This is a genomic window from Pseudomonas sp. NPDC089428 (assembly GCF_044749325.1).
GTDB lineage: Bacteria > Pseudomonadota > Gammaproteobacteria > Pseudomonadales > Pseudomonadaceae > Aquipseudomonas.
The window spans coordinates 1-56192 of the sequence record NZ_JBIVHT010000013.1; the positions used below are offsets into that span (position 1 = coordinate 1).

Here is a 56192-nt window from a genome sequence, read left to right on the forward strand (position 1 = left end):
TAGCCCAACGAGCATAACCTCTCTCGTTAGGCCAGACACAACATACAAGGAGCGGATTTATCCGCGATGCGCCGCGCGGGCGGCGCTCGATCTCACAGGCGCTGAAAACCTGTCGCCATGCACCTGTCAGCCCAAACGCAATTCACCTCAGCCCCCTTGATTTCCCACCACTTGTTCGAAGTTGTAACACCGCTTCCTCCCCCAATTGCCTCCTTACTGAACACTCGTTTAGCATGAGCCTCACCTCTCACAGCTATCACAATAATCCGAGGCCCCACATGACCGCTCCGTCGTCCCTAATCACCCAGGTTGAAGCCGGCGTTGCCTGGATCACCCTGAACCGCCCCGAGCAGCGCAACGCGCTGGACATCCCCACCCTGAAAACCCTGCACGCCACCCTCGAGGCCTACAACACCGACCCCGCCGTGCGCGTGGTCGTCCTGACCGGCACTGGCCGCAGCTTCTGCGCCGGCGCCGACCTCGCCGAATGGGCCGAAGCCGAAGCCCGTGGTGCACTGGAAACCTACGGCTGGACCGAAACCGCACACGCCCTGATGCACTGCCTGCACAACCTGGAAAAGCCCACCGTCGCCGCCATCAACGGCACCGCCGTCGGCGCCGGCATGGACCTGTCGCTGTGCTGTGACCTGCGCCTGGCCGCCCAGTCGGCCCGGTTCAAGGCCGGCTATACCAGCATGGCCTACTCGCCGGATGCCGGCGCCAGCTGGCACCTGCCACGGCTGATCGGCAGCGAGCAGGCCAAGCGCCTGCTGTTCCTTGACGAACTGTGGGGCGCCGAACGCGCCCTGGCGGCCGGCCTGGTCGGTGAAGTGGTTGCCGACGACCAGCTGCCGGCCGCCACCGCCGAACTGGCGGCGCGCCTGGCCCAAGGGCCGACGTTCGCCTATGCCCAGACCAAGCGCCTGATGCGCGAAGGCGCTTCGCGCAGCCTGGCCGAGCAGCTCACTGCAGAACTGGCCGCCGGCCTGCTCTGCGGGCGCAGCGAGGACGGCGCCGAGGCCCTGCGCGCGGCCACGGAAAAACGCGCACCCCGCTTCAGCGGCAAATAAGCACTCACTCATTCCCCGGTTACCCAGGAACAGGCCATGAATTTCCAACTGACCCAAGAACAAGAAATGTTGGTGGATGCCGTACGCAGCTTTGTCGCCAAGGAGCTGTTGCCCCATGAAGAAGCCGTGGACCGTGCCGATGAGGTGCCCCCGGAGCTTGCCGCACAGATCCGTGGCAAGGCCATCGCCGCTGGCTTCTATGCCTTCAACATGCCCGAGGAAGTCGGTGGCGGTGGCCTCGACTACCTGTCCCAGGCCTTGATCGAGCGCGAACTGTCGAAGGTTTCCTGGGCGCTGCATGTGTTCGTCGCCCGGCCTTCGAAGATCCTCATGGCCTGCACCGGCCAGCAGGTCGAGGACTACCTGCTGCCGTGCATCCGTGGCGAGAAGACCGACTGCTTCGCCCTGACCGAACCGGGCGCCGGCTCCGACGCCAACTCGATCAAGACCCGCGCCGTGCGTGAAGGCGATGATTTCGTGATCAATGGCAGCAAGCACTTCATCAGCCATGCCGGGCACGCCGATTTCGCCATCGTCTTTGCCGTCACCGACACCTACGAGCATAACGGCCGCAAGCGTAACGCCGTCACCGCCTTCCTGGTCGACCGGGGCACCCCGGGCATGACCATCCGCCGTGGCCCCAAATGCGTGAGCAACCGGGGCTACCACACCTACGAGCTGTTCTTCGACGACTGCAAGGTGCCGGCCGCCAAGGTGCTCGGTGAAGTCGGCAAGGGCTGGGACGTGGCCAACGCCTGGCTGACCGCAGGCCGGGTCATGGTCGCCGCCAACTGCGTCGGCCAGGCCCAGCGCGCGTTGGACGTGTCGCTGCAATGGGCCGCCGACCGCAAGCAGTTCGGCCAGCCGATCGGCACCTACCAGGGCGTGTCGTTCAAGCTCGCCGACATGGCCACGCAGATCCGCGCCGCCGAACTGCTGACCCTGCACACCGCCTGGAAGATGGACCAGGGCAGCATGACCGACGGCGAGGCGGGCATGGCCAAGCTGTTCGCCAGCGAAGTGCTCGGCAAGGTCTCCGACGAGGCGGTGCAGATCTACGGCGGCATGGGCCTGATGGACGAGGGGCCGGTCGAGCGGATCTGGCGCAACGCACGCATCGAGCGGATCTGGGAAGGCACCTCGGAAATCCAGCGGCACATCATCTCGCGCGAACTGCTGCGCCCACTGCTGCGCTGACCGGAGCCTCACCATGTCGCAAGCCATTCGTGACAACCTCAAACGCCTGCTGGCCCCCCGGCACCTGGCATTCGTCGGCGGGCGCAGCATGGCCCGCGCGCTCAAGCGCTGCGCCGACGGCGGCTACCCAGGCCAGATGTGGCTGGTCAACCCGCAACACGACAGCATCGACGGTGTGCCCTGCGTACGCAGCGTGGCCGAGCTGCCCTGCGCGCCGGATGCGGTGTTCATCGCCACCAACCGCGAATTGACCCTGGCCTGTGTCGCCGAACTCGCCGCCAAGGGTGCGGGCGGGGCGATCTGTTATGCCTCGGGCTTTGCCGAAAGCGGCGCCGAGGGCCAGGCACTGCAGCAGCAACTGCTCGAAGCCGCCGGCCACATGGCGCTGCTCGGGCCCAACTGCTACGGCCTGCTCGACTACCTGCACAGTGCAGCCCTGTGGCCGGTGGCCCACGGTGGCAAGGCGGTGGAGCAGGGCGTGGCGGTGCTGACCCAGAGCGGCAACTTCGCCTACAACCTGTCGATGAGCGACCGTTCGCTGCCGGTGGCCTACATGGCCTCGGTCGGCAACCAGGCGCAACTGGGCATCGCCGAGCTGATGGACGTGCTGCTCGATGAGCCACGGGTCACCGCCATCGGCCTGCACCTGGAAGGCCTGAAGAATGTGCCGGGCTTTGCCCGCGCCGCGCACAAGGCGCTGGAGAAGGGCATCCCGATCGTCGCGCTGAAGACCGGCGTGTCGCAGATCGGCGCCGAGCTGGCGCTGAGCCACACCAGTTCGCTGTCTGGCTCCGATGCCCTGTACGACAGCCTGTTCGAGCGCCTGGGGGTGATCCGTGTCAGCGGCCCGGTGAGTTTCGTCGAAACCCTCAAGGCGGCGGCCTGCGGCAACCTGCCCAAGGGCCCCAGCCTGATCGCGCTGGCCTGCTCGGGCGGCGATGCCGGGCTGATCGCCGACTACAGCGAAAGCAACCAGCTGAGCCTGCCGGCACTTGGCGCCAGCCAGGTCGAAGCACTGGCCCAGGTGCTGCCGGCTTATGCCAACCTGGTCAACCCGCTGGACTTCACCACGGCGATCTGGGGCGACGGCCCGGCCAAGGCGCGCATGCTCGACAGCGCCCTGCGCAGCGACGCCGATGCGGCGATGCTGGTGCTCGATTACCCCGCCGAATTCACCGGCGAGCGCAAGGAATGCGACCTGCTGCTGGAGCTGTACTGCGCGGCGCTCAAGCGCCATGGCAAGGCCGGCTTCGTCACCTCGGCCTTCCCCGAGCTGTTGCCGGCCAGCGCCCGTGAACGCCTGCACGCGGCCGGTGTGCCGGCGCTGCAAGGGGTGGAGGATGGCCTGGCGGCCTGGGGCCGGGTGGCCCGTTACGCACAACAGCGCCCGGCGTTGCTGGCAATGGGTGAGTCGGCGCTGGTACCGCTGTGCCCGCAGCCGCTTGCCGGGGACAATCGCCTGCTCAACGAGTGGGAGTCGAAGCAAGCCCTGCGCGGCTTCGGCCTGCCCATTCCGAATGGCGTGCTGAGCAGCCCAGAGAACGCCTTGGCCGATGCCGCCAAGGTGGGCTTCCCGCTGGTGCTCAAGGCCGTCAGCGCGCAGTTGCCGCACAAGACCGAAGCCGGCGCGGTGGCACTGAACCTGGCCGACGAAGCGGCGCTCAGCCATGCGCTTGGGCAGATGCGCGCACGCATTGCCGCTTACGCGCCGGGTGTCGCCTTCGACCAGGTGCTGCTCGAACCCATGGCCGCTGCGCCGCTGGCCGAGCTGATCGTTGGCATCAAGCGCGAGGCGGATTTCGGCCTGGCGCTGGTGATCGGTGCCGGGGGTGTTCTGGTCGAGCTGCTCAAGGACAGCCAGAGCCTGCTGCTGCCAACCACCGATGGCGCCATCCGCAAAGCCGTACTGGGCCTGCGCAGCGCTGCCTTGCTGCAGGGCTTTCGCGGCAAACCGGCGGCCGACCTGGAGGCACTGGTCGCCGCCATCCGCGCGGTGGCCGACTACGCCTGCGAAAACGCCAGCCAGCTGCTGGAGCTGGATGTGAACCCATTGATGGTCGGTGCCAGCGGCACCACAGCGGTCGATGCCTTGATCCGCCTCGGCCAGGTGTAAGGACATGAACATGACGAACCAAACACTCACAGGCGGCCAGGCGCTGGTGCGCCTGCTGGCTAACTACGGCGTCGATACCGTCTTTGGCATCCCCGGCGTGCATACCCTGGAGCTGTACCGCGGCCTGCCCGGCAGCGGCATTCGCCACGTGCTCACCCGGCACGAGCAGGGCGCCGGTTTCATGGCCGACGGCTATGCCCGGGTCAGCGGCAAGCCAGGCGTCTGCTTTGTCATCACCGGCCCCGGTGTGACCAATGCGGCCACCGCCATTGGCCAGGCCTACGCCGACTCGATTCCGTTGCTGGTGATCTCCAGCGTCAACCACACCGCCAGCCTGGGCAAAGGCTGGGGCTGCCTGCACGAGACCCAGGACCAGCGCGCCATGACCGCGCCGATCACCGCCTTCTCGGCCGTGGCGCTGAAGGCCGAGGACCTGCCGGAGCTGATCGCCCGCGCCTATGCCGTGTTCGACAGCGAGCGCCCGCGCCCGGTGCACATCTCGGTGCCGCTGGACGTGCTGGCCGCGCCTGTGGCGCGGGACTGGAGCAATGACGTGGTACGCCGCCCCGGGCGTGGCCCGGCCAGCCTCGACAGCCTGCAACAGGCGGCCGCCAGGCTGGCGGCAGCGAAGCGCCCGATGATCATCGCCGGCGGTGGCGCCCTGCAGGCCGGCGCCGAGCTGCAGCAGTTGAGCACACGCCTGGCTGCGCCCCTGTTCACCAGTGTCGCCGGCAAGGGCCTGGCGCCACTGGACTCGCCGCTCAACGCCGGCTCCAGCCTGTGCGTGGAGACGGGCTGGGCGCTGATCGCCGAGGCCGACGTAGTGCTGGCGGTCGGTACCGAAATGGCTGACACCGACTTCTGGCGCGAGCGCCTGCCACTGACCGGCGAGCTGCTGCGGGTGGATATCGACCCGCGCAAGTTCAACGACTTCTATCCCTGCGCGCTGGCGTTGCACGGTGATGCCCGGCAGACCCTGGCGGGGCTGCTCGAACAGCTGCCGGACGGCGTGCGCGATGCCACCCAGGCCAGCGCCGCCGTGGCCCGCCTGCGCGATGCCGTGCAGGCGAGCCTGGGGCCCTTGCAGGCGCTTCACCAGGCGATCCTGCAGCGGGTCGCGGCCGAGCTGCCGGACAACGCCTTCATCAGCACCGACATGACCCAACTGGCCTACACCGGCAATTACCTGTTCAGCAGCAGGGCGCCGCGCAGCTGGTTGCACCCCACCGGCTACGGCACCCTCGGTTATGGCCTGCCAGCAGGTATCGGCGCCATGTTCGCCACTGCCGAGCGCCCAGGTCTGGTGCTGGTCGGCGACGGCGGTTTCCTCTACACGGCGCAGGAACTGGCGACCGCAGTCGAGGAACTGGACCGCCCGCTGGTGGTGCTGCTGTGGAACAACGACGCGCTGGGGCAGATCCGCGACGACATGCTCGACCTGAACATCGAGCCCATCGGCGTACTGCCGCGCAACCCGGACTTCGCCGGCCTGGCCCGTGCCTTCGGTTGCACGGTCGCACAGCCGCAGAGCCTGGACGAACTGCAACGCGACCTGCGCGGCGGCTTTGCCCGCAACGGCGTGACCCTGATCGAGCTCAAGCACGCCTGCGCGCGCTGAGCCCACCCCGCACAACAGGATAACCAGCCATGCGATTTTCCTCTTTGACCCAACGGATCGCCGGCGACGGCGCCGCCGCCTGGGAGATCCACTACCGCGCCCTGGCCATGCTCGAACAGGGCCGCGACGTGCTGCTGCTTTCAGTCGGCGACCCGGACTTCGACACCCCGGCGCCGATCGTCCAGGCCGCCGTGGCCAGCCTTGAAGCCGGCAATACCCATTACGCCGATGTGCGCGGCAAGCGCAACCTGCGCGAGGCCATTGCCCGGCGCCATCAGCAGCGCAGCGGCCAGGCGGTCAGCGCCGACCAGGTGACAGTGCTGGCGGGGGCGCAGTGCGCGCTGTTCTGCGTGGCGCAATGCGTGCTGGAGCCGGGTGATGAAGTGATCGTCGCCGAGCCGATGTATGTCACCTATGAAGCGGTGTTCGGTGCCTGCGGTGCCACGGTGGTGCCGGTTCCGGTGCGCCCGGAGCATGGCTTTCGTGTGCAGCCCGAAGATGTCGCCGCACGCATTACCCCGCGCACCCGTGCCCTGGCGCTGAACAGCCCGCACAACCCCTCCGGTGCCAGCCTGCCGCGCAGCACCTGGGAGGCCCTGGCCGAACTGTGCATCGGCCATGACCTGTGGCTGATCAGTGACGAGGTGTACAGCGAACTGCTGTTCGAGGGCGAACACATCAGCCCGGCCAGCCTGCCGGGCATGGCCGAGCGCACGGCGACCCTGAACAGCCTGTCCAAGTCCCATGCCATGACCGGCTGGCGAGTCGGCTGGGTAGTTGGCTCGCCGGCGCTGTCCGGGCACCTGGAAAACCTGGCGCTGTGCATGCTGTATGGCTCGCCCGATTTCATCCAGGATGCGGCGGTGGCCGCGCTGGAGCAGCCATTGCCAGAACTTGACGGCATGCGCGAAGCCTACCGCCGGCGCCGTGACCTGGTGTGTGCACGCCTCGCCGACTGCCCAGGCCTGCGGGCACTCAAACCCGATGGCGGTATGTTCGTGATGGTCGATATCCGCGAGACCGGGCTCAGCGCGCAGGCATTCGCCAACCGCCTGCTCGACCTGCACGGGGTGTCGGTGCTGGCCGGTGAGGCGTTCGGCCCGAGCGCGGCCGGGCATATCCGCCTGGGCCTGGTGCTCGATACCCAGGCCCTGGGCGAAGCCTGCCGGCGCATTGCCCTGTGCGCCAGCGAACTGATGGAGGCTCAAGGCAATGCGTGAATATAGCCGTCTTTTCATCGATGGCCGCTGGCAGCAACCGGCGGGGCAGGGCATGGCCGAGGTGATCGACCCGGCCAGCGAGGCGGTGGTCGGCAAGGTGCCGCTGGGTAACGAAGCAGATGTCGAGCGGGCGGTGAGTGCTGCGCGCAATGCCTTCGCCGACTGGTCGCGAACGCCGTCCAGCGTGCGCGCCGGGTTCATTCGCGCCTTGGCGCAGCAGCTCAAGGCGCGGGCCGACGAGATGGCTGCGCTGATTACCCGCGAGCTGGGCATGCCGGTGCAGTGGTGCCGGCCGGTGCAGGTCGACGGGCCCATCGTTGGCCTTGAGCAGTACATCGAACTGGCCGGCCTGATGGATGAGGTGCGCGAAGTCGGCAACTCGCTGGTGTACCGCGAGGCCGTGGGCGTGTGCGCGTTCATCAACCCCTGGAACTACCCGTTGCACCAGTTGATCGGCAAGCTTGCGCCTGCCTTGGCCGCAGGCTGCACGGTGGTGGTCAAGCCGAGCCAGGAGACCCCGCTGCATGCCTTCCTGCTGGCTGAAATGATCGAGGCCATCGGGTTGCCGGCCGGGGTGTTCAACCTGGTCAGCGGGCCGGGGGCGAAGGTCGGTGAGGCGCTGGCACGGCACCCACAGGTAGACATGGTCTCGTTCACCGGATCCACCGGCGCGGGCGTGCGAGTCGCTCAGGCGGCGGCACCGTCGGTGAAGCGGGTGTGCCTGGAGCTGGGCGGCAAGTCGCCACTGCTGATCACCGCCGACGCCCCGCTCGACGCGGCGGTGCGCCATGGCGTGCAGGATGTGATGATCAACTCGGGGCAGACCTGCACGGCACTGACGCGCATGCTGTTGCCGGCCTCGCGTTATGCCCAGGCCCTGGAGATCGCCGTGGACGAGGCCCGTAGCCTGGTCATGGGCGACCCGCAAGACCCGCGTAGCTTCCTTGGGCCGATGTGCTCGGCCGGGCAGCGGCGCACGGTGCAGGAATACATTCGGGTTGGCCAGGAAGAGGGCGCGCGGCTGCTGTGTGGCGGTGCGAGCGCGCCGGGCTTCGAGCGTGGGTTCTATGTGCCACCAACGCTTTTTGCCGACGTCGACAACCGCATGCGCATTGCCCAGGAAGAAATCTTCGGGCCGGTGCTGTGCCTGATTCCCTATGCCGACGAGGCCGAAGGCATTGCCCTGGCCAACGACTCGCCGTTCGGGCTGTCCAGCGCAGTGTGGGCCGGTAGCCGCGACAAGGCGCTGCAACTGGGCCGCCAGCTGCGCGCGGGGCAGTGTTTCGTCAATGGTGGGGCGTTCAACTACCAGGCACCGTTTGGCGGCTACAAGCAGTCGGGCAATGGGCGGGAGTGGGGTGAGGAAGGGCTGAACGAGTTTGTCGAGGTGAAGGCCATTCAGCTCTGAAGGGCGAAGGAGCAACTGTCTTGCTCAATTTCTGAAAGCGGGCGCGATTCACCCTGTGGGAGCCGCGCCAGCTCTCGGAAACTGGCGTTCAGGCCGTGTGGGTGTGTTCCTTCGGCGTATCGAACGCCACGAACAGCTGATCCGCCGTGATCGCCCCCAGGTCCAGGCGCATGTTCTGCTCCAGCATCGCGAACAGCCGGGTGAACACCTCGTACACCTTGCAGTGGTCCTCGAGCCCGGCAAACGGGTTGTCGATCTTCTCGGCGATCAGCGAGCTTTCCTGCACGGCGTCATACACCTCGCGCAGGGTGATTTCCTGCGGCGCGCGGGCCAGTGTCACGCCGCCCTGGGCGCCGCGATACGAGGTCAGGATGTTGGCCTTGACCATCTGCGACACCATCGAGCGCACGCGGGTCGGGTGTACCTTGACCCATTTGGCGATGGTTTCGGTACGCAGCTTCTGCGGGGCATTGGCCGCCACGAACGAAAGGATGTACGAGGCGGTGATGAGTCGGGTCGACTGGCTCATGGGGCAAAGGCTCCCTGCGAAAACGTCAATGTTACACCACTGAAAAAGCCCGGTATCGGGCGCTGGAAATCAGCTTGTCCTGCCGCTAATGTATTTGTTACGGTAACAATTACAAATTGTAAACAGCTTCTACGCAATCCGCTTTGACCGAACAACAAATACTTGCGGTTCAACAGGGGCAAATGCCATGAGCGATAACAACAAGAACAATCCTCACGCCATTCCGGGCGGCGGCCTGCCGCGCCGGGACTTCCTCAAGTACAGCGCGGCCGCTGCGGCCATGGCCGGGGCGTTTTCCCTCGGCCTGCCGCTGCGCGGCCTTGCCGACGAGGCCACGCCAAAGCCGGGCGGCACCTTGCGCCTGGGGCTGGCCGGGGGCAGCACCACCGACTCCAAGGACCCCGGCTCGTGGGTCGACACCTTCACCTTCATCGGCTTCTCGGCGGTGTACAACACACTCACCGAAATTGCCGTGGACGGCACCGCCATCCCCGAGCTGGCCGAGCACTGGGCGTCGAGCCCCGACGCCAAGGTCTGGACCTTCACCCTGCGCCAGGGCGTGACCTTCCACAACGGCAAGACCCTGAGCGCCGACGATGTGGTGGCCTCGATCCAGCATCACCTGGGCGAGAAATCCACCTCCGCAGCCAAGACCGTACTGGGCGATGTGGCCAAGGTGTACGCCAGCGCCCCCGACACCGTGGTGTTCGAGCTGCACTCGGGCAACGCCGACTTCGCCTACGTGGTCGCCGACTACCACCTGGTGATCATGCCCGCCAAGGACGGCCTGGCCGACTGGCAGGCCGGCATCGGCACTGGCGGTTACCGCATCAAGGGCTTCGAGCCGGGCGTGCGCATGGACCTGGAGCGCAGCCCCGACTACTGGAAGCCGGGCAGGGCGCACTTCGCCAGCGCCGAGCTGATCGCCATCGCCGACGGCGCCGCGCGGGTCAACGCCCTGGTGACCGGCAAGGTCGATGTGATCAACAAGGTCGACCTCAAGACCGTGTCCTTGCTCAAGCGCAACCCGAAACTGGTGATCGAGGAAACCAAGGGCGCCCAGCACTACACCTTCCCGATGCTCACCGACAGCCAGCAGTTCCGTGACAACAACGTGCGCATGGCCCTCAAGCACGCGATCAACCGCGAGACCCTGCTGGCCTCGGTGCTGTACGGCTACGGCCAGGTCGGCAACGACCACCCGTTGCAGCCGGCCAACCGCTTCATCAACCCGGCGCTGGAGCAGCGCGTCTATGACCCGGACAAGGCGCGCTTCTACCTGCGCCAGGCCGGCATGGACAGCCTCAAGGTGCGCCTGCAGGCGTCCGATGCCGCCTACAGCGGCGCGGTGGATGCCTCGGTGCTGTTCAAGGAGCAGGCGCGCGTGGCCGGGATCGACATCGACGTGGTGCGCGAGCCTGCCGATGGTTTCTTCACCAATGTGTGGATGAAGCAGCCGTTCACCACCTCGTTCTGGTACTCCAGCCTCACCGCCGACCGCATGTTCAGCATCGGCTACGCCAAGGGCGCGGCATGGAACGAGACCCACTGGGACAACCCGCGCTTCAACCAGCTGCTCAACGCCGCCCGTGGCGAGATGAACGAGCCCCTGCGCCGCGAGATGTACAACGAAATGCAGGCGCTGTGCCGCGATGACGGTGGGGCGATCGTGCCGTTGTTCGCCAGTTCCGTCGCCGCCCGTTCCAGCCGCGTGGCCCATGGCCCGCTCACGGCGCCCTATGGCGAGCTGGATGGCCTGCGGGTGATCGAGCGCTGGTGGCAGGCCTGAGCCGGCCATGTTGCGCATGGCTCAACCCTGCAACCAGCCGAGGCATCCAGTCCAGGCCTCCATTCGAGGAGTTATACGGTGAATAATCTTGGCAAACTGCTAGTGCAGCGGCTGGCCCTGGGCCTGTTGTCGCTGTTTGCGGTCTCGGTGGTGATCTTCCTGGGAGTGAGCATGCTGCCAGGCGACATCGCCCAGGCCATGCTCGGCCAGTCGGCCACCCCGGAAACCGTGGCCGCCTTGCGTGCCCAGCTGGGGCTGGACCTGTCACCCGTGCAGCGTTTCGTCCAGTGGGCGTGGAGCCTGTTGCACGGTGACCTGGGGGTATCGCTGGCCAACCAGCGGCCGATCGCTGAACTGGTGGGCACGCGGCTGGGCAACACCTTCAGCCTGGCCCTGCTGGCGGCGCTGTGCTCGGTGCCGACGGCCTTGCTGCTGGGCATGCTCGCGGCGTTGTATCGCAACAGCTGGTTCGACCGGCTGCTCAATACCGCTGCGCTGAGCGCGGTGTCGTTCCCCGAGTTCTTCGTCGCCTACCTGCTGATCCTGGTGTTCGCGGTGAAGCTCGAATGGCTGCCGGGCATCTCCAGTCTGCCTGCGGATGCTTCGCTGGGCGAGGTGCTGGAAGTCTCGGTGCTGCCGGTGGCGACCCTGAGCCTGGTGGTGATCGCGCAGATGATGCGCATGACCCGTGCCTCGCTGATCAACCTGCTGGCCAGCCCCTATATCGAAATGGCCCGGCTCAAGGGCGTGTCGCCGGCGCGGGTGATCTTCAGGCACGCCTTGCCCAATGCCCTGGCGCCGATCGTCAACGTGGTGGCGCTGAACCTGGCGTACCTGGTGGTGGGCGTGGTGGTGGTAGAGGTGGTGTTCGTCTACCCGGGGCTCGGCCAGTTGCTGGTGGACTCGGTGGCCAAGCGCGACATCCCGGTGGTGCAAGCCTGCAGCCTGATCTTTGCCGGCACCTACATCCTGCTCAATACCGGCGCCGACGTGCTGTCGATCGCCAGCAACCCACGCCTGATGCATCCGAAGGGGTAGACCATGAGCCTGATCACACCTGTGCTGCGTGCGCCCCTGAGCGCCAAGTTCGGCTTGCTGGTGATTGTTGCCTACACCGTGGTGGCGCTGTTTGCGCCACTGCTGGCGCCGTACGGCGAAACCCAGGTGGTGGGCGAGGGCTTCGCGCCGTGGAGCCCGCAGTTCCTGCTGGGCACCGACAACCTTGGCCGCGACACCTTCAGCCGCCTGCTGTTCGGCGCCCGCAACACCTTGGGCATCGCCTTCCTGACCACCAGCCTGGCCTTCCTGCTGGGCGGCCTGTGCGGGCTGGTCGCGGCCATCAAGGGCGGCTGGATCGACCAGGGCCTGTCGCGCCTGGTGGACATACTGATGGCCATCCCGCAACTGATCTTCGCCTTGCTGATCCTCAGTGTGGTCGGCACCACGGCCACTTCGCTGGTGCTGGTGATCGCCCTGCTCGACGCCACGCGGGTGTTCCGCCTGTCGCGGGCAGTGGCAATGAACGTGGTGGTGCAGGACTTCGTCGAGGCCGCGCGGCTGCGCGGGGAGGGGCTGTGGTGGCTGGTCAGCCGGGAAGTGCTGCCCAATGCTGCGGCGCCGCTGATTGCCGAATTCGGCCTGCGCTTCTGTTTTGTCTTCCTGTTCATCAGCGCCTTGTCGTTCCTTGGCCTCGGCATCCAGCCGCCGACCGCCGACTGGGGCAGCATGGTGCGCGACAACGCGGTGCTGATCACCTTCGGTGACATCAGCCCGCTGCTTCCGGCCCTGGCGGTGGCGTTGATCACGGTGAGCGTGAACTTCGTCGTCGACTGGGTGCTGCACCTGTCCAGTGGCCTGAAGGAGTGCTGAACATGAACCCTGATACGTTGCTGGAAATCCGTGACCTGCGCATTGAAGGCCATCACGACGGCGCCTGGCACCCGCTGATCAAGGGCATCGACCTGACCCTCAAGCGCGGCGAGGTGCTGGGCCTGATCGGCGAGTCGGGTGCCGGCAAGTCGACCCTGGGCCTGGCCGCGATGGGCTACGTGCGCGACGGTTGCCGGATCAGCGGCGGCAGCGTGTGCTTCGATGGCATCCCGTTGCTCGATTGCAGCGCCGAAACCCTGCGCAAGCTGCGCGGGCTGCGCATCGCCTACGTGGCGCAGAGCGCTGCCGCCTCGTTCAACCCGGCGCACCGGCTGATCGACCAGCACGTGGAGACCGCGGTGATCAATGGCGGCATCGAGCGCGCCAAGGCCGAGGCCGAGGCGGTGGAGCTGTACCGCATCCTGCGCCTGCCCGACCCCGAACACATCGGCCAGCGCTACCCGCACCAGCTGTCGGGTGGTCAGTTGCAGCGGGTGATGACGGCCATGGCCATGGCCTGCCACCCGGACCTGATCATCTTCGACGAACCGACCACGGCGCTGGATGTCACCACCCAGATCGAGGTGCTGGCTGCGATCCGTGACGCGGTGAAGACCTTTGGCAGCGCCGCGCTGTACATCAGCCATGACCTGGCGGTGGTGGCGCAGATGGCCGACCGCATCATGGTGCTGCGCCACGGCAGCCTGGTGGAAGAGGCGCAGACCCGCAGCATGCTCAGTGCCCCGCAGCAGGCCTACACCCAGTCGCTGTGGGCGGTGCGCAATTTCCACACCGCGGCCAAGGCCTGCCCGCGCCATGAACAGCCTTTGCTGGAAGTGCGCAATGCCGATGCCCGCTATGGCCAGCAGCCGGTGCTGCACGATGTGTCGCTGAAGCTCTATCGTGGCCAGACCCTGGCGGTGATCGGCGAGTCGGGCAGCGGCAAGAGCACCACGGCGCGTTTGATCAGCGGCCTGCTGCCGCCAACCTCGGGCCAGGTGCTGTACGACGGTGAGGCCTTGCCGGCCGACTACCGCCAGCGCAGCAAGGAGCAGTTGCGGCGCATCCAGATGATCTACCAGATCCCTGACACCGCGCTCAACCCAAGGCAGCGCATCGTCGACATCATCGGCCGGCCGCTGAGCTTCTACCTGGGGCTCAAGGGCAAGGCGCTGCGCGAGCGGGTCGCCGAGCTGTTGCGGATGATCGACCTGGAGCCGGCCAAGTACATGGATCGCCTGCCACGGGAGCTGTCGGGCGGGCAGAAGCAGCGGATCTGCATCGCCCGTGCCTTGGCCGCCGAACCGCAGCTGATCATCTGCGACGAAGTGACCTCGGCGCTCGACCAACTGGTGGCCGAGGGCGTGCTCAAGCTGCTCGACCGCATCCAGCGCGAGCTGGGCGTGGCCTACCTGTTCATCACCCACGACGTGGCCACCGTGCGCGCCATCGCCGACGAAGTGCTGGTGATGCAACGCGGGCGGGTGGTCGACCATGGCAGCCGCGAGGCGATCTTCCAGCCGCCGCACCGTGACTACACCGGGCTGCTGTTCGCCTGCGAGCCCGAGATGGACCCTGACTGGCTCGACCGTCTGCTGGCCGCGCGCAACCCCATTTCCCCTTTGACAACTGTTTGAGGATTGCCCATGAAAGTCCTGATCGTTCACGCTCACCCCGAGCCTCAATCCTTCACCGCCGCACTGCGTGACCAGGCGGCACAGACCTTCCGCGCCCAGGGCCATGAGGTGCAGGTCAGCGACTTGTACGCCATGGGCTGGAACCCGGTGGCCAGCGCCGACGACTTCAGCCACCGGGAAAACCCCGACTACCTGGTGTACGCGCTGGAGCAGCGCCTGGGGGTGAAGAGCGGTTCCATCGCCCCCGACATCCAGCAAGAGCTGGACAAGCTGCTGTGGGCGGACCTGCTGGTGCTCAACTTCCCGATCTTCTGGTTCTCGGCACCGGCCATGCTCAAGGGCTGGATCGACCGGGTGCTGGTGTCCGGGGTGTGCTATGGCGGCAAGCGTTTCTACGACCAGGGCGGCCTGGCCGGCAAGCGCGCGCTGGTGACCGTGACCCTGGGCGGGCGAGAGCACATGTTCGGCGAAGGGGCGATCCACGGGCCGCTTCAGGACATGCTGCGGCCGATCCTGCGTGGGACCCTGGCCTATGTCGGCTTCGAGGTGCTGGAGCCGTTCGTGGCGTGGCATGTGCCGTACATCAGCGATGAGGCGCGTCAGGCGTTCCTGCACAGTTACGCGCAACGCCTTCAGCACCTGTCGGATGACCTACCGCTGAGCTTCCCACGCCTGGACCAGTTCGATGAGGCGCTGTATCCATTGCAGCGCTGATCAGCGGGGTGGCCTGAACGACTTTGCAGCAGACCCGGTTTTCAGCTTGGCTGCAAAGCAGCCCCCGGAGGCCGGGTCAGGATTTAGAGGATGCCCAGTGGTCGGCGCCTTCCTCCTGGGCGATGTCGAGGTGGCTCATAAGTTGATGAGCGCTCATCCCTTGTCCGCCTTGCCGGCCGCGGCGGCGAACTTGGCCAGCTGGACATCCAGCCGGCGAGGGCGCCGGTTCAGGTCCTCGGCCCGCTCTTTGCGGCGAATGGCATTGCGCACCATCAAGGACCCCAGATAACGGATGGGTTCCGGTGGGAAATGCCCGAGCGGGCCATTGAGCAATGGCGAGCGTGTCCAGGGGTTATCCAGCCCCAGTACCAGCGACGACAAGATCTGCCCGCCCATGTGACAGGGGCCTACACCGCTTCCGGAATAACCGAAGCCATAGAAGATATTGCGATTGGCGCCCATGCGGCCGAAGAACGGCAAACCGGTGACCGAGCGATCCGAAGGGCCGTTCCAGCTTGCCGCGATATCGACGCCAGTGAATGCCGGGAAGAACGTTTCCAGCGCACCGCGCAGCAGGTTCGCATAGGGTGATGGCTGGTCGAATACCGGCAGCATGCGCCCGCCGAAGGCGAAGGTATTGCCGCCTTTGCCCAGCATGATTCGCCCGTCGGGTGTGTTGTGGTAGTAGTGCACGAAGATGCGTGAGTCAAGCACGGTCACGCCGCTGGTCAGGCCGATGCGCTGCAGCAGGTCCGGCCGCGGTTCGGTAATGATCATGTCGCTGGAGACAATGGCCACCGAACGCGAGAACTGTGGAAAGGTCCGGGCCATCCAGGCGTTGATCGCCAGCACTACCTTGCTGCACGTGACTTTGCCGTGGGGTGTGATGACCGAGGCTGGCTGCCCTTCGTCCAGGCCGACCATCGGCGAGCCTTCGTGAATGCGCACGCCCAGCCCCAGCGCCACACGGCGCAGGCCACGCACCAGCTTGGCCGGTTGCACGCTGGCCGCTGCGGGCGAGTACCAGCCTTCCAGGTGTTGGGCCGAGCCCGCCATCCGTTGCACGTCGGTGAGCGGGCGTTTGCTGAAAGTGTTGATGCCATGGCGCTCCAGCGCCGCGACCACCGCGTCGGTGGAGCCGACCTGAGCCTGGCTGGTCGAGGTATACAGCGTGCCGTCGAGGCGGTAGTCGGCATCCACGCCGTACTTTCTGCAGAAGTCGCCGATCGCGTAGATGCTCTGCTCCGACGCCTTGACCAGGCGCACGGCCTCTTCGAGCCCGAACAGACGCTCCAGGGTAAAGAACTTCGCCGACCACGACAGCGCGCAACCGCCGTTGCGCCCACTGGCGCCCGCGCCGCAGATGTCCGCTTCGACGATGAGCACATCGAGCTCGGGGTTCTGCTCCTTGAGCATGATGGCGGTCCACAGGCCGGTGTAGCCGCCGCCGACGATGCAGACATCGGCGCGGGTGTTCTGCCGCAGGGGCGGGCAGGGTTCATCGGGCTGATTTTTCAGGGCTTGTTCCAGCCAGAAAGGGCGCATCGTGCTTCTCCAGAAAGGGACCGAAAAGGGCACCAAGCAACGCGTGCCCTGTGCCACGCATCCTTGCAGTGCCCTCTTCATAAATAAAATCGATTTAACGTATGCATATATAAGTTCAGTCTATTAATGCGCGACCCCACCCATTCGGGTTATGGCCCCCTGGGCTAATCCCCCGGATAGTGGCTCCATCCGCTCACCCGAGCCGATCCTGATCACACGATGGAGTTGCTATGCGCAAGGCATTGAAGGTGATTTCCAGTCTGTTGCTGTGCTGCAGCGCCACGGCCGCCCTGGCCAACGAGGCAGACACCAGCAACACGCTCAGGTTGTACAACTGGACCGACTACATCGGCGAAAACACCCTCGCCGATTTTGAAAGGCAAACCGGCATCAAGGTGATCTACGACACCTTCGACGGCTACGAGACGGTCCAGACCAAACTCCTCACCGGCCGCTCCGGCTACGACCTGGTGATGCTCAATGGCTCCCTGGTGCCACCGCTGATCAAGGCCGGGGTGTTCCAGCCGCTGGACAAGGCCCGGCTGCCCAGCTGGGCCAACCTCGACCCGCAGGTGGTGCAGAGCCTGCAGGCCTTCGACCCCGGCATGCGCTACTCGGCGCCGTATACCTGGGGCAGCTCCGGCATCACCTACAACGTCGACAAGATCAGGCAGCGCATGCCCGACGCCCCCATCGGCTCGCTGGCCATGCTGTTCGACCCGAAAGTCGTCTCGCGCTTCGCCGACTGCGGGGTGACCGTGATGGACGCGCCCAGCGAAGTGATCCCGCTGGCCCTCAAGTACCTTGGCAAAGACCCGCAGAGTGCCAAGCCGGCAGACCTGAAGGCTGCCCAGGACGTGCTCATGGGCATCCACCCCTACATCAAGAAGTTCGATTCGGTGAACTACCTCACCAGCCTGCCCAACGGGGACGTGTGCATGGCCCTGACCTGGTCCGGCGACTACGCCACGGCCCAGGCCCGCGCGGTGGAGGCGAAGAAGGACATCAACCTGGCGTTCTTCATTCCCAAGGAAGGCTCACTGATCTGGTTCGACAGCCTCTACCTGCCCAACGATGCCCCCCACGTGGCCAACGCCCACCGTTTCATCGAATACCTGCTGCAACCCAAGACCATGGCCGATGTGACCAACTACATCCACTACGCCAACAGCAACGCGGCCGCCACGCCGCTGGTGCAGGCCGACATCCGCAACGACCCAGCGATCTACCCCGACCCGCAGACCCGCGAGCGGCTGTTCACCCAGAAGTCCCAGGACCCGCAGGCCATGCGCGCCATCACCCGGGTCTGGAGCACGGTCAAGACCGGCATCTGACACCTTTCACCGTACCGATCCGACAAGGAATTGCTTATGGCTACCCCGACTCGCCCATTGGCCGCCACCCCGATCAACGACCTGCTGGTGAAAGCCGACAAAGCCCACTACATGCACGGCTACCACATGTTCGACGAGCACGCCGAGCAGGGAGCGCTGAACATCCAGGCCGGTGACGGCGCCTACATCCACGATACCCAGGGCAACCGCTTCCTCGACGCCGTTGGCGGCATGTGGTGCACCAACATCGGCCTGGGCCGCGAGGAAATGGCGCTGGCCATCGCCGACCAGGTGCGCCAGCTGGCCTATTCCAACCCGTTCTCGGACATGGCCAACCCGAAAGCCATCGAACTGTGCCAGAAGCTTGCCAGCCTGGCGCCGGGCGACCTCGATCACGTATTCCTCACCACCGGCGGCTCCACGGCGGTGGACACCGCCTACCGGCTGATCCAGTACTACCAGAACTGCCGTGGCAAGCCGCACAAGAAACACGTGATCGCCCGCTACAACGCCTACCACGGCTCCACCTGCCTGACCATGTCGATCGGCAACAAGGCCGCCGACCGGGTGCCGGAATTCGACTACGCCCACGAGCTGATCCACCACGTCTCCAACCCCAACTTCTACCGCGCGGCAGACGACATGGACGAGGCCGAGTTCCTCGACTTTCTGGTGGCCGAGTTCGAGGACAAGATCCTCTCCCTGGGTGCGGACAACGTCGCGGCCTTCTTCGCCGAGCCGATCATGGGTTCGGGCGGGGTGATCATCCCGCCCAAGGGCTATTTCCAGCGCATGTGGCAGGTGTGCCAGACCTACGACATCCTCTTCGTCGCCGATGAGGTGGTCACTTCGTTCGGCCGCCTGGGCACCTTCTTCGCCTCCGAAGCACTGTTCGGCGTCACCCCGGACATCATCACCACCGCCAAGGGCCTGACCTCGGCCTACCTGCCACTGGGCGCGTGCATCTTCTCCGAGCGCATCTGGAAGGTCATCGCCGAGCCGGGCAAGGGCCGCTGCTTCACCCACGGCTTCACCTACAGCGGGCACCCGGTGTGCTGCGTGGCGGCGCTGAAGAACATCGAGATCATCGAGCGGGAAAACCTGCTGGCCCACGTCAACGATGTCGGCAGCTACCTGGAGCAGCGCCTGCAGACCCTGGCCGAGCTGCCATTGGTAGGCCAGGTGCGCTGCATGAAGCTGATGGCCTGTGTCGAATTCGTCGCCAACAAGCAGACCAAGGCCCTGTTCCCGGACGCGGTGAACATCGGCGAGCGCATCCACGTGCGGGCCCAGGCCAAGGGGTTGCTGGTGCGCCCGATCATGCACCTGAACGTGATGTCGCCACCGCTGATCATCACCCATGCCCAGGTGGACGAGATCGTCGCTACCCTGCGCAGCTGCATAATCGAGGCGGCGCAGGAACTGACCGAACAGGGCCTGTATCACGGCCAATGATCGACCTGCAGCCAAAGATGCACGCGCATGCCCCGGCCGGTAGACTGCGGGGCATGAGCCGAGCACACGAAAACACCACAATAAACCTGCCGTTTCATGCCCTGCAGCAATGGCACAACGCCCTGCAACAGGCCTTCGCCCACAGCGAGGGCCCGGACGCGCTGAGCTGGCTGGCGGCAGCCATCAGCCAGCTGGTGGCCGCCGAATCGATGCTGATCAGCCTTGAGCGCAAGGGCCAGCCACCGCAGCTGTTGTATCAGCAGGGCATTCCGCACCGTTACCACGAGGCGGTGCTGGAGCGCTATTTCGCCGCGGGTTACCTGCTTGACCCGTTCTGCCTGGCGGTGGAGAAGGGCCTGGCCCAAGGCTTCTACCACCTGGAAGACATCGCCCCGGATAATTTCTTCGACAGCGACTACTACAAGACCTATTACCTGGGCACCGGCTGCAGCGAGGACAGCTACTTCATCGTCGACCTGGGCAACGACAGCAAGATCTCCCTGAGCCTGTTCCAGGGCTGCAGCGGTGCACGCCTGGGCGTGGCGCAGCTGCACCTGTTGCAGGCAGTGGAACCGATGGTACGCGAGCTGCTGATGCGCTTTGCCCGGCATGGGCTGGCGCAGCAGCCGGAAGCGAAAGGGAGCGTGCAGGCTGCGTTCGACAGTTTCGGTTGCGGGGTGCTGACCGAGCGCGAGCGGCAAGTGGCGCAGATGGTGCTTCAGGGGCATTCGGTGAAATCCACGGCCCACGAGCTGGGCATTTCGCCAGAGACAGTGCGGATGCACCGCAAGAACCTCTACCTGAAGCTGGAAATCAACTCGCAATCGGAGCTGTTTGCCCAGTTCATCAGCTGGTTGCGGCGCGACTGAGCGATGCTTGCGGGCAGGCTCACCAGCGCAGCAGCCGTGGCCCCAGCCACGCGCCGAGTGCGGTTGGCAGCAGCATGCCGAGGACGTACCACAGGCCCCAGAACGGCACGCCCATCTCGGGGCAGTGCAGGCAGTAGGCCAAGGTCGCCGTAGACCCGGCCAGCAGGCCGCCTGCTGCGCCAGCCTGGCGCAAGCGGGTCGGTGCCAGGCCGCGCAAGGCCCAGAACACACTCACCAGCCCTGGCAGCGACAGCAAGGTAATGTTCAGCGCACAGGTGCGCCAGGTGCGGCCGAACAGCAGGTCGGCGCGCGCCTCGAGGGGGGCGCCGGCAAGGCTGAGCGCCGCGCCCAGCCACAGCAGCATCAGGGGCAGGCCAAGCAGCCCCCAGGCCATGCCACCGCGCACGCCGGGCCTTGCCAGCCGGCTGGTCAGCCACAGCCCGAGCACCGCCAGGCTGCTGGGCAAGGCCACCTTGGCCCAGAACAGCGGGGTGCGCGCCACCTCGGCAAGGTCGCTGCGCACACCGTAAAGGGCCACGGTCATCAGCACGGCCGCCAGCATGCCCAGCAGCATGGCCAGCCCCAGGCGCCTGCCGGTTGCGTTGTGCTGTACCGGGCCTTCGCCTGCGGCCAGCAGGCTGATCAGCTCATCGGTCTTCATGCTTGCCTCCAATCAACCTGGCCAGTGCCTTCAGGCCGCGATGTATGCCCACTTTGACCGCAGAGCTGGAAAGCCCGGTCAGTTGTGCGGTTTCTTCCACCGACAGCCCCTGCAGCTTGACGTGGACGATCGGCAGGCGCTGACGCGCCGGCAGTTGCTCCAGCAGCCTGGCCAGGTCCCGGCTGGCTTCGGCCGGCTCGGCATCGCTGCTGGCGAACAGTTCGGTATCGTCATCCAGTGGCGCGTTGTGCGCATCGATGCGGGCCCGGTTGCGCAGGTAGTCGACCAGCTTGTAGCGGGCGATTGCCTGCACCCAGGCGGTCAACGGCTGTTGTGCCTGGTAAGTATGCCGCGCGTTGTGCACCGCCAGCAGCACCTCCTGCAGCAGGTCCTCGATCTCGGCCGGGCGATTGGCCAGGCGCCGGCGCAGAAACGCCCGGATATGCAGCGCCAGGGCCGCAAGAAATGCCCGGTAGGCCTGCGCATCGCCCGCGAGCCCACCCAGCAGCAAAGTTTGCAGCTGGGCCTCGCGCGCCTCGAGTACTGCCTGTGAGTTAGTTCGCTGCATGGGCCGCCTGGGTTACACCCTGGGTGCATTTACTGTGAGCCGACCGTTGGCGACGCATGGCACCCACGCATGCGCCCCCTGGATTGAAACGTTAGGTCGCCGCAGCCGGTTGAGCGAAAATTTTTTCCAGGGCTGTAACCCGATCCGCGCACGCCGCGAACTACTCCATGAGCCGCCGGTAAAAATGCCACGGCCACAGACCCAGGAGACTTCCACATGAAAACCTTAGCCCTCGCCACCGCCGCCCTGGCCCTCGCTTCGCTGGCAAGCGCCGCCCTGGCCGCCACCCCGACCCAGCCAGCCGGCAGCGGCGCCGCCATGGAAAAATGCTACGGCGTCGCCATGGCCGGCAAGAACGATTGCAAGGCCGGTGCCGGTACCACCTGTGCCGGTTCTGCGAAGAAGGATTACGACGGCATGCACTGGAAAAACGTCCCGGCCGGCACCTGCACCTCGATCAAGACCCCGGCCGGCATGGGCTCGCTGACACCGATCAAGTCCTGAGCAGGGGAGGCCGACCATGAACGGCAATCTACCGTTGGGCGCCGGCATCGGGCTCAAGGCCGAGCACTATGCCCAGGCGCTCGCGTGCCGCGCCGAGGGGCTCTGGTACGAGGTCCACCCGGAGAACTACATGGTCGGCGGCCCGCGCCTTGCCTGGTTGATGCGTATCGCTGAGCGCCATCCGCTGTCGCTGCACGGGGTGGCGCTGTCGCTGGCGGCCGATGCCGACCCCGACCCGCTGCACCTGCAGCGTTTGCGCACGCTGATCGACCAGGCCCGGCCGGTGCTGGTGTCCGAGCACCTGGCCTGGTCGACCTGGCGCGGTGCCTATCACCCCGACCTGTTGCCATTCCCGCGCAACAGCGAGGCCCTGGTCCGCATCACCCGCAACATCCAGCGCAGCCAGGAGGCATTGGGGCGGCGAATCTCGATCGAGAACCCCAGCCACTACCTGCAGCTGGACGGGCACGACTGGGATGAGATCGATTTCCTTGCCGAGCTGGCCCGGCGTACCGGCTGCGGCTTGTTGCTGGACGTCAACAACGTGTACGTCAGTGCCCACAACCTGGGCTTCAGTGCCAGTGACTACCTGGACCGTTTTCCGGCGCAGGCCATCAGCGAAGTGCACCTGGCGGGTTACAGCCATGATGCGCAAGGCAGTTTGTTGATCGACTCCCATGATGCGCGCATCGCCGAGCCGGTCTGGGCGCTTTACCGGCGCCTGGTCACGCGGATCGGCCCGCGCCCGACACTGGTCGAGCGTGATGGCAATGTTCCGCCTTTCACCGAGCTGTTGGGCGAACGCGCCATGGCCCAGTCGGCCCTGAGTGGCCCGGGAGTGCAGCCATGAACCTGACCTTGAGCGAGTTTCAGGACGCCTTCGTTGCAGCCTTGCAGGGGCGCCCGGCACCGGGCCTGGCGGCGCTCACCAGGCAGCCGGCTTTCGCGGTGTACCGCAACACGGTCATGGCCGGTTGCGTGGAGGCATTGTGTGCCAACTTCCCCAGCGTCCTGACCCTGGTCGGGCGCGAATGGATGGAGGCTGTGGCGGCGGCCTACGCAGGGCAAATGCCGCCCGGCGATCCCCGGCTGATCCATTACGGCGCAGGCTTCGCCGACTTTCTCGAACAGGCGCAGGCACAACACGGGGTGCCGTACCTGGCCGCGGTTGCGCGGCTGGATACCTGCTGGAACGAGGCCTTCAGCGCAGTCGATGCACCTTGCCTCGACCTTGCCGAGCTGGCCGGCATGACGGCCGGCGACCTTGCGCGTAGCGTCTTGTACCCCCGTGACAATGCCCGCTGGCACTGGTGCGCGGAGCACCCGGCCTACTGCCTGTGGCGCTGCGGCCGCGAGCAGCTGGAGTGGGCAGACGATCAGCCCTGGGACGGCGAAGGCGTGCTGTTCGTCGGCAGCCCCGAGGGCGTCAGCCACCAGCCGTTGGAGCAGGGCGGTTGTGCGTTCCTGCAAGCCTGCGCAGCCGGGCAGACCCTTGAACAGGCCTCATCGTTTGCCCAACACACCCAACCGGACCTGGACTTCAGCGACCTGCTCGGCCGCCTGATCAGTGCACAGGTCTTCTGCCCGCTGACCTTTCCCTGAGGAAACCACCATGGACCACGTCCACCCCACGCCTTTGGCCAGCAACCTGCGGCACGCCTGGAACCGGCTTGCCGAGTCCCTGCAACAGCACCTGAGCGACAGCGTACTGTGCCTGGTTGCGCGGTTCGGCATTGCCTCGGTGTTCTTCCTTTCCGGGCGCACCAAGGTCGAAGGCTTGCTGACCATCACGCCGAGCACTTACGAGCTGTTTCGCACCGAGTATGCCTTGCCGCTGATTTCCCCTTGGCTGGCGGCACACCTGGCCACCTACGCCGAGCACCTGTTCTCGCTGCTGCTGGTGCTGGGCCTGATGACCCGCCTGTCGGCGCTGGCACTGCTGGGCATGACCACGGTGATCGAGGTGTTCGTCTACCCCGATGCGTGGCCCACCCACCTGACCTGGGCAGGGTTGCTGCTGCTGTTGATCGCGCGGGGGGCGGGTAGGCTGTCTCTGGATCACCTGCTGAAGGTGCGCTGATCGCGAACCTCGGCCTGCACATGCAGGGACGTGCGCAGCAACCGGCTGCGCCGGTGTTCGCGGGCAAGCGCGCTCCAGCAACGCCGTTACCCGTTGGGGAGCTCGACCGCCGTCCGCTGGAGCTATCGGATGGGCAGCGCCAGCGCATCGCAATTGCCGGGGCGCTAGCGATGGGGTCAAAGGTGCTGGTGCTGGATGAACCTGTGCCGGTTCTTTCGCGGATAGACCCGCGATGAGGCCGGTACAGGCGCCAGAACAAGAAAAGCTATGAACACTAGTTCGAAGTGCTTCTGAAACTGAGTCCTTTCTTCAAGTCAATATCATCATGTGCACCTGCGACCATGGCACCTCCAAAGTTGAACAACGCGCCCACCATCCGGTCAGACTTCGACGAAGTCTTATCGCGTACCCATCCACTGGCCGACGTAAAGAATGCGGTAGTGTTACTGATTTTTCCGGCATCTACGTCCTGCGTTAATTGTACGTATTGTCCTAGCTTCGCTGCCGAAATATCGGCAGCTCCGTTGGAAGCCAGGTTTGAGTTCACCATATTGACTGCCTGGCTGAAAGGTTTGTTGCTTTCGGCATTACTCAGCTGTTCGGCAAGCGCAGAACGGTTTGGGATCACCCCCACCGGCGGCTTTTGAGTACCGGGCATGAGTGATTTTATGGCGGTAGCAAATGCACTGGAGAGCAAAGATGAATCGTTCGCTGGTGGAGGCGCAGCAGGGGGAACTTGGCTGGAGCCACCGGGTAGGGGGGTTCCAGTTCCCCCCGCAGGATAGCCAATCTTGCCGTTGACTCTTTGCGGCATGCGCATTCCCAGTTTTTTCATTAGGGATGCTCCTAGTCTTTGGTTAAGGCTGGGGCGAGCCACAACCCCTGGCGTGTACATCCAGCTACGCGAGCGCCCCAATGTTCTACTCATGCTATTGGAATGTATTGAAAGGCGCAGGGAGCGTAAGGCGGTCAACGTGTTTGAGCCCAATTTCCCAAGCACGCCTCCCAAAAATCTGGCTCCGCTATGAGCCAAGCCTAGCAGGCCAGCAGCCATCGCCGCCCACCCCAGTTTCTCTGCCAGTTCAGGGTTGCTCTGTTGCACCGACACCTGCGCGATGGTCAAACCTGCATACGCCAGCGTCGATCCATACATCACTGCCTTCGCCACCCCGGCCATCTGCGAGCCTAACGCCGGCGCACTGGCCAGTGCCATCATCACGTGCCCCACAGGTTCCAATGTCCGCGACAACTCCGGGTTCGACTGCCTCAATGCCATCCCCGTCGCCGTGACGGCGGCACCCGCTGTATAGACGATCATCAGGCCGGCGATCACCGGTGCACTGAGGGTGCCCGCCGAACCTATGATCATCAGTGCGCCAAAAATCGTCAGGCCAGCGAACAACAGCCACTCCCCGAAGCTGGCAGCCTGGGGCGGCGCCGTCTCCGTGCTGGGCGTCAGCGCCGCAAGAATGGTATCGAGCCTTGCCAGGCTATCTGCCTGGGCCTGGCGGCTGAGCATGATGTGGCCACTGGGGTCCTCGAAGTTGACCGGATCGGCTTTCGGGCAGTAGGCACGGTCATTCGGGCCGGCCGCACCCAGGGGGCTCCAGTCGTCGGGCTGGCAGAACACTTTGTGCTGGGCGTCGTAGAAGCGGTAGCCGTCGCCCAGATGGTACCCCCCCGTCACCCGATCCACCCGCTGGCGGTTGTAACCGACACCCACCGATTGACGGTTGAGGGTGGCCAGATCGGTTACGCCCCAGGGCGTGAACGTGACCGAGTTGCGAACCCAAGCGCCATCCTTGAACTGGTATTCGTCACCCCCGCCGGTCTGCGGGTCGCCGAGCACGAACAGCCATTGATCGCCCAAGGCAACCGCAAGGCCTGCCTGGTCATCCAGCGTCAGGCGCTTGAGCACCTTGCCTGCAGCATCCAGCCAGGTTTCCCCACTCAGGCCATTGGCACCATAGTTGAGGATGCGGCGCTGGTTGTTGACGACATCACACTGGGCGATCAGCCGGTCATGTTCGTCATACTCGTAATAGGTCAGCGGCGTCGTGCCACCCTTGGCAGTCACTGACCTCAGGCGGCCGCTCTCGGTGTAGGCCAGGGACTGTTCCCGCTCGTTGGTCGCGAGGTTGCCGTTGGCGTCGTACGTCAGGGTGACCGTGCGGGTAGTGGCCTTGCCGGCAAGGGTCGAGGTGCAGGTCATCGCGGTGCGCCGAGTCGGATGCATCGCATCGTCGTAGGCATAGTTGCGTACCAGCGTGTCGTTGTTGCTCCGCGTGGTCGAGCATTGGGTCATGCTGCCCAGCTCGTCGTATTGGTAAGTCTCTTTCTTGATGGCATGCCCTTCGTCATCCTTGACCTCCTCGCCCGCCACTGCGTCCACCGTCCATTGCTGCAATTCATCGCTGGTACCGGTCACGCTGGTGTAATAGACGAATGTCTCGGTTCTTGCCCGCGTGCCGTCACGGTACAGCGTCTTGCTTAGCAGCTGGCTGGCCGGTGACCAGGTTTGCTCGTAGCGCACCTTTTCCTGGCCATTCAGTGAATAGCTGAGCGTGGTTTCGCGGCCGAAGGCATCGTAGTCGTGCAGCACCTGCAAGTGCTGGCCGCTGCGCATGTCCTGCACCGTGAGGCAGGCCAACTGGCCCAGTGCGGTGTAGGTGTAATGGTATTCGAGTGATCCGCGGCGTAACCGGCTGCGGTAGCCTTGGGCATTCTCCCAGGCCTGCAGGGGCAGGCCGTTGCTGTTAAATGTGCCGGTCAAGACACCGCGCAGGGAGGCCGAACCCTCATCGCGCTGCTGTTGGTCGTGCACCGTCCGGTTGAAGCGCCAGGTACCCAGCAGCAGCGGCTGCAAGGTTTCGCTGGTGACCAGGCTTTGATGATCGCCGTGCACCGGGCGTTTGGCCTGCAAGGCCTGTGTGACGGGGCTCAGCTTGAAGGTTACCAAAGGTGTCCTGCTCGCTGTGCTGCTGCTTTTTTGGGCATACCAGGACAGGCTGCCATCGTCGTTGCGTGCATGGTAAAGGCTTGTGCCATCTGGCTTCACGTAACCGTCTGGTCGGGTTCGCAGCGTTTGGCTGGTATCGCTGCCCCTGACCAGCGTCGACACGACGCCCTCATTGAACGTGCGGCTGGCCAGTACCCGTTCCGGCGCGTTCGCCGACTTTTTCACACTCATGCGAGTCGGGGCGTGGTTCAAGCCTTCATAGGCCCAGGCAATGATCGATTTGTCCGGCTGGGTCAGTTTCTCTGGGCGCCCCAGGCCGTCGTAGCTGATATCCCAGGTTCTGGCTTGCTTCGCATAGCCGGGGATATCCTCGCGCACCTGGGTGCGCTGGCCTTTCTGGTTGAGGGTCTGGGTGGTCGTGATGGCAGCGCCGGCGGCAGGTTTCTCGAGGCCTTTCCAGGTTTCGTGAGTCAGGGTGACCGATCCGTCCGGCAGGTTGCGCTGGGTGGATTGTTGGGTGGTCAGTGCGCCTTGCGAGATCAGCCCCAGGGTGGAGCGGGTGGTCAACGACACATTCTGATTTTTGTCGGTCACCACCGGGTCATGCCCGTGGGCCTGCCAGAACCAGGCCTTGCTCTGCTGAGGCAGTACTTTGACGTTGTCGATGCGCAGCCCACCCGGCAAGTAGTCGAACATCACTTGGTCGGCCATTTGCCTATCGCTGTCCCACGATGTTTCTTCCACTGTGCAATAGTTGGCGGCACTGTGGTCAGGCCCTGGCACGCGTTGCAGCTCACGGCGCACGATGCGTTGCTGGCCATCGTAATAGCACTGCTGGTGACGCCCCAGGGCGTCGCAACTCCTGACCAGCCTGCCCTTGCCGTCTTGCGCGTAGTGGATGGACTCCGAGTGGGTGGGGCTTAGCGTAGTCACCACGCCCGTGGTAAAGGCACTTTCTTCGAACGCATAGGTGTCACTGCCCACGCCCCGGCCCAGGCTATCGTACCGATGGCAGGTGAACGCTATGGCTTTGCCCTCGTTGTCTTGCTGGGTTTCACGCAGCAGGCGGCCGGTGCGCGCCGACACGATCTGGCGTTGCAGGATGGCTGTTGCCGTCGAGTAGGGTGTGGTGCGCAGCCGTTCGTAAGTGGCGGCTTGTTTGCCGATAGTCACCACCTCGGTCACGGTCTGGGTGCTGCGAGCGTTGTCGTCCTGGTACCACTGGGTGGCGATGCGTTCGCTGCTGCGGACCGCGCTGGCCTGGAGCTGGTAGTTGGCCTGCACCAGGGAGACGGACAGCGCAGTCGGCTTGGCCAGCGTCACGTCCTTCAAGGCCAGGGTGTCGCTGTCGGCAAAGGCTTCGAAGCCTTCGAAGGTCAGCACGGTGTTGGGCAGCAGGGTGCCGTGCTCGTCGCGCTGGTTCAGGGCGTAGCCGAACAGGGTCAGTACCGGGGCCTGGCGGGTACCGTCGGGCAGCAGCAGGTACTGGTATTGCGCGCACAGTGGCAGCAGGCCTTTACCAGCCTCCGGGCGCTGGGTGCAGCTGAGCTGGGTGGCATCGGCCAGTTTCCGGCCGGTGCTGCCCTGCGTGGCGTTGGTACCGGTGGTGACCTTGGCCAGTGTCAGCCCTGCCACCAGCTTGCTGATATCCAGTGGATGGGCGTCGGTTTCGTAGTACCAGAGCCGTGTGTGCAAGCCGTCGTCAGTGATGAACTCCATAGGTTCCAGGCCGCCTGGGCGGTAGCGGGTAAGCGTGGTTTCCGTGAGCGACGTCGCTGGAAGGGTGGGCGACGGGCTGGAGGTGGTCTGATCCGTGCTGGTCATGGCTGCTGTTCCTCGGCAGTGGCGGCGACGCGGAGATCTTCGACGGTGATGTGCTGCTCTGTTTGCCGCGGCTGGCGCAGCGGCTCGGGCACGGCGTTGTCGGTTTGATAAACATGGCGCGTGATGCGCTGCTGCTCGCCGGGGACCTTCTCGATCAGGCGCGCAAGTTGCGTGGCACCGTCAGCGCTGTGAGACCACTCCCAGCAGGTGGATGGGATCTGTTCCAGGTCGCTGCCGACTGGCGCGTGTGCGTAGCGGGTGGCTGCGGTGATTCGCGCGCCCCGGCCCCAGTCCCAGTCCAAGTCCCAGGCCCAGGCGTGGTGGATATTCGGTTGTTGGCCACCGGGGACCAAGGTTTGCAGAACGACGCGAGGTAATGAAAAGCGCCTCTGCCAGTCGTAGTCGACCACTTCCCGTGAACCATCGTCCTCGGTAACGCCGCACAATACATTGTCGAGCACTGGCGTCGCCGCGTACTGGAAGTGCAGGCGCTGGTCGGGCTTGTCGGGCTGGGAGCCGCTGGAACGAGTCAAACGCCTGAGCAGGCAGTCCTTGATGTCCAGGGTGATACAGCACCGCTCATCCGTCTCTGGCCAAAGGGTGAAAACGCTCTGTTGGCTGCCCTTCAGCATCGGCTCGGCGGAGTGTTCGGCCTTGAGCAGAACGTTGACGCCGTCCTTTATGCTATTCAGGCGGACATGGCCCTTCACGCCTTGCCAGGCCAGTTGCAGCGCTCGACTGTCGGCCTTGAGTTGCAGGGGCACCAGGATCAAGGCATTGCGCTCGACATCGGCGAGTGCCAACTCCATTTCCGTTTTCAGTTTGTTCAGCTCTATTCTATTCGCGATGACCTGTTTGAGTTTTCCCCGGTCCTTACCTAGCGAATCGATGCCCCATGTGGTGCTGATAAACGGCGCAATAACGGAAGAGAGATGAATACATTGGGTTTTCTCGTAGTCATCAATTTTTGAACCAGCCCCAAGACCTATGCCTCCGGCAAACAAAGCACCGAGAATGCTCCATATCGGCGGTGCATCTTTTGATGGGGTTTTCAGGTCTTCCAGTGCTTTATCGATTTGCTCAATGATCTCATTGATCTTGCTTTTAAGGCGGTCTTTATAGGCCCCGCCACTTTCCAAATTGTCATGAGTCTCGGGGAGGCCCAGTACTTCCTCGTGGCCGTTGAGGAGTTCGATTGTGAGATCACTCAGGTGATAGACCTGTCGCTTGTCACCTCCAGCGCTCAACTCGACGGTAGTTCCTTTGGCTGCTTTGAGGGTATAGCCAAGGCGTACTATCGGCTCGCCATTGATCAGTTGCTTGACGTCATCAATGCTGAGCTCATGTACGGTGCCGTTGCTCAGTATCAGGCGCCGGTTTCGATTGTCGTAAGAAGAAAAACCGGAGAACGCAAAGCCATCGCCGAGGGCGCTTTCGTTGGCACGTAACGGCGAGTAGTTGAACACCAGTGGGATCGCAGGCGTGTTGCCGGAGAGGCTGGACAGCGTTGCAATTGTGTGATGGAAGTGGAACAGGCCTGTCTGGGGCGAGACGCCATGGGGCTGCGAGCCGCTGGAGGCAAAGAGCTCGGACCCTGCGGTATTGGCCATATCGGCACACAGTGTGTCCTGCGCAGGCATTTCAGACACTTCTTTCTTTGCGGTGCAGCTTTGGATTTTCTTCCAAAGAGAACCTGGCGATACGATGCCGATCAAGATGCCTGCTGTAGCGCTGTCTTCATCTGGTTTGAAAGGGTAGTTTAAATCGAGTGTGAGTTCGCCGTCATCTTGGCTACATGAGACTAGAGAAAAGCCTTTATCGATGGATTGAGTATCGAGTGCAATGCAGAGTTGCTCCCGTGGTGAGGAGGTGCAGATCTCGATAGTTGCGAAGTGGCTTTGGGTTGTTGCTACATCTGAGAGGGTCTTTTTGATGAGTGTTCTGTTATAAAAAGCCCGCTTAATAAGTTTAATGATCTGGGATTTTGTGTTGAGGTGGAATGTGCGGCCAAAGAGGTCCGTGTACCCTTTAATAATATATAGGCAGGCGTCAGAAGTTTTCTGAGGGATGGGGCCGATGAACTTAGATGATTTTCTTCTTAGGTGTAAATGTTCTCTAATGCTGTACGACTTAATTAATTTGCTTGCGTCGAATTTTTCTGGGTCTTCTGGAATGACCATATTGATTAGCATCGGATTTTTTAGGGTTGTTTTTTTGAGGTAATCAATGGATTTACTTCCTTCCTGAAAAATTTTTAAGTATAAATAATCTACGGGGTCTATGTATTCGTATGGTTTAAATTCGATTTTATTGATATTGAGGATGTGATTGTTATATTCCTGGATTGGTCCATTTGTAATGAGTTTATCGATGTAGAATGGCAAGAGGGGAGTGTCATGATTGTCAGTCGCTATGGGTTCGGGAGTTATTTTTCTCAGTGTTGTTTGTAAGTGAAGAGTAGTCGCTTCGCACAATTTCCAATGGTTCAGAGAGGTGCCGGAAACATTGGATTCGATGCTGACTCCAAGCCAAACAACCCCGTTTTGTTTCAAGTGCTCTTCAAGCGTTTTCGCCAGCTTGGCCCGCTTTGCTGCCTGATCGAGTGAAGACTCCATCGCCGATAACGTAATGGATGAAGTGTGGCAGAGGTATCCCGTGCGCGTGTCGCGGCTCTCAATGAGCAACTGGCTACCGTCGTCGTCAAGACAGGCCTCAAGCACGTCATCGATCTCCTTGCCGGAGCGGCTTGACCAGGCAGGTGATGCCAAGGGCTCGCTCATCCAGATGCGAAGTGGCACCGCTGCGCGTAGGCAACGCCATGTCGAAGCAGGGGCCGTGCCGCTGCTGCTTGCCTGTTCCAGTTTGATGTAGGGGGCCAAGGGGCTGCCAGCCAACTGGCTGGCCAACGCGCTCGGCCACTGGTCCTGCGCTTTAGTTGCAACACTTGGGCAGAACGTGAACGGCGATCCCGGCAGCGGTGCGCCCGTTACATCATCGTGCACCGCAATCATCACCTTGGTTTCCAAGGCCAGGTCCGCGCTCACGGTGAATGATGCGTGCTCAAGCCAGTTGACGGATTCAAGTTGCACAGAAAGGTCGGACAGTTGCGGTATCCAGAGCTGATTACCCTGCTCCGCGGGCGTGATGCTGATGCCATCGTCCTGGAGTTTGCCGGCCCTTAGCATCGCACTGTGCTTGTTGAGGAATTCGCACAGCGGTTTGCTCCAGCTGCTGCGGGTGCTGTTAGCTTCGGGCTCCCAAAAATGAGATGCGTACAGGTGCTGGCTGGTCCTGTGGCGTACTTGTATGCAAACCCGTTCTCCCAGAGGCGGCGCTGTATCTGGAAGCCGGAGTGCACTGACCTGATTGGCCTTGAACGGAAGGTTGCTGAGCAGCTTGCAATGCGAATCAAATGCCCACAAACGATCGACCTGGCGTTTCTTGATGTTGTTGTAACCCGTGAAGGTTTGCGAGGTGGGGGCATCGGTGTTTTCGGTAAATTCGGCGTCGTCCGAGAGATGCCCGGCCTGGAGCAGCACGGAGCCCTCGACCAGCGTGCGGTCGGCCTGGATCGCCTTGACCAACGCAGCCGGCCAGGCCGCGCGGGCCTTGTTGGCCTCGGTCGCTTTCAGCGAGACGGTTTTCAGCACGCGCCCGTCGATGGGGTCGACGGCCCAGACGTGAACGCTTTCGTGCGGTTGCAGGTCCCGGTCTGCCAGCACATGGCAGGGGCTTGCCCAAACGCAATCGCCTGTGCCCAATTCACTGTGCTCGAAGCCTGTCATGCAGGGCAGTTCGGCCAACGGTTCGACCGTAAGCGCAGGGGTATCACTGGGTAGTTTAAGCACATAATCAGGTGCGATACTGGGTGGTTCAAGTACATAATCAGGTGCGATTGCATGCACGAATGCCTGGTATCGGGTGGCTTCCATGTCCACGAAGTCAGGCGCTGGGGTGTTGTCGCGGAGGAAAAAGAAGACGTAGCTCAACTCATGGTATGGGAAAAAACTCTTGGAGATCTTCTTTAAAATCCTGGGGTTGGCAATTGCGATTTTCAAAGCTTCGGTGTCCTCATCGCGGAGGAGCGTTACCGTGCTTGGGCTTTCACCCTTTGAAACCTTGCCGACCTGATAATCGGCATGGGTTTTAGAACCCCTTCGTTCGAGCAGGAGTGGGTGAGGGATGGTATGAAGTTTATCGTGGTAGCTGGCCTTCACCAGCCGCCAGCCTCTCTTGAAAAACTTGGAAAATTCGTTCGCTATTTCTTGCTTTGTTTTTTCAAGGGATTCGAAGCTTTTGATATCGCTCCAGCGTAAATTCTCGAAATCTTCATATTTGGGCGTTGGCGTGAAGCTGACGTACTCATCGTTGTAATTTCCCCAGTAGCGGGCACAGCCGTTGACAGTGACGGGGTCGCCTGCATCGAAATACCTGAACACATCCATTTCGCTGTTGATTTTGTTGGCGCTCATTTCAACCTCTCAGGTATGGGGCCCCAACAGGGGGCTTGATCACGCTGCTGAGCCGATGTTGAAAACAGGGATGATTGAGTGTTCATCTGGATAAAAGGGGAGGCAACTGGCAAAAATGTCAGTTGCGAACCTACGAGTTTGGCTCTTGTGGCGTTGCTTTCAGCATGACGGGATGCCCGCGATCAGGCCTGCGAAGCGGAGTGCGATGTGCGCGAATTCGCATTATCCGAGTGCGATAGCCAAGGCGCTATGTCGCCCTTTCGTGACACATGCCCGAGAAGAATCTCACACGGTGGATGGCACCGGCTGCACCGGTGTTCGCGGGACTAGCCCGCTTCACATCTGTTTTGGGCCAGTGCGATGCATCTCGGTGGGCACGGCAGGCACCTCTCACAGGCGCCGCCGATATAGGCGCAGGAAATGATCAGGATTGCCGCTGCCTCCCAGTTTCACGGCCCGCTGCTGGCACGGGCTCAGTTCACCAGCACCTCGTCCAGTGCCTGCTCAAGGATGCTCACCGTGCGCTCGATGTTGTGCAGTTTTTCAAGCCCGAACAGACCGATGCGGAAGGTCTGGAAATCGGCTGGCTCGTCACATTGCAGCGGCACGCCGGCGGCTATCTGCAGGCCGTGCTCGGCAAATTTCCTGCCGGTCTTGATGTCGGCATCATCGGTGTAGCTCACCACCACGCCTGGGGCCTGAAAGCCGGCCGCGGCTACGCTCTTGATGCCCTTGCCAGCCAGCATGGCGCGCACCTGATCGCCCAGCGCCTGTTGTTCGTGGCGCAGCTTGTCGAAACCGTAGGCTTGCATCTCGTTCATGACGTCGTTGAAGCGCGCCAGTGAATCGCTGGGCATGGTCGCATGGTAGGCATGGCCGCCCTGTTCGTAGGCCTGCATGATCTGCAGCCACTTTTTCAGGTCGCAGGCAAAGCTGCTGCTCTGGGTCTGCGCGATGCGCTCGAGGGCCAAGGCGCTGAGTATCACCAGGGCGCAGCAAGGGGAGGCGCTCCAGCCTTTCTGGGGGGCGCTGATCAGCAGGTCGACTGCGCAATTTTGCATATCGACCCACAGCGTGCCGGAGGCGATGCAGTCCAGCACGAACAGGCCGCCAACCGCATGCACGGCGTCGCCAACGGCCCGCAGGTAATCGTCGGGCAGGATCATCCCGGAGGAGGTTTCGACGTGGGGGGCGAAGACTACCTGCGGCTTGTGCGTCTGAATGGCCGCCAGCACTTCGTCCAGAGGGGGCGGGGCGTAGGCCGCCTGGCGCCCCGTGTCGATCGGCCGGGCTTTCAGCACCGTGGTGGCCGCGGGGATGTTGCCCATCTCAAGGATCTGGCTCCAGCGATAACTGAACCAGCCGTTGCGTATCACCAGGCATTGCTGGCCGTTGGCAAACTGTCGCGCTACCGCCTCCATGCCGAAGGTACCGCTGCCCGGGACTACCGCAACGGCCTGGGCGTTGTAGACCTGTTTCAGGGTCCTGGAAATGTTTTTCATCACGCCTTGAAAGGCCTGCGACATGTGATTGAGCGAACGGTCGGTGTACACCACCGAGTACTCGACCAGGCCCTCGGGATCAATACTGGGATAAAGCTTTGACATGGGGTAACTCCTTCACCAGAGAAGGTTCAGCATAGACCACAGCCTGCACTTCAACGGTAGCTGCAGCGCCTGTCATGAGCGTGGCTAAAGGTTCTGTGAAATCAATTCAGTTCCACGCGAACAGCCCCTCAACCTAGAATGCGCACCCATAAGAGATTAATTAAATATTTGAGTGAGACGGTCGATCATGACGCCCACACATTTCAAGTTTTTCATCAAGAGCATCCGTTTTGACGAAAACTATCGTCCTGCGGAAACAACGCGTATCACTACGAACTTCGCCAACCTGGCCAGAGGCGCGAGCCGTCAGCAGAATTTGCGTAACACGTTGAAGATGATCGACAACCGTTTCAACACCCTGGCGCACTGGGACAATCCTGCCGGGGACCGTTACAGGGTCGAGCTTGAAATAGTTTCTGTCGCAATGAACATGGGCGATGAGCGCCGCGATCATGCGCTACCCTTGATTGAAATGCTGAAAACGAACATTGTCGATCGCACCACCGGTCAGCGCATCACGGGCATGGTCGGCAACAATTTCTCTTCTTATGTGCGCGATTACGACTTCAGTGTATTACTGCTGCAGCACAATAAAGACCAGGCAGCCTTCAGCACGCCTGAGCACTTTGGTGAACTGCACGGTAAGTTGTTCAAATGCTTCGTCAACTCAACGGCGTATAAAGAACATTTTGCCAAGCCACCGGTTATCTGCCTGAGCGTTTCGAGCAGTCGAACGTATCGTCGAACTGAAAACCAGCACCCGGTACTGGGCGTTGAATATCAGCAAGATGAAGACTCGCTGACGGATGAGTATTTCGAAAAAATGGGCCTGAAGGTGCGTTACTTCATGCCGCCGAACAGTGTTGCGCCCTTGGCGTTTTATTTCTCCGGTGATCTGCTCGGCGACTACACGGCGCTGGAACTGATCAGCACCATCAGCACCATGGATACGTTTCAGAAGATCTATCGGCCCGAGATCTACAACGCGAATTCTGCTGCAGGCAAGTCTTACCAGCCCAGCTTGCAGCATCAGGATTACTCATTGACGCGCATCGTCTATGACCGCGAGGAGCGTAGCCGGCTGGCCATCGAACAGGGGCGCTTTGTCGAGGAGCACTTCATCAAGCCTTACCACGATGTGCTCGCGCAGTGGTCCGCTCATTACGCGGCTTGAATTACCCGGCATACAAGGTCATACACCATGAAAAAACTGCTACCCACTTCCACTGCCGGCAGCTTGCCGAAACCTTCCTGGCTCGCTCAACCCGAGACGCTCTGGTCACCCTGGCAGTTGCAAGACGAGGCATTGGCCGAAGGCAAACAGGATGCCCTGCGCTTGGCCCTGCAAGAGCAGCAGCACGCCGGCATCGATATCGTCAGTGACGGCGAGCAGACGCGCCAGCACTTTGTCACCACCTTCATCGAGCACCTGAGCGGCGTTGACTTCGACAAGCGCGAGACCGTCAGGATCCGTGACCGCTATGATGCGAGCGTGCCGACCGTAGTGGGCGCCGTTGCGCGGCAAAAGCCGGTGTTTGTCGAAGATGCCAGGTTTCTGCGCCAGCAGACCCGGCAACCGATCAAGTGGGCGCTGCCAGGCCCCATGACCATGATCGATACGCTGTATGACAGCCATTACAAGAGCCGTGAAAAACTGGCCTGGGAGTTCGCCACGATCCTCAACCAGGAGGCGCGGGAGCTGGAGGCCGCTGGGGTTGACATCATTCAGTTCGATGAGCCGGCTTTCAATGTCTTCTTCGACGAGGTCAATGACTGGGGTGTAGCCACCCTGGAGAGGGCGGTCGAAGGCCTGAAGTGTGAAACAGCGGTGCATATCTGCTATGGCTATGGCATCAAGGCCAACACCGACTGGAAGAAGACCCTGGGTTCGCAGTGGCGGCAATATGAACAAGCCTTCCCCAAGCTTGCGAAGTCCAGCATCGACATCATCTCGCTGGAATGCCACAACTCCCGTGTCCCGATGGACCTGCTCGAACTCATCCGTGGCAAGAAAGTGATGGTCGGTGCCATCGATGTCGCCAACCACGCGATTGAAACCCCTGAGGAAGTCGCCAACACCCTGCGCAAGGCGTTGCAATTCGTCGATGCCGACAAGCTCTACCCTTGCACCAACTGTGGCATGGCGCCGCTACCGCGTCGGGTCGCCAGCGGCAAGCTGCGTGCCTTGAGTGCAGGGGCAGAGATCGTTCGCAGCGAACTCTCGCGCAAGTGACGAACCTCGACCGTCAGGATGATAGCGATTATTCACGCCGAACTTGCCTGCTGCCCATGATCGATCTGAGACACCTGCGCACCCTGCATGCCTTGCGCGAAACCGACAGCATGCCCGAAGCCGCCGAGCGCCTTCACCTGACCCAGTCGGCGCTGTCGCATCAGTTCCGGGAGCTGGAAAGCCGTGTCGGCATGGCGGTGTTCGTGCGCAAGTCCAAACCGGTACGCTTCACCACTGCGGGCCTCAAGCTGCTGCAACTGGCCGACCAAGTGCTGCCGCTGATCCGTACCACGGAGCGCAACTTGAGCAAGCTGGCCAACGGCACGGCCGATCGCCTGCACATCGCGATCGAGTGCCACAGCTGCTACCAGTGGCTGATGCCGTCGCTGGATGCGTTTCGCAGTGCCTGGCCGGAGGTTGAACTGGACCTGGCCTCGGGCTTGTCGTTCACGCCGCTGCCGGCCCTTGAGCGCGGCGACCTCGACCTGGTGGTGACTTCCGACCCGCTGACCTTGCCGGGTATCACCTACGTGCCGCTGTTCGGCTATGAGGCCCTGCTGGCCATCGACAAGCATCATGCCCTGTGCGCAAAACCGTATGTGGAACCTGCCGATATCGCCGGCCAGACCTTGATCACCTACCCGATCGAGCGCAGCCGCCTGGACATCTTCACCGGCTTCCTCGACCCGGCCGATATCGAGCCGGCTCAGGTACGTACTGCAGAGATGACCGTCATGATGATGCAACTGGTGGCCAGCGGCCGGGGGGTGTGCTGCCTGCCAAACTGGGCGGTGCACGAGTACACCTCGCGGGGTTATGTGGTTGCCAGGCGCCTGGGCGAAAAAGGCTTGCAGGCGACGCTGTACGCGGCGGTGCGCAGCGACATGCTCGAAGTGCCTTTCATGAGTGATTTCCTGCTCACTGCAAAGGACATTTCCTTTGCGACCTTGGAAGGAGTCAATGCCGCGTCGAGCATTGCTACCTGACGGGTAGTGCCTTCAAACGGGGCAAAGGCTGAAAACCGCCAGGAATCGAAATCAGCTGTTCGGGTGACCGCTTGCGACCCGAAGCCGCCAGTGAAGTTGGCAGTGATTCTGTGGGAGCGGGCTTGCCCCGCGAAGGGGCCGGCCCATGAAAAGCAGATGCATGGCACGGGCTGCGCCCGTGTTCGCGGGGCAAGCCCGCTCCCATAAAGATCGCCTCTGAGCTTACGGGCAGTCATGGGCCGAAGGCAGTGATCCTCGACCGACAGCTTTCGACCCATGGCTGCCAGTGAGGTTGGCAGTGATTCTGTGGGAGCGGGCTTGCCCTACGAAGAGGCCGGCCCATGAGATGCAGTTGAAACGCGACCCCGCGTCTAGTTCGCGGGCAAGAGGATCACGAAGTTCTTTTTCATATCTTCCAGCACGGTCCATTTGCCCTTGGCGCCCGGTTCGATGATGAACGTGTCGCCGGCGGTCAGTGTGACGGGGGCGCACCCGTCAAGCTCGATGACGCAGCAGCCACTCAGCACATGGCAGAACTCCCAAACTTTGTAGTCGATGCGCCACGCTCCGGTGCTGGCTTCCCATTCTCCGGAAATGCGACCTTGCTGTTCATCGTGATAGTACTTGGACGTCAGCGTGTGAGGGGTGCCTTCCACGACTTCTTCAAAAAATGGAAGGTCGCGCACCGGTTGGATATCCAGTTCGCGGAACACGGTGAGTTTCTTGTTCATGGTTTTTTCTCGAGCACGTTGGGGTTAGGGCGATACATCAAATAGGCTTCACCGGTGACGCCCAGCATCGGGTGCGCAACGATCTGGCAGGTTTTAACAATCTGAAAACCGTGACGTTCGTAGAAGCGGCGTGCACCGTGGTTTTCTGCATAATCGATCAGGCATAGCCCATCCAGGCCAGAATCCTCAGCGCGCTGCTGGGCGTGGTGAAGAAACTGGACGCCCAGCCCCTGGCTGCGCCAGGCCTCATCCAGGGCCAGGCTGGATATGTACAAGGTGTCGGGTATTTCCATGTCGGAATACGGCGCGAGGACCGGGTCTGTCTCGACCGGCCTGTCAGCGGTCTCGCGCAAGGCATAGCTATGCATCATGCCGATGACGCGCCCTTCGAACGTGGCCATCAGGCAGTTCTTGTAGGAAAAGTCGCCCTGTTCCCTGGCATAGCGAGCCGCACCGACACTCAGCAATGCTTCTCCATGTGCGGCAAGCTTGCTCCATATGTAATCGGCCATGCCTTCCGATGTCAGTTGAAAGAAGCGCGCAATATCGTGTGCGTCCGAGGCTTGAGCGGGTCTGAAGTCGATAGGCATGTACAGTGCTCTTATGGGATCGGGTGGTTGGTTTTCAAGGATTACGCCTTTGACAGGGTGGCAGGGTAGGCGGGGTGGACGGTTGCCATCATGCTCTGGGCGAACACTGTCAGTACGGCGTGCGACGTTGCCCCATGCTCAAAGGCATGTGGCGGTCCAATGGCTCAGGCCTGGAGAATCGATCGTGCAGTTGCCGGAGGTGGTGAGGCGAGAAGCGCGGCGACAGGTACTTCCGTGACGGGATGGCCGAAATCAGAGCAGGTTGTGTCCGTATGGGGTCGTATGCCACGAAAGGCAGCTACCGACCCAAAGCAGACATGCCGCTCGAATGTTACGGGGTGGGTAACCCAACGCGGTGTGCTTCAGCGCTTTCACTCATCGGTTTCCCTTTAGCACCGGCTTATACCCGAGCAGGGCAATGGCCGGTTCAAGGCTCTCGTCCGGAGGCACCAGCAGGTCGTGAAGGCGTTCAAGGCTTGCCCTGCTGTGCTAGGCTAGCAGGCCCTGCGCCGCGTCGAGAACGTCGTGATGATTCAGGCGGCCCGGCAGCGATCACGCCAGAGGCCTCTCATGGTCAAAGGCGTGCCAGCTAGCGTAGCGACATGACTGCGTTTTGCACGGGTAACCGGGATTGCTCCGGGTGCTGCTGCAAGAAATGCTTGATCGCTTGGCCCTGCCGGTCCACGACGCACACGTTCACGGTGGCGTGAGGGACCGTGCATTCGTCCAGTGCGAGAAATCCGCAGTTCATCACGCCGTAGAGCGCGACCGGCTGAGCGACGGATGAGCAGTCGTACACCATCTCCCCAAGGTAGTTGAGCTTCCCTTGATTGACGGTGAACCGCAGCGGGCTGGAATACGGGCCCATGACCCCGCGGCGGTGCCCCAGGCGAGTGACTTCATATTCCCCGGCGGGCAACCACGCCGAGTAATCGTCCTTGGGCCCCCAGCCATAGGTCTTGTGACTATTGATGTCCTGGAATTCCAGGTAGGTGCCATAAGGGCCACCTCCTATCAGCGCGCCGACCACAAGGCCGGCATTTTGCGCGTTATAAGTGGTTGAATCCAATGCCATCTCAGTGGGTATTTGCGAGCAACCGGCCAATAGTCCTATCAGGCCGATTGCAACGATGTGGTGCGAGCAAAGCATTCCATTACCTCAGTAAAAAAAGAACACGCTGTTGGAATAGGCGCGCTAGACGGCAGCTACCGCCTTCACTAGGATGGCGGCCTTTCGCTTTCCTGTGAATCAAGGACGATACATCAACATGTTCGATTTCTACCAATGGCGCCTGTTTGGCGCCGTCAGCATCGCCGCCCTTTCCATCAGCGGGTGCAGTATCAACGGTTCCTATCCAGACGCCACCGAGCCCGACGCGGCAAAGCTGCGCTTCATCAGCAGCAATCAAAATTCGACGATGGATGTGTTCGACGCTGCCCATTGTGGCGGACAGACCACAGGGCTGCTCAACAACCTGTTCACCGCCAACACCCGGCGTCGCGCAGCCATGAGTGTCTCCGCGCCAAACGACGCCAAGGCTTATCTGGAGGTGCGGCTACAACCGGGCCGCGAGTTGTTTGTTCGTGCCAATACCTTGGGCTCCGCCAGTGTCTGCACCGTCGCGTTCAACTTCACGCCTCAGAGCGGTGGCGAATACGAAGCGAACTTCCGCTACGTGGGTAACAATTGCCTGGTCACGCTTAACCGGCTGCGCGAGATCGACGGGAAGGCGGTGCGTTCGCCCATCGTGCTAATCAACAAAGGCCTGCCCGCTTGCTCCGGCAGCAACCCGATTTTCCCCAAACCCACCCAGGTACAACCGCAGTCAGCAGAGCGTACGGCCTTGATCAGTCAGATCGTGGACGCCAGCGTCATAGCCAAGATGAAGTACGCTCCTGCCGACACCACTGCGCAGACAGCGTTGTTCGATAAGGGAATTGAGGAGCGCAAGCAGCGCCTGGGCTTCACCCTGCCCGATGCCTACTGGACCGAATACCGCCTTAATCTGGAGCAATCGGCCAACGACATGGCGAGTACCCAGGCGCGCTCGCTGCAGCTGTACAAGGATTACTACAGCAATAAACTGGGCCTGCTCGACACCCCGGCGATCAAGGAACTGCTTCCGGACAGTGAGACCGCAGACCGCAGTAAGGCGATGACCACCAATAACACTATGCTGGAGTATTACTACCGGACCCAGCGGGAACTTCAGAAAGAAGCATTCAGCGCGCATCAAGCACGCATGGCCGATCTGGACCAGCGCTTTGACGTATGCAAACGTTACCCGGCGTGCTGGCAGAACTAGGTCGGGCCCAAAACGCACGATACGTGTGTTTCTGGAGCGGTCGGTCATTTAAGTGAGTCTATTGGATAGTCGCGGCGAGCATCGCCTTGGCCAGCATGTCCTGCTGCTCTTCTGGCTCAATGAGCTCCAGGCTGACCACCTCGCGATCGAGACGGCAGTTTTGAGCCCATTCTGATCCCCAAGCATGAGCGCCGTTACACCGGATTTGATGACAAAATCATCGCCATGAACGCCCGTGACATGACGGTCAGAGAGATCCGGGCCTTCCTTTCAGAGCAGTATGGAACCCACGTTTCACCCGACTTCATCAGCTCTGTGGCAGACGAGGTCGTGGAGGAGATTGGCGCGTGGCAACAGCGGCCATTGGAGCCGATGTACTCGGTCATTTTCTTCGATGCGCTGCGGGTGAAGATTCGCGAAGAAGGCCTGGTACGCAAGGCCATTTACTTGGCGCTGGGTGTTCTCGCCGACGGGACGCGCGATATCCTTGGGATCTGGATCGAGAACACCGAGGGTGCGAAGTTCTGGATGAAGGTTTTCAACGATCTCAAGACACGTGGTGTCGAGGATGTGCTGATTGCCGTGACCGACGGCCTCGAAGGCATGCCTGAAGCTCTTAGCGCAGTATTTCCAGAGACGACGTTGCAGACGTGCATCGTGCACCTGATCCGCAACAGCCAGGACTACTCGGCCTGGGACAAGCGCCGGGCACTAGCCAGAGAGCTGAAGCCGATTTACCAAGCCATCAATGCAGAAGCGGCTGATGAGAAATCGCACCTGACTTGACCAAGCGTTTACATCCCACTTGACCACCTGTTTGCATCCGACTTGACCAGCCATTTGCATCGAATGTGACCTGTGCACGGGTACTTCTTGACCGGCGGAATCGACCCAAAGCAGACGTTCACTATTGGCTGCATACGGCCCCATGCCGTCAGTCGCTTACTGGCGTGTACCAAAGGGCTGCGGCGTCAGCATGAACATGTTTTTGTTTATGGGGTATGAAGGGTGTGTCGAGCGTGCCTAAGGCTATCGAAACCCAGTCGGCAAACTCCCCGTGCGATCGTGACCAGAACAAGGTCGAACCACACTCCATGCAGAACTCACGCACTACCTTCCGTGAAGAGGCATAGGCTTTGATCTGGCTGGAACCTTCTAATACTCGAAGCGCGCTGCGAGGAACGCTGCCGTACGAAGCGAACAACGCTCCGTGCCCTTTTCGGCACTGGCTGCAATGACAATGACTTACTGCTTGGGGTGCACCAATCAGCTCGAATCTGACCTTCGCACATAAGCAACTCCCCTGATAGACCTCAGCCATACGCCCGCCCATGCACGCAAAAGAACGCCAGCTTAATCTTCCGCATCCGAGCAGTCGACTGACTGCTATTGGCCGATTGCTGCCCCGCACGAAGGGCTGCTTTGGGTCGGCAGCAGCCGGTCGTGTGCGTCTGCTATCGACCCATAGCGGACGTTCACCCATTAACAACTTGCCCAGCATAAGCTGTGGACTGAACATCGAATGCCCGTGGTGTCACCACGACCGAAGGTCGGGCGCAGGCTGACGGAAAGCTCGTGTCAGCAAGTGAGATAGATCACGTCGAGGGCACAGCCCACGAGTTCATCCAGGGTGGTAGCTGTGTATAGCGCAGCATTGTGGTAGAGGTCGGCGCTGCTGAGCTGAAAGTGCAAGTGGGTGTCTTGCAGGCCGGGCACCATCAGCCGAACTGTGCGTTGATTCGGCGGGTCTCGATGCCCGCCATGCGTTCGATGTCGACGTTAGCACCCACAGCGACCATGCGCCCCTAATGCACGGCGATGGCCTGGGCCCTCGGCAGGTTCGGGTCCAAGGTGTGGATGTCAGCGTGGGTAATGATCAAGTCTGCTGAGATAGTCATGCGTACTCCGGTCAAGCGGATTTTTATAATGCGGACGATCTGCGGCGCGACAATCAAGTGCCACTCTTCACCTTGCTCCAGATCCGGGTACGCACACGCTCCAGTTTGAGCGGCAGCGTTTCGAGCGCGTACAGCGTTGCCATTACCTCCTTCGAGGGGTAAAACGCCGGATTGTCGCGCAGCTGCGGATTGATGAGGGCCGTGGCGTCCTTGTTGCCATTGGGATAACCGACATAATCGGAGCTTTTGGCAATCACTTGCGGGCGCAGCATGTAGTTGATGAAGTCATAGCCCTGCTGCGGGTGAGGTGCATCCTTGAGCAACACCATGTTTTCAAACCAGACCGGCGCGCCTTCTTTCGGGATGCTGTAAGCCAGTTTGACGCCATTGTTGGCATGGTCTGCCGTAACCTTGGCGCTGTAGACCGAGCCGCCCCAGCCGACCACGGCACAGATGTCACCATTGGCCAGGTCGGTGGTGAACTTCGAGGAATCGAAGTAGCGGATATACGGGCGGATCTTGAGCAGCAACGCTTCAGCCTTGCGATAGTCTTCGGGGTTCTTGCTATTGGGTGGCAGCCCCAGGTAGTTCAGCGCAATAGGCACGATCTCCACGGGTGCATCCAGCATCGCGACGCCGCATTTACTGAGCTTCGCGATGTTTTCCTCTTTGAATATCAGGTCCCAGGAATTCACCGGCGCGTTCTTGCCCAGCAGTTGCTCGACCTTGGCTTGGTCATAGCCGATCCCAGTAGTGCCCCACATGTACGGTACGGCATAGCGGTTTTCCGGGTCGTTGCCTTGCTGCTTTTCCAGGATTTCCGGGGCTAGGTGAGACCAGTTGTTCAGCCGTTCACGATCCAGCTCCTGTATCACTCCGGCCTTGGCCAAACTGGGCAACAGGTCGTCGGGTACCATCACCACGTCATAACCGGTGCGCCCGGTCATCAGCTTGCTTTGCATCACTTCGGCATTGTCGAAGGCGTCCCAGATCAGCGAGATACCCGTATCTGCTTCGAACTCCTTGGGTGTTTCCGGTGCCAGGAAGTCCGACCAGTTATACAGGTGCACACGGGCAGGCTCCGCGTATGCGGGGTTCAAGCTGGTACCGAGCAGCGCGATGAGGCCGAACTTCAGTAAACGGTGAAGCGTCATGGAAGACTCCTGGCGGAGTGCCGGCTTGCGACCGTGCAGTCCGCAGACTGTCGCTGGATTATTGTTATCGTTGGCGCGAGCCCGGTGGTCGTGGGCACGTGAAGCCTTGCTCAGGGAATCAGCAGTTCACGGCGGCCATCGGCGTGTTCGATGCGTTCACCGGGCAACTGGAAGCGCTGGTCCGCCTGGTAGTGGTAGAGCGCACGAGCATCGGCCAGTTGGGTCATGTCCAACTCGATGACATGTCGGCACTCCTGGCGCCCACTTTCCAACAACATCTGCCCGGACGGGTCGATTACCGCACTGCCACCGGCGAAAACGGTATTGTCCTCACCGTCCCCAACCCGGTTCACGACCACGGCGAACACCTGGTTTTCCTGCGCACGGGCGGTGACCGAGGTTCGATGCACGTGACCATAGGGTTCCATGTTGCCATCGGTGACCAGGATCAACTCGGCGCCCAGTGCCGCTACAGCCCGGGCGGTTTCCGGGAACTCGGTGTCGTAGCAGATCAGCAGGCCGATACGCACGCCGCGCCACTCCACGGTGCCATAACGGTCGCCGGGCAGCACCAGCCCGGGTTCGGAAACCCAGAGGTGGGTCTTGCGATAACTGAGCTGAACCCCTTCAGGGGTGATGAACAACGTCGTGTTGTAATAATGCCCACCGTCGTTCTCGATCAGCCCCACTACCACCGCCACCTGGCGCTCACGAGCGGCCTGCTGGACGGCCAGGATAATGGGGCTGTCCAGGGCCAAGGCCTGTTCGGCAATGTTCTGGTGGTTCAGGAAACCGGTGATCTGCGCTTCGGGAAAAACAATGATATCGACACCTGGAGCGCAATGGATGATGGCGTCCAGCGTACGTCGCAGATTGTAGGCGGTGTCGCCATCGCGCCCCGCCAGCTGTACAAGTTCGAGCTTCATATTCGGACCTTGGTATCGGGCTAAGTCCCGGTCAGGAAATAAGTGACTTTTGCAAAAGGTCGATGCAATTATGCGTTTTTTCAGCCCGTTTCCTATCACGTCGAGTGGTTAACCCCAGGGGGTAGATACATGACACCAACGCTCCAGGACATGGCCTGGCATCGCGCTGCCGGCCACGTGATCGAACACCTGGACAAGGCGGATTTCTGGCGAACCCTAAGCCGTTTGATAAGCGAATATGTGCCGATTGATAACTGGGCGGTGCTGCTGTTCAGCGACGGTTGCCCGTTTGCATTCGCTGAAAGCCCGTATGAAGGGGAAGGCCCCGACCCGCTGTTCCACGACTACATCAAGGGGATGTATCTACTCGACCCTTTCTACATCGCCAACCGCGAACAACCGGCAACCGGGCTGTTCCGCCTGGCGGACGTGGCGCCGGAGCGCTTCAAGGACACCGAGTACCACGAGCGTTACTTCAACCATTATGTGAAGCAGGATGAGTTGCACTACAACGTGCGATTGGATGAAGTGCGCAGCCTGTGCCTGTCACTGGGAAGCCGGCACCTGTTCACGCCCGAGCAGGTTTCGCTGTTGGAGATGATTCGCCCGTGGGTAGTGGGCCTGATGCGCCAGCGTATGTTTTTCGAGGCAGCGATGCCTGAAAGCGCACCTCGCCAGGCGCCGCGCTGGCAATCCAACCTTGAAGAGGCGATGGTGCGCCTTGGTACGCCTTTGACCGCCAGGGAGCTGGATGTGATCCGCCTGATCCTCAGCGGCTGCTCGAACAAGGAAGTGGCCGGCAAGCTGAGTATCTCGGCAGAGACCGTCAAGGTCCACCGCCGGCATGTCTACGCGAAGCTGAATATAAAATCGCCGCAAGAACTGTTTTCGCTTTTCCACAAGGCACAGGTGGAAAGCGTTTGAGTGTGAGCTAGCACTCCAAAGGTGCAGCGGGTGAACGTAGGCCGTGTCAAACAATCATCCGATGCCGGGCGATCGTTCCCATTCGTGAGCGGCTGCAATGGGTCGATAGCGGTCACTCTGCGACCGGCGGATTCCGCCCCACCGTTGCCAGTGAGCTCAGAAGTGATACTTGACCAAGGCACTCGCGGTGTTCTGATCGGTGGTGAAGCCTTTCGAGTCCCTGATGCCGTACTTGTCCGACCAGTAGTCATACTCCAGACCCACATATAGGTGCTTGGCCTCGTAGCCCATGGCCTTGCCGAGGTCGTACTTGAGCTGCGGGTTGAAGTGCAGGTTGGCGTGATAGTCCGACTGGTTGCGGTGGCTGGCGCTGGCATCCTTGTTGTTGACCACCCAATCCATGAAGCCGTCAAACAGGATGTCCGAGTTGCCTGCTGGAAAGGTGATGGCCCAGGCCGGCGTCACCTGCCACGCGCCGGAGGGTACGCGGTTGCCGTCGGGCTTGCGGTAGTAGACGTTCAGCTGGAAGTAGTCGAAACCAGGTATGGCCAGATCGACGGCTGGGCCGAGCAGGTAAGCCTCGACATCACCCTCGCCGAACTCGTAGGTACTGGCGATCAGCACATCCTTGATCGGGCCGAATGACAGGTCGGCGCCGCTGAGCTTGCCCAGCGACAGGCGCGGGCTGAATTCGCCGTAATAGCTGCTGTTGCCATTATTGGCGCTTTCCTTGCCGTTGTAGTTGATCTGGTCGACGAAGAACCAGATGTCGCCCCACGTCCAGTTGCTCGCACTCTCGAAGGTGAAGGTCTGCTGGATGGGCGGGTCGACCTTGTAGTTCTTGCCCCAGAGGTAAGTCAGGCTTTCATTGTGCCAAAGCAACGGACCATCGTTGACAGTCGGCCCTGGCGCCAGGTCTTTTCCGCCGGCAAGGGACGGCCCGGTTGCCAGCAGGCCGCTCGCGATCAGCAGGGAAGCCAGGGTACGTTCCATGTTCATGTTCCTCACCTTGCGATTTCACAAACCTATTGAGTAGTTGGCCGGGAGGGGGCTGTCAAATGCCGCAGGCCTTCACAGCCCGCCGCCGTAGCGATACTGCCAGACCACTCCCGCCACATCGAACTCGCTGCCGGTGCGGGTGTGCGCGCCATTGCTGGCAAACAGCTTCACCGAGTTGTTGCGGTTGACCGGAAGGGTGAGGGTGCAGCCATAGCGGGAGTTTTCCTGGAAGTCGTGGTTGCCAACACCGTCGACCGAGGTGTTGCCACCCGCGAAGTAGGTACCGTCAAGCGAGGCCCAGATACCGTTTTGAAAGGCATAGATAAGGTGCACCTGGGTCTGGTAGATCGGCCGTTGGGAAAACCTGCGGTTGCCAAGGTACTGGTCATTGTCGGTGAAGAAGGTGCCCGCGCCTGACAATTCCAGGGTCACCGCGCCGATGCGCTTGGAGATGCCGATTTCGGGCTTGAACGACCAGCGATTGTTGCCGAGGTTGACCAGCCGGCTGGAGTCGTATTGGCCAAGCGGCGCGGTGATCGCCAGGCTGGAGCCGATGATCACGTCCTGCTGGTAGCTGGGAAACTGCGCCAGGGACACTGCCGGGGCGCCATACCAGTTGACCGAAAAGCGCAATCTCGGGTCGATCAGGCCGGTCACATTGCGCTCCCGCGGCTCACCGGCGAACAAGGCAGAGCCCGTCAACCTTGCCTCGGGTACGACGACATCGAACTTGGCCGAACGGCCCCAGACCTCCAATGACCTGGCATAGGCAAACACCACCGTTTCGATGTCGAGCCTGGCGTCCTCCAGCGGGACTGAGGGGTTGGCGGTCACGTTGCCACGCAGTTCGCTGTAGCCCAGCAACAGGAAGTTGATGCCGACCGGCGTGTTGGCGTAGGCCCTGGGTTCCAGATCCTCGGCGATTGCTGCCTGAGCGAACAGTAGCATTGGGATCAGCAATGGACTCAGCCTGACCTCGTAAAGTCTGTGTTTCGCCGCCATTCGCTCGCTTCCTGTCAGGCCGCCCGAGTGCCATGTACTGTTGTAGCCGATCTGCTTGCCGTTGCCATGCAGGGCGGGTGGAGCCGGCTACTGGTCAGTGGACACCCTGATCTTCAAGGGACTTGCGCAACGCATGCACGCCGACTGCAACGATCAATCCGGTCATGACGATGCCGGCCAGGCCGATCAGCATGGCCAGGCAGCGCGCCAGGCCAAGCTTGGGCACCAGGTCTCCGTAGCCGATGGTCAGGCCTGTCACGAAGGAAAAGTACAGGCCATCGCCCAAGGGCCAGCCTTCCAGCTCGCCGACCACCAGCCCAAGCAAGGCCATGACGGCCAGCAGTACCGACACGATTGGCCAGACGACGCGCAGGCCGCGCCAGAACTCACGGATGAAGTCATGCCGCAACTGTTTCATGGCTCGCATGGGGCACTCCTGGAAAGAAGCAAACGACGGTTTTGTTCACCCTCGTACCTGGCTGCACGGCAAATCACCAGCCATCATCATGTAGCAGAATCTAGCGGTACTGGCCGCGTTGTGGGTGCGCTGCACCTGGCTGGCCGACGCTCTTGTAGTGCAATCGCCCCTATTGCCATCGACTAGTTGCGCGGAGGTCATCATCGTGCGCGATCCTGCAAAGAAAATGGGCCTGGTCGGGCTCACGACATTGGTCACGGTGAACATGATGGGCTCCGGCATCATCATGCTGCCGGCAAGCATGGCGCAGATCGGCGCCGTCTCGTTGTTGTCATGGGTGATCACGGCGGTGGGGTCGATGGCCATCGCCTATTGCTTCGCCCAGTGCGGCATCTACTGCACGCGCTCAGGTGGCATGTCGGCCTACAGTGAAGAGGCCCATGGCAAATCCGCCTTTTTCCTCTGTTCCTACCTGTATTTTCTTTCGCTGATGATCGGCAATGTTGCCATAGGCATTTCCGCCGTCGGTTACCTCACGCCCTTCATTCCCTGGCTCGGCAGCGGTGCGGTGCCGCTGTTGGTCGGGGCGGTGACGCTGATCTGGTTCACGACCCTGGCGAACCTGGGGGGCGCCGACATCACCGGGCGCCTGGGGGCGATCAGTGTCTGGGGTGTCATCGTCCCGGTGGCAGGCCTGAGCCTGATCGGCTGGTTCTGGTTCAGTACTGCTACGTTCCAGCAGGCCTGGAACCCGGGGCAGGTACCTGTCGGCCAGGCGATCACCAACAGTATTCCGCTGACACTGTGGGCGTTCCTGGGCATGGAGTCGGCCGCGCAGAACTCCGACGCGGTGGAGGACCCCAAGCGCAATGTGCCGCTGGCCTGCCTGTTCGGCACGCTGGGCGCGGCAGTGGTGTACATCCTGTCGACCAGTGTCATACAGGGCATCGTGCCCAACGCCGACCTGGCCAACGCCAGCGCACCGTTTGCCCTGGCGTACGCGCGGATGTTCGATGACACCGTTGGCAACGTGATCATGGGCCTGGCGGTGATCGCCTGCGTCGGCTCGCTGCTGGGCTGGCAGTTCACCCTGGCAGAAACCGCCAAGGTAACGGCCGGGCAGGGGCTTTTCCCGAAGCTGTTCACCCGCACCACGGCCCGGGGTGTTCCCCTGGCCGGGATGCTGACCTGCGCGGTGCTGCAGAGCCTGATTGCCTTGTCGACCTTATCGCCCAACGCCAGCGCCCAGTTCGGCAGGCTGGTCAACCTGGCGGCGGTCACCAACATCATTCCCTACATCACCTCGCTGACTGGCTTGCTGGTGATCATGTACAAGGCCCAGGTGGACATCGCCATTTTCCGCCGCAACAGCGCAATCATGCTGGTCGCCGTGTGCTATTGCTTCTATGCACTTTACGCCTCGGGCCTGGAGGCCGTGTTCGGTGCGGCACTGATCATGGCGTTGGGGTACCTGTTGTTCGGCTTCATTGCCAAGCGTTTCATCAAGGCGCTGGACATGATCGGAGGTACGCCATGAGCCGCAAAGCAAGACTGGCCAGCGTGTGCCTTGCCGGCCTGCTCGGTTGGGCGGCACCTTACGGCGCGGTTGCCGCAGCCGATACCATGAGCCGGCTACGTGCTAGCCAGGTGCTGACGCTTGGCTTCATGGATGGCTTTGCACCGTTTTCTTCGGGCAGCGAACAGGCACCCCAAGGTTACGCGGTCGAATTGTGCCGGGCCGTCGCCGAACGGCTTCGCCAGACGCCCGGTTTCGCCGGGCTGCAGGTGCGCTGGCGGGCGCTGGCGGAGCAGGCGGTTGCGAACACGCTGAGTTCGGGCCAGGTCGATCTGTTTTGCACCCCTGTGGTGGAAACCCTCGCCAGGCGAAAAAACCTGGACTTCTCCATCCCGATCTTCACCTCCGGGCTGGCGGCCATGGTTCGGCGTGATGCGCCCAGTACCTTGCTTGGCCCACTCAGCGGCAATGCCAGCGATAGCGCCCCGCGCTGGCGTGCGACGATCAATGCGGGCTTGAGCAAACACAGCTTTGCCGTGCTGCAAGGCACGGTGAGCAGCGACTGGGCCCGGCAACGCATTCGCCAGCTTGGCTTGCAATCCACCCTGCAAGAGGTGCCCACCTATCAGGAAGGGGTGCGCCGGGTGGCGGCGCGTGAGGTCGATGCCTTCCTGGGCGAGCGGATGGTCTTGCTGGCCTACCAGGCTGGGCAGGCCGAGCGCGCGCAGTTGTGGGTACCGGAGCATTTGTTCGTGATGAACCGCGTCGCGCTGGCGATGGCCCGTGGCGATGAGGATTTTCGGCTGCTGGTGGACAGCGCCTTGAGCCAGGCGCTTGCCGGGCTGCGCGGCCAGGAGCTGTTCACGCGCTACCTGGGACCACAATCTGAGCAGGACCGATTGTTGCAAAGCCTGTATCCGCTGGCCGACTAGGCGGGCCGCTAGTCGGACGGTGTTGGCAATCTGCCATTATCGCGTTGCGCTATTGACCTTCTCCGCTATGGTTTGGTGAGCCATACATACAAGACTAAAGTCGCAGGAGGGCGGCATGCGGATTCGTGGTGATGTGTTCAGGAACTGGGCTGATCCGATACTTCATCATCAGGCTCATGATGAAACTTTGGACGATGGCACGACCATCGATGTCCAGGTGCGACTGTCGCGAACAGGTAACACGCAGATGTTCATCGGCGTGTACGCAGGCTGTGGCAGGGCGCTGCATGAAGAGGCGTTCGCTTCCAGGCCTGGGGAATCGATGAGCCGCGCCTTGGCCTGGGGCGTGGGGCACGCAAGGCGGGTTGTTGTCGCGGGGCCGGCTCGCGCCACGGCTTATGGGGGAGGTGATCGGTCACGCCTGTGTGCTGGTTAGGAACGCATAACGGCCACCAGGTGTTCGTCGACGGTTGTTCAGCGCCTGTGAGATCGAGCGCCGCGCGGGCGACGCTCGATCTCACAGGCGCCATAACTGTCATGGCGAGCACCGCCTTTGCTCAAACCCTTGCTGCAAAACGCAGCCCCAGCGGCAGCACCATTGCCCAGACCGGCGCCAGGATCAGCGCGGTATCCAGGTGCCCGATCGGCAGGTCGACACCGGCCAACCGGGCGCCGGCCAGGTAAGCCAACGGGCCACCGAACATGCCCAGCAACACTGCGCGCCATGCGGGCTGGGCAAACCCTGCAAGGCTATGGCGCATGCCACTGGCCAACACCAGCCACAGCAATGCCAGCCAGGCCGGCAGCGGCCATTGCCCGAAGTGGAACACACCGAGCATGCCCAGGCTGCTATCCAGCAGCCAGCCAGCCGCTGCTATCCCCAGCAGCACGCGCAGCTCGCCGCCTGGGCTCAGGCACAGGTGCAGTAGCAGGCCGACCACTACGATCAGCAACAGCCAGGGCCTGTGCGCCCCCAGCACGCAAAGCCACCAGCCGGCCTGCAGCCACAGCGCATTGCCGAGCAGCCAGCCACGGCGGCCCATGCTCAGGCGCCCGGGAGTGGCGCCCGCCGCGCCTTGGGCCCGGCCCAGAGCATCTGGGCCACGCCGATGGTTCGCTCCTCGAAGCCGCCCTGGCAATAGCACAGGTAGAACTCCCACAAACGCTGGAAGGTGTCGTCGTAACCGAGCCTGACCAGCTCGGTGCGCGAATGGCGCAGGTTGTCGCGCCAATGGCGCAGGGTGCGCGCATAGTCCTGGCCGAAATCCTCAAGGTGCACCAGGTTAAGCGCCGTCTGGCGGCTGGCGGTGTCGAGCAGGACGCTCAGCGAGGGCAGGGCGCCACCGGGGAAGATGTAGCGCTGGATGAAGTCCACCGAACGCCGGGCCTGGGCGTAGCGCTGGTCGCGGATGGTGATGGCCTGCAGCAGCATCAGGCCTTCGTCCTTGAGCAGCGCGGCGCACTGACGGAAGTAGGTGGGCAGGTAGCGGTGGCCGACGGCCTCGATCATTTCAATGGACACCAGCTTGTCGAAGCGCCCGCGCAGGTCGCGGTAGTCCTCGTGCAGCACGCTGACTTGCCGCTCCAGGCCCAGCGCCTTGACCCGCTGCACGGTGTGCGCGTGCTGCGCGGCAGAGAGCGTGGTGGTGGTAACCCGGCAACCATGATGCACGGCCGCGTGGATGGCCAGGCTGCCCCAGCCGCTGCCGATTTCCAGCAGGTGTTCGCCGGGTTTGAGTTCGAGCTTCTGGCAGATCTGCCGGAGCTTGTTCACCTGGGCCTGTTCCAGGCTTTGCTCGGCGCTGTCGAAGCGCGCCGCGGAATACATCATGGTCGGATCGAGCAGCCGTTCGAACAGGGCATTGCCCAGGTCGTAATGGGCCAGGATGTTGCGCCGCGCGCCGCGCCGGCTGTTGCGGTTGAGGCGATGCAGCAGGCGCAGGGCCGGCTGCGCCAGGCGAGCAAGGCCGCCCTCCAGGGCGTCCAGCACCTCGAGATTGGCGACGAACAGCCGCGTCACCGCAGCCAGGTCCGGGCTGCGCCAGTAACCGTGGATGTAGCCTTCGCCAGCGCCGATCGAACCATTGCCGGCCACCAGGCCCCAGGCTGCCTCGTCAACGATCTCCACCTCCGCGTAGAGCGGGCTGGCAATATCGCCGAATGTCCATTGCTGGTCCCGACTGATCAGGCGCAGGTGGCCATGGCTCAGCTGGCGCAGCTGCGCCAGCACCGCACGCCGGGCCAGGCTGCCGAGCAGCGGAGCGATGCTGGCCGATTTGCTAACGCTCAAGGTCGGTTCGGACATGGTCGGGTTCCTCGCGGAGGGTTTGGCCAAGCGCCAGGTCGTGCTGGCTGGCGATGTGATCGTGTACGGGGGTGCGTTTGAGCAGCAGGCGCAGGGCTTGCCAGTAGATGCCGGTCACGGTGCGCAGGCTCATCCAGGGAAAAGCGAGGATGTGACGTTGCAGGTTGGCGCGGTCGAGCGGCTGGCGATGCAAGGCGAGGTCCGCCGTGAACACCTGCTGCCCGGCGCGCCAGTTTTCCATGTGCACGCGCACGCGCTGCGCATCGACGGCGAAGCGCAGCCGGTAGTCCATGTCCATGGGCAGGAACGGCGAGACGTGGAAGGCCTTGGCCACGGCAAAGGGCTGGGCCAGCTCGCCATGCGCTGGCAGCACGTAGTGAAAGCGCTCGCGCCACGGGGTGTTGCGTACCTCCAGCAACACGGCCGCGACCTGCCCGTGGCGGTCGTGGCAGAAATAGATGCTCACCGGGTTGAACGACAGACCCCAGCAGCGTGGTTGCGTCAGCAGGTACACGGCGCCTTCGGGTACCTGCCCGGTGGCCTGGCCAACCAGCAGGCGCGCGGCCTCGACCAGGGGTATGCCCTGGCCAGTCAACACGGGCAGGTAGTCGGTTTCGCGCCAGCACAGCGGTGCCAGGCGCGAGCGACCGAGCCAGCGGGAGAGGCTCAGTAGCTGCGGCAGCTCGTCAAGGTCCAGGTAGAACATGCCGATGCGGTAGCGGAACGCGTGCTGCCCAGGCGTCAGGCGCCGGTGGTTGAGCCAGCCGTGGCACAGGCTACTGTTCACAGCTGTTCTCCAAAGTGCCTGGCGACGTTCAGCGCACTGAGCACACCGTCTTCGTGAAAACCATTGGCCCAGTAGGCGCCACAGTAGTAGCTGTGCAGCGGGCCCTGCAGCTCGCCCTGGCGGGCCTGGGCGGCTACGGCGGCAAGGCTGTACTGGGGATGCGCGTACTCGAAGCGGGCAATGATTTGCGCCGGGTCCACCAGCACGGTCTGGTTGAGGCTGACACAGAAGGTGACCGGCGCCTCGATGCCCTGCAGGATGTTCATGTCGTAGGTGAGCGCTGCGGGGGCCTGTTGGCTGCTATCCAGGCGGTAGTTCCAGCTGGCCCAGGCCCGGCGTCGGCGGGGTAGCAGGCGGGTATCGGTGTGCAGCACCACGTCGTTGCTGGCGTAGCGGATGGCGCCGAGGATTGCCTGCTCTTGCTTACTGGGGTTGCTCAGCAGCGCCAAGGCCTGGTCGCTGTGGCAGGCGAATACCACCTTGTCGAAGCGCTCGCTGGCGCCTGGCCAGGCCACGGTCACGCCTTCATCGTCGCGGCTTACCCGTTGCACCGGGCAGTTCAACCGGATGTGCTCGGCAAAGGGCCGGCACAGGGGTGCCAGATAGCTGCGTGAACCACCCTCGATCACCCGCCATTGCGGGCGCTGGTTGACCGACAGCAGCCCGTGGTTGCGACAGAAACGCACGAAGAACTGCAGCGGAAAATGCAGCATATCGGCCCGTGACATGGACCAGATGGCCGAGCCCATCGGCACGATGTAATGGTCGATGAAGCGTTGACCGTAACGGTTGTCGCGCAAGTAATTGCCCAGCGTGGTCGCGCCATCGATACGTTGCTGGTCCAGGTCGGCCAGCGCCTGGCGGTTGAAGCGCAGCACATCGCGCAGCATGCCCCAGAAGCCTGGCGACAGCAGGTTGCGGCGCTGGGCAAACAGGCTGTTCAGGTCGTGCCCGTTGTACTCGAAGCCGGTACGCGGATCATGCACCGAAAAACTCATCTCGGTCATCCGCGAGGCGACACCGAGGTGCTCCAGCAAGCGAATGAAGTGCGGATAGGTCCAGTCGTTGAAGACGATGAAGCCGGTGTCCACCGCGTAGTGCTGGCCACGCCAGTGCACATCGACGGTATGGGTGTGCCCACCGACCCGGTCCGCCGCTTCGAACAGGGTGATTGCGTGCCGACGTGACAGCAGGTGGGCACAGGTGAGGCCGGCGATGCCGCTGCCGATGATAGCGATGCGCATGGTTCAGCCCTGGGGTTGACGCGCCAGGCGTTGGCCCAGCTTCAGACGCCAGCGTGCCGGCAGTGCGCCGAGCAGGCGCAGCAGCAGGATGAAGCTGGCAGGGAAGGTGATCTCCAGCGGGCGACGGGGCAGGCGCGCGACGATATACCCGCCGGCGCGCTCGGCGCTCCACAGTTGGGGCATGGCAAAGTCGTTGCGG

At 62.5% G+C, this 56192-nt stretch carries 48 protein-coding genes and 1 pseudogene (1 of these 49 running past the window's edge); 28 read left to right on the forward strand and 21 right to left on the reverse strand.

Going from position 1 to position 56192, the window contains the following annotated elements:
* The first annotated feature begins 278 nt into the window (after positions 1-278).
* The 6 genes from ACIPZ5_RS20940 to ACIPZ5_RS20965 are packed head-to-tail and all read left to right on the forward strand — an operon-like array spanning position 279 to position 8626.
* The gene (locus tag ACIPZ5_RS20940) at positions 279-1070 is read left to right on the forward strand and encodes an enoyl-CoA hydratase/isomerase family protein (protein ID WP_400810379.1); all 792 of its coding nucleotides are present in this window, start codon (positions 279-281) and stop codon (positions 1068-1070) included.
* A 36-nt stretch (positions 1071-1106) separates the two neighbouring features.
* Complete coding sequence (locus ACIPZ5_RS20945) at positions 1107-2267, forward strand: acyl-CoA dehydrogenase family protein (protein WP_400810381.1); 1161 nt, start codon at positions 1107-1109, stop codon at positions 2265-2267.
* Between the two features lie 13 nt (positions 2268-2280).
* Positions 2281-4380 carry an acetate--CoA ligase family protein gene (locus tag ACIPZ5_RS20950; RefSeq protein ID WP_400810383.1) on the forward strand — a complete coding sequence of 700 codons (2100 nt, stop codon included), beginning with the start codon at positions 2281-2283 and terminating at the stop codon, positions 4378-4380.
* Between the two features lie 10 nt (positions 4381-4390).
* Entirely contained in the window at positions 4391-5998 is a 1608-nt protein-coding gene (locus tag ACIPZ5_RS20955) for a 5-guanidino-2-oxopentanoate decarboxylase (RefSeq protein WP_400810384.1), read from the forward strand.
* 29 nt (positions 5999-6027) lie between these two features.
* Positions 6028-7218 carry a pyridoxal phosphate-dependent aminotransferase gene (locus tag ACIPZ5_RS20960; protein ID WP_400810385.1) on the forward strand — a complete coding sequence of 397 codons (1191 nt, stop codon included), beginning with the start codon at positions 6028-6030 and terminating at the stop codon, positions 7216-7218.
* On the forward strand, positions 7211-8626 hold the full coding sequence (locus ACIPZ5_RS20965) for an aldehyde dehydrogenase family protein (RefSeq protein WP_400810386.1): 1416 nt from the start codon (positions 7211-7213) through the stop codon (positions 8624-8626). The genes ACIPZ5_RS20960 and ACIPZ5_RS20965 overlap by 8 nt, the downstream gene beginning before the upstream one ends.
* Positions 8627-8714: 88 nt before the next feature.
* Here the strand turns inward: ACIPZ5_RS20965 and ACIPZ5_RS20970 are convergent, their stop codons facing one another.
* Entirely contained in the window at positions 8715-9155 is a 441-nt protein-coding gene (locus tag ACIPZ5_RS20970; protein WP_313713044.1) for an Rrf2 family transcriptional regulator, read from the reverse strand.
* 187 nt (positions 9156-9342) lie between these two features.
* Here ACIPZ5_RS20970 and ACIPZ5_RS20975 point away from each other — a divergent pair, with 187 nt between their 5' ends.
* The 5 genes from ACIPZ5_RS20975 (at position 9343) to ACIPZ5_RS20995 (ending at position 15164) form a co-directional block, all read left to right on the forward strand.
* On the forward strand, positions 9343-10944 hold the full coding sequence (locus ACIPZ5_RS20975) for an ABC transporter substrate-binding protein (protein WP_400810388.1): 1602 nt from the start codon (positions 9343-9345) through the stop codon (positions 10942-10944).
* A gap of 78 nt (positions 10945-11022) precedes the next feature.
* Complete coding sequence (locus tag ACIPZ5_RS20980) at positions 11023-11982, forward strand: ABC transporter permease (RefSeq protein ID WP_400810390.1); 960 nt, start codon at positions 11023-11025, stop codon at positions 11980-11982.
* Positions 11983-11985: 3 nt separating this feature from the next.
* Positions 11986-12813: an ABC transporter permease gene (locus ACIPZ5_RS20985; RefSeq protein ID WP_261943893.1), complete on the forward strand. Its 828-nt coding sequence runs from the start codon at positions 11986-11988 to the stop codon at positions 12811-12813.
* Positions 12814-12815: 2 nt separating this feature from the next.
* Positions 12816-14450 (forward strand): ABC transporter ATP-binding protein, encoded by a 1635-nt coding sequence (locus tag ACIPZ5_RS20990; RefSeq protein ID WP_261943894.1) that lies wholly within the window; start codon positions 12816-12818, stop codon positions 14448-14450.
* 9 nt (positions 14451-14459) lie between these two features.
* Entirely contained in the window at positions 14460-15164 is a 705-nt protein-coding gene (locus ACIPZ5_RS20995; protein WP_400810392.1) for an NAD(P)H-dependent oxidoreductase, read from the forward strand.
* Between the two features lie 153 nt (positions 15165-15317).
* Here ACIPZ5_RS20995 and ACIPZ5_RS21000 read toward each other — a convergent pair whose 3' ends face one another.
* Positions 15318-16709 carry an FAD-dependent oxidoreductase gene (locus ACIPZ5_RS21000; RefSeq protein WP_400810394.1) on the reverse strand — a complete coding sequence of 464 codons (1392 nt, stop codon included), beginning with the start codon at positions 16707-16709 and terminating at the stop codon, positions 15318-15320.
* A gap of 230 nt (positions 16710-16939) precedes the next feature.
* On the opposite strand from ACIPZ5_RS21000, the gene ACIPZ5_RS21005 reads away from it, so the two are divergent.
* From ACIPZ5_RS21005 to ACIPZ5_RS21015, 3 genes are read left to right on the forward strand one after another with little or no spacing between them, the layout of a single operon-like run.
* A complete protein-coding gene (locus tag ACIPZ5_RS21005; protein WP_400810396.1) occupies positions 16940-18043 on the forward strand; it encodes a polyamine ABC transporter substrate-binding protein in 1104 nt (367 codons plus the stop codon).
* A gap of 36 nt (positions 18044-18079) precedes the next feature.
* Positions 18080-19498, forward strand: coding sequence for an aminotransferase (locus tag ACIPZ5_RS21010; RefSeq protein ID WP_400810397.1), 1419 nt, complete (start codon positions 18080-18082; stop codon positions 19496-19498).
* 53 nt (positions 19499-19551) lie between these two features.
* A complete protein-coding gene (locus ACIPZ5_RS21015) occupies positions 19552-20367 on the forward strand; it encodes a LuxR C-terminal-related transcriptional regulator (protein WP_400810398.1) in 816 nt (271 codons plus the stop codon).
* A 19-nt stretch (positions 20368-20386) separates the two neighbouring features.
* Here ACIPZ5_RS21015 and ACIPZ5_RS21020 read toward each other — a convergent pair whose 3' ends face one another.
* Together ACIPZ5_RS21020 and ACIPZ5_RS21025 are read right to left on the reverse strand one after the other, a co-directional pair.
* A complete protein-coding gene (locus tag ACIPZ5_RS21020; RefSeq protein ID WP_400810400.1) occupies positions 20387-21028 on the reverse strand; it encodes a DUF1109 domain-containing protein in 642 nt (213 codons plus the stop codon).
* On the reverse strand, positions 21015-21596 hold the full coding sequence (locus ACIPZ5_RS21025) for a sigma-70 family RNA polymerase sigma factor (protein WP_313713034.1): 582 nt from the start codon (positions 21594-21596) through the stop codon (positions 21015-21017). The genes ACIPZ5_RS21020 and ACIPZ5_RS21025 overlap by 14 nt, the downstream gene beginning before the upstream one ends.
* A gap of 216 nt (positions 21597-21812) precedes the next feature.
* Here ACIPZ5_RS21025 and ACIPZ5_RS21030 point away from each other — a divergent pair, with 216 nt between their 5' ends.
* Genes ACIPZ5_RS21030 through ACIPZ5_RS21050 form a run of 5 tightly spaced genes read left to right on the forward strand, consistent with a single transcriptional unit; the run spans position 21813 to position 24416 of the window.
* The gene (locus tag ACIPZ5_RS21030) at positions 21813-22100 is read left to right on the forward strand and encodes a DUF2282 domain-containing protein (protein WP_261943902.1); all 288 of its coding nucleotides are present in this window, start codon (positions 21813-21815) and stop codon (positions 22098-22100) included.
* A gap of 16 nt (positions 22101-22116) precedes the next feature.
* Positions 22117-22950 (forward strand): DUF692 domain-containing protein, encoded by an 834-nt coding sequence (locus ACIPZ5_RS21035; RefSeq protein ID WP_400810402.1) that lies wholly within the window; start codon positions 22117-22119, stop codon positions 22948-22950.
* On the forward strand, positions 22947-23702 hold the full coding sequence (locus ACIPZ5_RS21040) for a putative DNA-binding domain-containing protein (RefSeq protein WP_400810404.1): 756 nt from the start codon (positions 22947-22949) through the stop codon (positions 23700-23702). Before ACIPZ5_RS21035 ends, ACIPZ5_RS21040 begins: the two co-directional genes overlap by 4 nt.
* A 10-nt stretch (positions 23703-23712) precedes the next feature.
* Entirely contained in the window at positions 23713-24180 is a 468-nt protein-coding gene (locus ACIPZ5_RS21045; RefSeq protein ID WP_261943905.1) for a DoxX family protein, read from the forward strand.
* A gap of 20 nt (positions 24181-24200) precedes the next feature.
* Positions 24201-24416 (forward strand): ATP-binding cassette domain-containing protein, encoded by a 216-nt coding sequence (locus ACIPZ5_RS21050; RefSeq protein WP_400810406.1) that lies wholly within the window; start codon positions 24201-24203, stop codon positions 24414-24416.
* Between the two features lie 38 nt (positions 24417-24454).
* Here ACIPZ5_RS21050 and ACIPZ5_RS21055 read toward each other — a convergent pair whose 3' ends face one another.
* The 3 genes from ACIPZ5_RS21055 to ACIPZ5_RS21065 form a co-directional block, all read right to left on the reverse strand.
* The gene (locus tag ACIPZ5_RS21055; protein ID WP_400810408.1) at positions 24455-28963 is read right to left on the reverse strand and encodes an RHS repeat-associated core domain-containing protein; all 4509 of its coding nucleotides are present in this window, start codon (positions 28961-28963) and stop codon (positions 24455-24457) included.
* A complete protein-coding gene (locus ACIPZ5_RS21060; protein WP_400810410.1) occupies positions 28960-33435 on the reverse strand; it encodes a hypothetical protein in 4476 nt (1491 codons plus the stop codon). The genes ACIPZ5_RS21055 and ACIPZ5_RS21060 overlap by 4 nt, the downstream gene beginning before the upstream one ends.
* 473 nt (positions 33436-33908) lie before the next feature.
* Complete coding sequence (locus ACIPZ5_RS21065) at positions 33909-35042, reverse strand: aminotransferase class V-fold PLP-dependent enzyme (protein WP_400810412.1); 1134 nt, start codon at positions 35040-35042, stop codon at positions 33909-33911.
* 187 nt (positions 35043-35229) lie between these two features.
* On the opposite strand from ACIPZ5_RS21065, the gene ACIPZ5_RS21070 reads away from it, so the two are divergent.
* Genes ACIPZ5_RS21070 through ACIPZ5_RS21080 form a run of 3 tightly spaced genes read left to right on the forward strand, consistent with a single transcriptional unit; the run spans position 35230 to position 38261 of the window.
* Entirely contained in the window at positions 35230-36216 is a 987-nt protein-coding gene (locus ACIPZ5_RS21070; RefSeq protein WP_261943907.1) for a DUF1852 domain-containing protein, read from the forward strand.
* A 27-nt stretch (positions 36217-36243) separates the two neighbouring features.
* Positions 36244-37275, forward strand: a complete 1032-nt coding sequence (locus ACIPZ5_RS21075) for a methionine synthase (RefSeq protein WP_400810414.1) — start codon at positions 36244-36246, stop codon at positions 37273-37275.
* Between the two features lie 56 nt (positions 37276-37331).
* A complete protein-coding gene (locus ACIPZ5_RS21080) occupies positions 37332-38261 on the forward strand; it encodes a LysR substrate-binding domain-containing protein (protein WP_400810416.1) in 930 nt (309 codons plus the stop codon).
* A 371-nt stretch (positions 38262-38632) separates the two neighbouring features.
* On the opposite strand, the gene ACIPZ5_RS21085 is transcribed toward ACIPZ5_RS21080, so the two are convergent.
* The 3 genes from ACIPZ5_RS21085 to ACIPZ5_RS21095 form a co-directional block, all read right to left on the reverse strand.
* Positions 38633-38992, reverse strand: a complete 360-nt coding sequence (locus ACIPZ5_RS21085) for a cupin domain-containing protein (RefSeq protein ID WP_261943910.1) — start codon at positions 38990-38992, stop codon at positions 38633-38635.
* Positions 38989-39582, reverse strand: a complete 594-nt coding sequence (locus ACIPZ5_RS21090) for a GNAT family N-acetyltransferase (RefSeq protein WP_400810419.1) — start codon at positions 39580-39582, stop codon at positions 38989-38991. The genes ACIPZ5_RS21085 and ACIPZ5_RS21090 overlap by 4 nt, the downstream gene beginning before the upstream one ends.
* A gap of 589 nt (positions 39583-40171) precedes the next feature.
* Positions 40172-40732, reverse strand: a complete 561-nt coding sequence (locus tag ACIPZ5_RS21095) for a hypothetical protein (protein WP_400810420.1) — start codon at positions 40730-40732, stop codon at positions 40172-40174.
* 118 nt (positions 40733-40850) lie between these two features.
* Here ACIPZ5_RS21095 and ACIPZ5_RS21100 point away from each other — a divergent pair, with 118 nt between their 5' ends.
* Both ACIPZ5_RS21100 and ACIPZ5_RS21105 read left to right on the forward strand, forming a co-directional pair.
* A complete protein-coding gene (locus tag ACIPZ5_RS21100) occupies positions 40851-41888 on the forward strand; it encodes a hypothetical protein (RefSeq protein ID WP_400810422.1) in 1038 nt (345 codons plus the stop codon).
* Positions 41889-42026: 138 nt separating this feature from the next.
* Positions 42027-42650, forward strand: a pseudogene (locus ACIPZ5_RS21105) (IS256 family transposase); the annotation flags it as partial.
* A 172-nt stretch (positions 42651-42822) separates the two neighbouring features.
* Here ACIPZ5_RS21105 and ACIPZ5_RS21110 read toward each other — a convergent pair.
* From ACIPZ5_RS21110 to ACIPZ5_RS21120, 3 genes are all read right to left on the reverse strand, one after another.
* Complete coding sequence (locus ACIPZ5_RS21110) at positions 42823-43209, reverse strand: GFA family protein (protein WP_261943916.1); 387 nt, start codon at positions 43207-43209, stop codon at positions 42823-42825.
* A gap of 630 nt (positions 43210-43839) precedes the next feature.
* Entirely contained in the window at positions 43840-44940 is a 1101-nt protein-coding gene (locus ACIPZ5_RS21115) for a polyamine ABC transporter substrate-binding protein (RefSeq protein ID WP_400810424.1), read from the reverse strand.
* A gap of 110 nt (positions 44941-45050) precedes the next feature.
* On the reverse strand, positions 45051-45866 hold the full coding sequence (locus tag ACIPZ5_RS21120) for a carbon-nitrogen hydrolase family protein (RefSeq protein ID WP_261943921.1): 816 nt from the start codon (positions 45864-45866) through the stop codon (positions 45051-45053).
* 129 nt (positions 45867-45995) lie between these two features.
* Here ACIPZ5_RS21120 and ACIPZ5_RS21125 point away from each other — a divergent pair, with 129 nt between their 5' ends.
* On the forward strand, positions 45996-46790 hold the full coding sequence (locus tag ACIPZ5_RS21125; RefSeq protein WP_400810529.1) for a response regulator transcription factor: 795 nt from the start codon (positions 45996-45998) through the stop codon (positions 46788-46790).
* A 156-nt stretch (positions 46791-46946) separates the two neighbouring features.
* Here the strand turns inward: ACIPZ5_RS21125 and ACIPZ5_RS21130 are convergent, their stop codons facing one another.
* The 3 genes from ACIPZ5_RS21130 to ACIPZ5_RS21140 all read right to left on the reverse strand — a co-directional run bounded on the left by ACIPZ5_RS21130 (position 46947) and on the right by ACIPZ5_RS21140 (position 49218).
* Positions 46947-47783 carry an outer membrane protein OmpK gene (locus ACIPZ5_RS21130; RefSeq protein ID WP_400810531.1) on the reverse strand — a complete coding sequence of 279 codons (837 nt, stop codon included), beginning with the start codon at positions 47781-47783 and terminating at the stop codon, positions 46947-46949.
* Positions 47784-47861: 78 nt separating this feature from the next.
* A complete protein-coding gene (locus ACIPZ5_RS21135) occupies positions 47862-48737 on the reverse strand; it encodes a transporter (RefSeq protein ID WP_400810426.1) in 876 nt (291 codons plus the stop codon).
* A gap of 148 nt (positions 48738-48885) precedes the next feature.
* Complete coding sequence (locus ACIPZ5_RS21140; RefSeq protein ID WP_261943925.1) at positions 48886-49218, reverse strand: potassium channel family protein; 333 nt, start codon at positions 49216-49218, stop codon at positions 48886-48888.
* 196 nt (positions 49219-49414) lie between these two features.
* Here ACIPZ5_RS21140 and potE point away from each other — a divergent pair, with 196 nt between their 5' ends.
* The 3 genes from potE to ACIPZ5_RS21155 all read left to right on the forward strand — a co-directional run bounded on the left by potE (position 49415) and on the right by ACIPZ5_RS21155 (position 52093).
* Positions 49415-50746: a putrescine-ornithine antiporter gene (potE, locus tag ACIPZ5_RS21145; RefSeq protein WP_261943926.1), complete on the forward strand. Its 1332-nt coding sequence runs from the start codon at positions 49415-49417 to the stop codon at positions 50744-50746.
* The gene (locus tag ACIPZ5_RS21150; protein WP_400810429.1) at positions 50743-51657 is read left to right on the forward strand and encodes a transporter substrate-binding domain-containing protein; all 915 of its coding nucleotides are present in this window, start codon (positions 50743-50745) and stop codon (positions 51655-51657) included. The genes potE and ACIPZ5_RS21150 overlap by 4 nt, the downstream gene beginning before the upstream one ends.
* A 115-nt stretch (positions 51658-51772) precedes the next feature.
* On the forward strand, positions 51773-52093 hold the full coding sequence (locus tag ACIPZ5_RS21155) for a hypothetical protein (RefSeq protein ID WP_261943928.1): 321 nt from the start codon (positions 51773-51775) through the stop codon (positions 52091-52093).
* Positions 52094-52214: 121 nt separating this feature from the next.
* Here the strand turns inward: ACIPZ5_RS21155 and ACIPZ5_RS21160 are convergent, their stop codons facing one another.
* The 5 genes in view from ACIPZ5_RS21160 to ACIPZ5_RS21180 are tightly spaced (at most 3 nt apart) and all read right to left on the reverse strand, a layout consistent with a single transcriptional unit that may run on beyond the window.
* Complete coding sequence (locus tag ACIPZ5_RS21160; RefSeq protein ID WP_400810431.1) at positions 52215-52700, reverse strand: DUF2878 domain-containing protein; 486 nt, start codon at positions 52698-52700, stop codon at positions 52215-52217.
* A 2-nt stretch (positions 52701-52702) separates the two neighbouring features.
* The gene (locus tag ACIPZ5_RS21165; protein ID WP_400810433.1) at positions 52703-53962 is read right to left on the reverse strand and encodes a class I SAM-dependent methyltransferase; all 1260 of its coding nucleotides are present in this window, start codon (positions 53960-53962) and stop codon (positions 52703-52705) included.
* Positions 53937-54749 carry a DUF1365 domain-containing protein gene (locus ACIPZ5_RS21170; protein ID WP_400810434.1) on the reverse strand — a complete coding sequence of 271 codons (813 nt, stop codon included), beginning with the start codon at positions 54747-54749 and terminating at the stop codon, positions 53937-53939. Before ACIPZ5_RS21170 ends, ACIPZ5_RS21165 begins: the two co-directional genes overlap by 26 nt.
* Positions 54746-55993, reverse strand: a complete 1248-nt coding sequence (locus ACIPZ5_RS21175) for an NAD(P)/FAD-dependent oxidoreductase (protein ID WP_400810435.1) — start codon at positions 55991-55993, stop codon at positions 54746-54748. Before ACIPZ5_RS21175 ends, ACIPZ5_RS21170 begins: the two co-directional genes overlap by 4 nt.
* 3 nt (positions 55994-55996) lie before the next feature.
* Positions 55997-56192: the 3' end of an SDR family oxidoreductase gene (locus ACIPZ5_RS21180; protein WP_261943933.1), read on the reverse strand. 557 nt of this gene lie beyond the right edge of the window; 196 of the gene's 753 nt are visible here — the last part of the coding sequence; the start codon falls outside the window, past its right edge — the gene reads right to left on this strand; it ends in the stop codon at positions 55997-55999.

What these genes read in the sequence shown, in the direction of transcription:
- ACIPZ5_RS20955 (WP_400810384.1), top strand. Translation starts at nt 4,391, where the DNA reads ATGACGAACCAAACACTCACAGGCGGCCAGGCGCTGGTGCGCCTGCTG.
- ACIPZ5_RS21050 (WP_400810406.1), top strand. Translation starts at nt 24,201, where the DNA reads ATGCAGGGACGTGCGCAGCAACCGGCTGCGCCGGTGTTCGCGGGCAAG.
- ACIPZ5_RS21110 (WP_261943916.1), bottom strand. Translation starts at nt 43,209, where the DNA reads ATGGCTGAGGTCTATCAGGGGAGTTGCTTATGTGCGAAGGTCAGATTC.
- ACIPZ5_RS21120 (WP_261943921.1), bottom strand. Translation starts at nt 45,866, where the DNA reads ATGAAGCTCGAACTTGTACAGCTGGCGGGGCGCGATGGCGACACCGCC.
- ACIPZ5_RS20950 (WP_400810383.1), top strand. Translation starts at nt 2,281, where the DNA reads ATGTCGCAAGCCATTCGTGACAACCTCAAACGCCTGCTGGCCCCCCGG.
- ACIPZ5_RS21020 (WP_400810400.1), bottom strand. Translation starts at nt 21,028, where the DNA reads ATGAAGACCGATGAGCTGATCAGCCTGCTGGCCGCAGGCGAAGGCCCG.
- ACIPZ5_RS21155 (WP_261943928.1), top strand. Translation starts at nt 51,773, where the DNA reads ATGCGGATTCGTGGTGATGTGTTCAGGAACTGGGCTGATCCGATACTT.
- ACIPZ5_RS21160 (WP_400810431.1), bottom strand. Translation starts at nt 52,700, where the DNA reads ATGGGCCGCCGTGGCTGGCTGCTCGGCAATGCGCTGTGGCTGCAGGCC.
- ACIPZ5_RS21125 (WP_400810529.1), top strand. Translation starts at nt 45,996, where the DNA reads ATGACACCAACGCTCCAGGACATGGCCTGGCATCGCGCTGCCGGCCAC.
- ACIPZ5_RS21025 (WP_313713034.1), bottom strand. Translation starts at nt 21,596, where the DNA reads ATGCAGCGAACTAACTCACAGGCAGTACTCGAGGCGCGCGAGGCCCAG.
- ACIPZ5_RS20995 (WP_400810392.1), top strand. Translation starts at nt 14,460, where the DNA reads ATGAAAGTCCTGATCGTTCACGCTCACCCCGAGCCTCAATCCTTCACC.
- ACIPZ5_RS21115 (WP_400810424.1), bottom strand. Translation starts at nt 44,940, where the DNA reads ATGACGCTTCACCGTTTACTGAAGTTCGGCCTCATCGCGCTGCTCGGT.
- ACIPZ5_RS21085 (WP_261943910.1), bottom strand. Translation starts at nt 38,992, where the DNA reads ATGAACAAGAAACTCACCGTGTTCCGCGAACTGGATATCCAACCGGTG.
- ACIPZ5_RS21045 (WP_261943905.1), top strand. Translation starts at nt 23,713, where the DNA reads ATGGACCACGTCCACCCCACGCCTTTGGCCAGCAACCTGCGGCACGCC.
- ACIPZ5_RS21130 (WP_400810531.1), bottom strand. Translation starts at nt 47,783, where the DNA reads ATGGAACGTACCCTGGCTTCCCTGCTGATCGCGAGCGGCCTGCTGGCA.
- ACIPZ5_RS21175 (WP_400810435.1), bottom strand. Translation starts at nt 55,993, where the DNA reads ATGCGCATCGCTATCATCGGCAGCGGCATCGCCGGCCTCACCTGTGCC.
- ACIPZ5_RS21135 (WP_400810426.1), bottom strand. Translation starts at nt 48,737, where the DNA reads ATGCTACTGTTCGCTCAGGCAGCAATCGCCGAGGATCTGGAACCCAGG.
- ACIPZ5_RS21075 (WP_400810414.1), top strand. Translation starts at nt 36,244, where the DNA reads ATGAAAAAACTGCTACCCACTTCCACTGCCGGCAGCTTGCCGAAACCT.
- ACIPZ5_RS21015 (WP_400810398.1), top strand. Translation starts at nt 19,552, where the DNA reads ATGAGCCGAGCACACGAAAACACCACAATAAACCTGCCGTTTCATGCC.
- ACIPZ5_RS21005 (WP_400810396.1), top strand. Translation starts at nt 16,940, where the DNA reads ATGCGCAAGGCATTGAAGGTGATTTCCAGTCTGTTGCTGTGCTGCAGC.
- ACIPZ5_RS20970 (WP_313713044.1), bottom strand. Translation starts at nt 9,155, where the DNA reads ATGAGCCAGTCGACCCGACTCATCACCGCCTCGTACATCCTTTCGTTC.
- ACIPZ5_RS21150 (WP_400810429.1), top strand. Translation starts at nt 50,743, where the DNA reads ATGAGCCGCAAAGCAAGACTGGCCAGCGTGTGCCTTGCCGGCCTGCTC.
- ACIPZ5_RS21055 (WP_400810408.1), bottom strand. Translation starts at nt 28,963, where the DNA reads ATGACCAGCACGGATCAGACCACCTCCAGCCCGTCGCCCACCCTTCCA.
- ACIPZ5_RS20990 (WP_261943894.1), top strand. Translation starts at nt 12,816, where the DNA reads ATGAACCCTGATACGTTGCTGGAAATCCGTGACCTGCGCATTGAAGGC.
- ACIPZ5_RS21140 (WP_261943925.1), bottom strand. Translation starts at nt 49,218, where the DNA reads ATGCGAGCCATGAAACAGTTGCGGCATGACTTCATCCGTGAGTTCTGG.
- ACIPZ5_RS21010 (WP_400810397.1), top strand. Translation starts at nt 18,080, where the DNA reads ATGGCTACCCCGACTCGCCCATTGGCCGCCACCCCGATCAACGACCTG.
- ACIPZ5_RS21035 (WP_400810402.1), top strand. Translation starts at nt 22,117, where the DNA reads ATGAACGGCAATCTACCGTTGGGCGCCGGCATCGGGCTCAAGGCCGAG.
- ACIPZ5_RS21100 (WP_400810422.1), top strand. Translation starts at nt 40,851, where the DNA reads ATGTTCGATTTCTACCAATGGCGCCTGTTTGGCGCCGTCAGCATCGCC.
- ACIPZ5_RS20975 (WP_400810388.1), top strand. Translation starts at nt 9,343, where the DNA reads ATGAGCGATAACAACAAGAACAATCCTCACGCCATTCCGGGCGGCGGC.
- ACIPZ5_RS21030 (WP_261943902.1), top strand. Translation starts at nt 21,813, where the DNA reads ATGAAAACCTTAGCCCTCGCCACCGCCGCCCTGGCCCTCGCTTCGCTG.
- ACIPZ5_RS20945 (WP_400810381.1), top strand. Translation starts at nt 1,107, where the DNA reads ATGAATTTCCAACTGACCCAAGAACAAGAAATGTTGGTGGATGCCGTA.
- ACIPZ5_RS20965 (WP_400810386.1), top strand. Translation starts at nt 7,211, where the DNA reads ATGCGTGAATATAGCCGTCTTTTCATCGATGGCCGCTGGCAGCAACCG.
- ACIPZ5_RS21165 (WP_400810433.1), bottom strand. Translation starts at nt 53,962, where the DNA reads ATGTCCGAACCGACCTTGAGCGTTAGCAAATCGGCCAGCATCGCTCCG.
- ACIPZ5_RS21080 (WP_400810416.1), top strand. Translation starts at nt 37,332, where the DNA reads ATGATCGATCTGAGACACCTGCGCACCCTGCATGCCTTGCGCGAAACC.
- ACIPZ5_RS21000 (WP_400810394.1), bottom strand. Translation starts at nt 16,709, where the DNA reads ATGCGCCCTTTCTGGCTGGAACAAGCCCTGAAAAATCAGCCCGATGAA.
- ACIPZ5_RS20985 (WP_261943893.1), top strand. Translation starts at nt 11,986, where the DNA reads ATGAGCCTGATCACACCTGTGCTGCGTGCGCCCCTGAGCGCCAAGTTC.
- ACIPZ5_RS21090 (WP_400810419.1), bottom strand. Translation starts at nt 39,582, where the DNA reads ATGCCTATCGACTTCAGACCCGCTCAAGCCTCGGACGCACACGATATT.
- ACIPZ5_RS21070 (WP_261943907.1), top strand. Translation starts at nt 35,230, where the DNA reads ATGACGCCCACACATTTCAAGTTTTTCATCAAGAGCATCCGTTTTGAC.
- ACIPZ5_RS21060 (WP_400810410.1), bottom strand. Translation starts at nt 33,435, where the DNA reads ATGAGCGCCAACAAAATCAACAGCGAAATGGATGTGTTCAGGTATTTC.
- ACIPZ5_RS20960 (WP_400810385.1), top strand. Translation starts at nt 6,028, where the DNA reads ATGCGATTTTCCTCTTTGACCCAACGGATCGCCGGCGACGGCGCCGCC.
- ACIPZ5_RS21065 (WP_400810412.1), bottom strand. Translation starts at nt 35,042, where the DNA reads ATGTCAAAGCTTTATCCCAGTATTGATCCCGAGGGCCTGGTCGAGTAC.
- ACIPZ5_RS20940 (WP_400810379.1), top strand. Translation starts at nt 279, where the DNA reads ATGACCGCTCCGTCGTCCCTAATCACCCAGGTTGAAGCCGGCGTTGCC.
- ACIPZ5_RS21095 (WP_400810420.1), bottom strand. Translation starts at nt 40,732, where the DNA reads ATGCTTTGCTCGCACCACATCGTTGCAATCGGCCTGATAGGACTATTG.
- ACIPZ5_RS21040 (WP_400810404.1), top strand. Translation starts at nt 22,947, where the DNA reads ATGAACCTGACCTTGAGCGAGTTTCAGGACGCCTTCGTTGCAGCCTTG.